The following is a 57671-nucleotide window of genomic DNA, read 5'->3' on the forward strand; positions in this document are numbered from 1 at the left end:
AAAGCTGACCATATGCTCCAGCTTCTTTTCGAAAACAATGTGAAAACCCTGCCATTCTTATTGGCAAAGTGAGATCTATTATTTTATTATAATAATAACCGCCAAGCGTAATTTCAGAAGTGCCCACAAGATATTTATCTGTATCTTCAATCTTATAAATATTGCTTTCGTTGCCACGAGGATTAAAACCTATTCCATCAACTATAAACTCTCTTGCAACATCAGGAGTAATAAAAACATCAAAACCTTTATCTCTTAATTTATTTAAAGAGAAATTAATAAGAGCAATTTCTAAAAAAACTGCTTCATTTTTAAGATAATAAAATTTACTCCCGCTAATCTCACGTGCTCTGTCAAAATCTAGAAGATCTAAATCTCTGCCAAGCTCTAAATGATCTTTTGGCTTAAAATCAAACTGTGGAACAACTCCAACCCTTTTTATTTCAAAATTATCTTCTTCACTACTGCCAATAGGCACATCAGGTGACAAAATATTGGGCACTTTCTTATTTTCAAGGTCAAAATCAACAGATACTCTTTCAAGCTCTTCTTCTAGATCAATAAGCTGTTTTTTCAAAATCTTTCCGGTTTCTATTAAAGAGATTTTTAAAACTTTATCAAGATTTTCTTGCATTTTAGAAGAATTTTCATTTCTTTTTGCATTAAGCTCACCAATTTTGGTAATTAGTTTTTTTCTCTTATCATCAAGATAAATTAACTTATCAATATCTAAAACAAGGCCTCTTGCTTTAATACTTCTCTTAACAAGATCAAGGTTATCTCTAATAAATTTCAGATCAAGCATCCTATCTCCTAAGATATGTCTTAAGTAAAATTTTTAAACAAAATTACAAATAATATTAATTCATATTAAGGTTATTATATAATATCTTATAACAGGATTAGAATAAATATTGCAGGGAGAAATCATCGCATGCTAAATCCAAGAACAATAAAAACAACTTTTATGTTAATATCTACATTAATGATTTTTAACGGATGTACAAAAAAATTAACCAAGATCAATTTTAAAGATATTAGCTTAAATAGCAACAAAATGAATTCTTTAATAATAAATTCAATAAGCTCAAAAGAAGATTCACAATTTTATGAATACAATATTAGAATACCCAAATTAATAATTGAGGGAAAAGAAAAAGGAAATCTTGAAGAATTGAATAATGAGATTAATGAATATGTGAGCCAAATTGTAGCAAGACTTGACATTGTTAGTAAAGAGCTTAAACCTGAGAATAAAAAATTCAGCTTAAAAATAAACTATGAAATTTACCATGGGCACAATATTTATACAATAATACTTATTGCAACCCAAGAAATTAATGATAGCCCCATTACAAATTACAGAAGTTATTACATTCAAGATAAAGGAAATTATATTCATAATATTGACGACATAATTAAAACAGATGAAGCATTCCCATTTTTTATAAAAAAAATTAAAGAAAAAATTCTACCTAACGAATTATTATTTGATTTACAACAAGCAGTAATTTACTTTGAAAACAAAAAAATTATTATTAAATTCCCAGAATACACATTTAAACTAGATGACACAGAGGAGCTGCCAAACATATTTGAATTTAATGAAAGTGAAATAGCACAATTTGTAAAATAAGGATTAAAGACATAAATGAAAAAGAAAAAAATTTTCAAACTAATTTCAAAAACTTATTTAGAAGAACATGATGCAGAAGGATATTATTTTAAACATGAGAGTGGTCTTGAAGTATTTCACTTAAAAAGCGATTCTTTTAAAGAAAATGCATTTTGCATAGCTTTCAAGACAATACCTTCAAACAATACTGGAGTTGCACATGTTTTAGAGCACACAATTTTTTGCGGCTCTAGCAAATATAAAATAAAAGATCCATTTCTTTACCTATTAAAAGGAAGTCTAAACACATTTTTAAATGCAATGACATTCCCAGATAAAACCATCTACCCAGCAGCATCAACAATTGAAAAAGACTATTTTAATTTATTTAATATCTATGCCGATTCTATATTTAACCCATTGCTTAAAAAAGAGTCATTTATGCAAGAAGGATACAATATAAATCCAAAAGATTTTAAAGTATCTGGAATTGTCTTTAATGAAATGAAGGGTAGCTATTCAAATAAAAATTCTCTAATAAATGAAATAGTAAGCAGTTCTCTTTTTGAAGAGGGTGCATATAAATACGATTCAGGCGGAATCCCAACAAATATTATTGATCTCACCTATGAAAGTTTTTTAGATTTTTATAAAAAATATTATACACTTGAAAACTGCAAAATATTTTTATGCGGCAACACTCAAACTGAAAAAAATCTAAATTTCATTGAAAAATACATAATAAGGCCTTATAAAAAAGAAAAAAGCAATGTCAATATTAACATAGAAAACGTTAAAAGATGGGAAAAGGGGAAAAAATTAACATATAAAATTCCTAAAGAAAACGATAATTCTCTTGGGGTATACACAATAAATTGGCTTTGCACAGAAATTAATAATATTGAAGACAGCATTGGTCTTGAGATTCTCTCAGAAATACTCTTAGACGATTCTTGTTCATTCACAATTAATATCTTAAAAAGTGGGATAGGAGAAGATATAGCCCACATTAGCGGAATCAATACAGATTTAAAAGAATCTATTTTCTCATTTGGACTCCAAAATGTCGTTGAAAACAAAGAAAAAGAATTTAAAAATCTAGTTTTCAGTGAGCTTAAAAATTTAGTAAAAAATAAAATTCCAAAAGAATTAATAAAAGGAATTCTTTTTGGCTACGAATTTGCTTTAAAAGAAGAAAAAGGGCAAAATTTTCCTATCGCTTTAATGATAAAAAGTTTCAAAGGTTGGCTAAATGGACTACATCCAATCAAAACATTACAAACAAGCTACTATATAAATGAAATTACAAATAAATTGGAAAAAGGAATTTATTACTTCGAAAATTTAATTGAAAAATATCTAATATTTAATAATCATTATACATTAATAAGCTTTATTCCATCACACGATACAGAAAAGGAAATGGAAGAAGAAATTGAAAAAAAATTGATGGCAAGGGAAATTGAAATTAAGCAAAATCCAGAAGAATTTTTACAATTTAAAAAAGACTACAATCAGTTTAAAAAATACCAAAATAAAAAAGATTCTAAAGCAGATATAGCAAAACTTCCCTTACTAAAAATAGAAGATTTGCCAAAACAAATAGAAAAAAGTTTGGATCTTAATGAAATAAAAGAGCTAAATCTACATTCTTTTAAGTTTAAGAGTAACAATATTTTCAATGTAAATTTATTTTTTAAATTAGATTTTTTAGAAAAAGAAGATTACATATACCTATCTTTATTCAAAAGAGCTCTTCAAGATTTATCTACAAAAAATTATTCTTACATAAACATTAACAATAAAATCCAAAATACTTTGGGGCAAATAAATATATCTGAAAGCTACGACGAGGATATCGATGGAAACATTTTAAATTCATTTAACATTAGCTTTAAGTCTTTTAACAATAAAGTTAAAGAATCATTTGAGCTGATAAAAGAAATTTTAATTAATATTAACTTTCATGATTATGAGAGATTAAAAGAAATAACACTAAGCTTGAAAAATGATTTTAAATCCTTATTAATCCCTAAGGGACATCTTTTAGCAATGTTAAGATCCAAATCAAAACTAAAATTAAATGAGTATTTAAAAGAATTGCAAAATGGAATAACAGGCAGAGAATTTTGGCAAAAAGCAAAAACCGATACAGAATCTTTAAAAGAAATCGCAAATAAATTAGACAATTTAAAAAATAAAATAATTTTAAAAAACAATCTATCTGCACTAATAATGGGAAATACTGACGACATTCTTAAAAACTTAGAAAATGAATTTTTCAATCTAAAAGAAAGCCTAGAAGAGAGCAATCATTACAACGGGTTGCTCAATCTTGACGCAAACAGCAAAGCATTAAGAGAAATAATAATTATCCAATCAAAAGTAGCTTTTAATGCTATATGTTTCCCCAGTTACAAAATCAACGATGAGAATTATCCAAAAGCAAATTTTCTAGAGCATGTATTAAGAAGTGGAATTTTTTGGGAAAAAATAAGGGTAATGGGGGGTGCATACGGAGCAAGCGCATCAATCGCCAATGGAATCTTCTCTTTTGCGTCCTACAGAGATCCCAATTTCACCAAAACTTACCAGGCTTTCGAAAAATCTTTAGAAGAATTAGCTAATAATAAAATGACAGATGATGAGATTTATACCTATTTGATAGGCTTAATAGGAACTAACATCTATGTAAAAACTAAAGCTACAGAAGCTTTGCAAAGCTATAGAAGAAAAATGCTAAATATTAGTGACAGCTTAAGACAAGATATTCGAAATGCCTACTTTACAATTACACCGCAAGATATTAAAGAAATATCCACAAAGATTCTAACACAAATAAGACAACACAACAGCATTGCATCTTTAGTAAATAACCAAATATACGAAGAAGAAAAAAACAACCTAGAAAAATTAATAGGAAAAGAATATAGCTTAAAAAAGATTTATTAATATTTTCTCAAAATTTTATACAAAAAAGCCAATTTTTAGGACTTTTTATACCTTTTATTAAATTTATCAATTCTTCCTGCTGCATCAACAAACTTTTGCTGACCGGTATAAAAAGGATGGGATTTGCTTGTAATCTCAACAGTAACCAATGGATATTCCTTTCCATCAATATATTTAATAGTTTCCTTTGAATTCAAAGTAGACTTGGTTAAAAACATTGCTCCATTTGATCCGTCTTTAAATACCACTAAATTATTTTTAGGATGTATATCTTTTCTCATAAAACCTTCCTCTTAATCTTCAATAAAGTTTAATTTACATTAGAAATAATGTCAATTTATTCAATTACCATTGCTCATTGTCTTCAAGAAAATTTCATTGTTTTTGCTTTTTTTCATCTTTTCTATCAGAACTTCAACTCCCTCATAATCATCAACACCTCCAAGTATTCTTCTAATAAGCAAAATCTTAGAACGCTCCTCTTCACTAAGAAGCAATTCTTCTTTTCTGGTACCTGACTTTTTAATATTAATAGCAGGAAAAAGTCTTCTGTCTGCCAAACTTCTATCAAGAATTAATTCCATATTACCGGTACTTTTAAATTCTTCAAAAATAACTTCATCCATTTTACTACCAGTATCAACCAAAGCAGTAGCTATAATAGTTAAACTTCCCCCTTCTTCTATATTTCTAGCAGACCCAAAAAACCTCTTTGGCTTATGAAGAGCATTAGAATCTACCCCACCCGATAAAATTTTACCAGAAGTTGGCATAGTTTGATTATATGCCCTTGCAAGCCTTGTAATAGAATCAAGCAAAATAACAACATCTTTTTTGTTTTCAACAAGCCTTTTAGCCTTTTCAATAACCATCTCTGCTACCTGAACATGCCTACTAGCCTGCTCATCAAAATTAGATGCAATTACTTCGCCTTTAACGCTACGAATCATATCTGTAACTTCTTCTGGCCTCTCATCAATAAGTAGTATCATTAAAATAACATCTGAATAATTAGTAGTTATTGCATTAGCTATTTTTTGAAGCAGGGTAGTCTTTCCCGCTTTTGGAGGAGAAACTATTAAAGCCCTTTGCCCCTTACCTATAGGTGAAAAAAGATTAATAAGCCTTGTAGAAATATTGCAATTTTCATATTCAAGATTCAATTTCACATTGGGATAAAGAGGAGTTAAATTATCAAAAGGTATTCTGTTTTGAGCAAACGTAGGATCTTGATCATTAATAGATTTAATTTTAACCATTGCAAAAAATCTCTCACCATCTCTAGGCGATCTAATTTGGCCATATAAAATATCACCTGTCCTTAAATTAAAAAGTCTAATCTGAGAGGGAGAAACGTAAACATCATTGCCTCCAGAAAGATAAGAATTTGATGCAGTTCTCAAAAACCCATAACCATCACTAAGCACATCAAGCACACCTGTAAATAAAACATCAATATTATTCTCACTTAATATTTTCACCAATAAAAATATTAATTCGGTTTTTTTCATTGTTACAGCAATAGTATGATTGGTCCCAAGACCTTCAACAATTTTTCTAACCTCTGTAATTGGCTTATCATAAAGTTTTTCAATCTCTACATAATCTTTACCATTAAAAAATTTGATGATATTACTTTGCTCTAAAGTTTTAATATTATTTTCTAAACCTGAAGAAGGAATATCATAATCAAAATCAGAAAATATTACCCCGTTTGAATCCTTTACGCCACTTAAATCTGCAGATTTTGTCACGCTAGATGCAGAATCCTTTTTAGCAACAACTTTAACCACTTTTTTTTTCAAATTATCTTCAATCTTAAACTCTTTAGAAACATCCAACCGCCTTATTTCACTTTCTAAATCAAATCCACCATTTTTTTTATCCATATTTTCCTCTACGAATTAAATTTTTAAGAAAGGATTTTATAAAAATCTACTTATTATTAATTAATAAAAAACACTGACCCTATTGCAAAGTATCTTTTATTTGTGAAACGGTGAAAGAAAATAAATCTACAATTTCATTAGACTTTATCATTTCACACTTACCATCAAAAATTATATTATCATTAATAAATATTTTTTTTGTTTTTACATCCCCATATATTTTACAACCGCTGTTTAAATAAACCTTACTAGCAGCATTTACATTGCCCTTCAAAATTCCTTCTACTATTAATGTATCACAAATTACCACATTGGTAATAACCTTACTATTCTTGCCAATAAAAAGCACACCCCCTTTTGAAGATATTTCACCTTCAAAAGAAGAATCAAGATACAAAGTTCCTTCAAATTTTAATTTTCCTCTAAAAGTTAAACTGGAGTCTAGCTTACAATCCCATTTATAAGAATCTACGATATTAACCGGCATTTAACCTTTGATACCCCACACTCTCTCTTTCAAATCTTTGCCTGGACGAAAATACGCAACGTGATGATCTAGGACCTTAACATACTCCCCTGTTTGAGGATTGCGAGCATTTAAGCGTCCCTTTCTTTTTCTAACTTCAAATGTACCAAAAGATCTAAACTCAATAACATTATTCGAACAAAGATTACTTTTAAGCTCTTCAAAAAAAGCATCTATTACAAGTCTTATGTATTTTTTTTCTAATTTCAGATTATTATTTTTAATATTCAAAGATATTTGATCAACAATGTCTGACTTAGTAACCTTTGGTCTTCTTGAAAAAGACATAAACTAATTTCCTTACTTTAACAGCAAAACATTTAAACGAGATTTTTTTCTAGCAGCCTTATTTTTATGAATTATTCGCTTTCTAGCAGCAGTGTCTAGTTTTTTTGCAACAAATTTAAAAAATTCAATAGCTTCGTCTTTCTTACCCGCTTTTATCATGTTGATACAGCGTTTTTCTATTGTTTTTAATTCACTTTTTACACTTACATTTCTAATCTTTCTTTTTAAATTTTGACGAGAGCGCTTCAATGCAGATGCATTTTTTCTCAAGTTATACTCCTTAATAATATTATTAAACAATAGCTTTAATATATCAACTAATTCAAATATAGTCAATCAAAGATTTAAGTTAATTTAGTACAATAGTTTTGATTAATATATTCAAAAACCTTTTGCATGGAATAAGAAATTTTTTTATTCAAAATATATACCTTTTTTGTCTGATGATTTTCTTTGTATAAAAAGCATAAATAATTTTTATTGTTAAATTCAAATTCTCTGGCAATAAAAATTTTTTCAAAAAATTCATAAAAATAAATTTCACTTTTAAAAATTTTTCTTTCACAGATTGAATCTTTCCTAAACTCATAAAATAACACTATATTGCTAATAACTGAAAAATCCCCCAACAAAACTTTAATATCAATAAAACAAATAAATAAAAAAATAAATATATTGCTTAATGAAATGTAATAAACAAATAAAGCAATCATAATACGAGCTAAAAACATAAAAAGATAAGTACAAGATAAATAATATCTTATTGGAAAATTTTCCAATTTTGGGACAAACAGATCTTTTCTCTTAATTTTAAGCTCTTTAAATAATTCACTTGAACCGTTGCCTGTCCAAAAACAAACCTTAATCTTTTTTTTATTTTTTAATTGCAAAATCAAAACATTGTCTGATAATCTTTTTTCAAACGAAATAATATCACTAAAATCAAAATTATAACTTAAAAAAATACCCTTATAATAAATCTTAGATCCCTTAAAAGAAATAGAATAAAAATATCTTAAATAAAAAAAAATTACAAAAAAATTTACCAAAAGAAGTGCTAAAACAAAGTAAAAAAAACTTGCGTCATAAAAACCCAAATAAAGCAAACAAATCACAACATTAAAAACAAACAAACTAATTAATTTTACATTATTAAAAAATAAATCACGCATAATATAAAAATAAATCTACACATTAAATTTAAAAAAGATTACATCTCCATCTCTTACAATATATTCTTTGCCTTCAATTCTAACAAGTCCTTTCTCTTTTAATTTTTGAACACTTTGAAATTTAAATAAATCCTCACAAGAATAAACTTCTGCTTTAATAAAACCTCTCTCAAAATCACTATGAATTATTCCAGCAGCTTTGGGTGCTCTCATGCCCTGCTTGAATGTCCAAGCTCTAACTTCTTGCAAACCTGCTGTAAAATAGGTTCTAAGGCCCAAAGTATAATAGGCTTTTTTAATTAAATTGCCAAGACCGCTATCATTTATTCCAAATAATTTTAACATTTCATTTTTATAAGATATATCCTTTATTTGGGCAAGTTCAGCTTCAATTTTGGCACATAAGATTAAAAAATCATTTCCTTCTTTCAAGGCAATATTTTTTACAATATCTGTATATTTATTGCCGCTAAGTGAATTTTCATCAACATTGCAAACATACAAAACTTTTTTAAAAGTCAAAAGATTTAATGATCTAATAAAGTTGTATTCAAAATCATCAAATTTAAACTCAACAGCAGGATTCATATTGCTTAAATGGTCTTCAAGTCTTTTTAACATTAAAACAATTGCCTTAGAAGATTCACTAATTTTCTTATCAGTGCTTTTGGCATTTTTTTCTTGTTTTTGAAGGCTTTTTTGAACAGTTTCAAGATCAGATAGACAAAGCTCAACATTAATTGTAGTTATATCTTTCTCAGGATTAATATCGTCATTAATATGAATAACCTCTTTTTCTTCAAAACATCTTACAACATGAACAATAAGAGAAACTTCGCGAATATTAGCCAAAAATTTATTGCCAAGCCCTTCGCCTGTTGATGCTCCTTTGACAAGACCTGCAATATCCACAAATTCCATAACAGCAGGAATAATTTTGCGTGGAATAATGCACTCTGAGATTTTTAAAAGCCTTTCATCGGGAATCTCTACTATTCCTATATTTGGCTCAATGGTACAAAAAGGATAATTCGCGATCTCAACATTAGATGATGTCAAAGATGAAAATAAAGTAGATTTACCCACATTGGGAAGTCCCACAATCCCCGCATTAAGTCTCATAGCCTAAACCTCTAATAAAATCAAAAAGAAATCTAATTAATAAAATATGCAAACTCCCCTCTTCCTGTCTGTTGATTTATATTTGCTTCAACAGATAAATTAAAATATTTATTAGGTTCTTGAGGGCCTGGATAATAATATTCCAACAAATAAGTGCCCGTTTTTTGTTCTAAAATTAAATCATAAACTTTAGATACACCTTCATAAGATGAAAAAGGAATTACAGCACCGCCTGTTTCATTAACTAAATACTGAAGCTTACTATTAATAGGATCATTACCAAATAGTATTAAGTAAAACCTTATATCATTATTTTTATAATAGCTTACTATTGTATCTAAAGAGTACTTTTCAAAAGCTTTACGATTTAAAATACCACCACTAAAATAAACTACTGCTCTTCTTGAGCTTTTTGACATAAGCCCAGAACCTGCCAACTTCAAACTAACGTCTGTTTTTACAGCATCTGTACTATAAGGACCAAGAGAACTTGTATTTCTAATGCTATTTGTTAAGCTTTCAATATTATCTATAATGGGCACACTTGTTGCATTTATAAAACTAAAGTTTTTATTTTTTGACAACTCCATTAGGGCATTTAACCCTACAATTTGATCTGTATCATATTTTTTCATATAAGAAGATTTATCAAAAACAACTGCTATATTAATGTCTTTTGAAGCATTTACATTATATGCCACCTTGGGATTGACAATGTAATAATTTTCATTTGAAATTGAAAAATTTTCACTTTTAAGCCCAACAACTGGTAATCCGCTTTTACTGCTAACATTAAGCTCAACGTAAATTTTAGGCCCTCCAAGCCTAATTATTCTTCTAACATCAACATTTAAACTATCATAAAGGCTTGCATCACTCTTGTAAACTGAAACCTTGGCATTATTAAAATCTGAGACAATCATCTGATTATTGGCATCCAAAATAGATGAAGAAATTTTAGAATTCATTTTATCTGCTTTTAAAATTTTTGTAATTGTCTTTTTAGCAATGCTATATTTATAAACACCATCTTTTGAGGATACTATAACATTATTACCTACAAAATCACTGCTAAGCCCCTCTATTCCCTCAATAGAAGTAAAAACTGAATATAAATGATTACCACTAGTATCAAAAACTTCAATGGTATTTCTCAGAGAATCTGCAACATAAATGTTTTCATTCAAATAAGTAACGCCTGTGGGACCTAAAAGGCCCTTATAGCCTGAAGTTCTAGAACCAAAATGCAAAATAAAATCACCTTCAAGTCCAAATTTACTTACTCTTTTATTTCCCCACTCACTTACATAAATATAGTTTCTCTTATCAATAGCCATATACTGAGGAGCAAGCAATTCGCCATCTTTTGTGCCTTTATTCCCAATAGATTTCCTTTTAACTCCAAGAACTTTGTCATAAACACCAATTTCATCACTTGAATAAAGAGTCACATAAAGCAGATTATTAGCTTCAATAACATCATAAGGTGATTTTAAATAACTAAAGCCATCTTTAACTAAAGCATTAACATTGTTATTAACATCAAAATACAATATTTCATTGCCTACAAAGTTAGCAGCGTAATATCCGCCGTACTTATCAGCCCTTAAAGATGTAATCTGGTACCCATGTGGCCTTTTATAAATAGAATTATCAAGAGAAGCAACTTTTACAAGTTTTTTAAAATTAAGTTCATAATTTGAAAAAATACCTCTCCTTTGCTCAATAGTAGAAATCAAATGTCTAAGATAGGGAACCTTATAGCCTTGATCTTTTAAATTTCTCCATTCCATTAAAGCTTCTTCAACATAACCCAGTCTATAATAAACATTGCCAGTCCAAAAATGATAATCAAGATTATTAGGATCAAAGCTTAAAATTTTTTTAAAAGATAAAAGAGCATCATCGTAAATTCCATTATTATAAGAATTAAGAGCCCATTTAAACTCTTCTTGAGCATCTTTATTAGTAACTATTCCTTGGGCATGCAAACTAAAAATATTTAAAAAAAACAAACCAATAAAACCAAAAATTAACATAATCCCCTTTACTCTTTAAATACCTATTATAAGCATAACTTTTCCAAAAAATAATACAAAAAAATTAATACTATCATATAAAATTATTAATGATAATGTTAAATATATTACACCATTATGTTACTAATAATAGTAAAAAAGAGGAAAAATGAAAACTAGATGCTTTTGCTTAGCCGCATTTTCAGGAATTCTTACAACACTTGCAATTCCAAATGAAATTAAAGAAACCGGATATTCAATCCTTGGATTTGTTGCTTATGTACCACTTTTTATAGCCTTAAACAAACTAGAAGATAAAAAAGCATTAATGGGACTGACGGTATTTTACTTTATAATAGCCAACAGCCTGCAAAATTTTTGGCTTGGGTTTTTTCATGCATTTGGATGGATTACATTCATTGGAGTGATAATAGGGTACATTCCATATTCACTAACTTTAGGCTATTTCCTTTATTACTCTTTAAAAAGCTTTAAAAATAAAACGATGAGCATAACAATGCTTTTTACATTTTATGATTACTCAAGATCAATTGGATTTTTAGCATATCCTTGGGGGCTTGCAGCTTTCACCGTAAATAACTTCAACAATTTAATTCAAATAGCAGACATTTTTGGTGTATTTTTTGTATCATTTGCAGTCTACTTTTTAAACTCGGGAATTGCAGACTTTCTAATCCACAAAAACAAAACAAATTTGCTAAACATAGCATTTCCAACATTGCTAATAACAGCATCTTTTACTTACGGAATGATCAAAAAAATTGAGCTAAAAAACTTATTAGCAAAAGAAATAGACAGTCTAAACATTGCAGCTATTCAGCTTAACACTGATCCATGGTTGCCAGGAAATGACAAAAAAGGAATAAGAGACTCTATTGAAATTACAGAGCAAGCCTTAAAAGAAAATCCAAAAATAGAATTTGTAATCTGGAGCGAAGGGGTGCTAACTTACCCTTTTAGCAAAGAAGATCAGCACTTTAAAAGCTCTGATTTGCACAATGAGCTTAAAAATTTTATAAAAGAACACAAAATCCCATTTGCCATTGGGGCTCCCTCAAATTTGGACAAAGCCATAGGGATTCAACAAAATTCTATTTATATGGTAGAACCAAACCTCAACATTACAAACATATATTCCAAAATATTCTTAGTCCCTTTTGCAGAAAAAATTCCATTTTACGAATATAAATTTGTAAGAAACTTTTTTTTAAAAAACTTTAGAATTTTAGGACAGATTGAAGGAAATAAAATCGAAATATTAAAATTGAAAAAGTTTAAATTTGCTCCTTTAATATGCTATGATGATGCATTTCCAGAGCTTTCAAGGTTTTACAAAACCCAAGGCGCTAATATATTAGTAAATTTTTCAAACGATTCTTGGTCAAAAACAAATTCAGCAGAATGGCAACACTTTGTTGTGGCTAAATTTAGAAGCATTGAAAATGGAATCAAAACTATTAGAGCTACAAACTCAGGAATTACTGCAACCATCAACGAATATGGAGAAACCATTAAAAAATTGGAAACTTTTAAAAAAGGATACCTATTATCAACCGTAAAACTGTCCCCAACGTTTACAACCATTTATGAAAAAATTGGAGACTCGTTTATACATATATTAGTGATGATGTTTTTAATCACAACACTAAGATTTCAATTTATGGAAGACAAAAACCAATTATTATCATCCTCTGTAGTAAAAATTAAAGTTTGACGTTCTTTCCAAAATGGAAAATTTTTAGTAACATCATTTTTTTTGGCATTAACATTAACAGCAAAAGAAGTATCGTTGGATTTTGAAATTTTTAAAGACTTTAAATCGTAATAATCATCAACTGATAAATACTCTAACTCATCAGCATCGGCCTTAGATGAAGCACTTGATAAAGTTGATATAAAATCATTTTTTGATTCAAATTGACCCATAACGTTAACTTTATCCGCAATAACTGAATCAAACAAATCAAAGTTCCTAGAAATTAAAGCTCTTGCAAACTTTCCAAATTGAAACTTAATAATTTTATCTTGATTTTTGCTTCTCTCTCTTTGAGCAATATATTCTATTTTAGGAGCATTTGTAAAATCATTGATTTCTATTTTTTCGTGCACTATTCCAGGTATCTCCTCAAGCTTAATATCCTCAAGCATAACAACCTTGGGATTGTCATCTTTAATCCTAGCATCAAGCTCTTTAACTGCAAGCTTGATATCAAACCCCTTTTTCAAATCTGGATAAATCTTTAAAGCTTTTGCTTGAAAAAGCTTTCCTTTTTTAATTTTACCAACGTTTATATATCTTTGACCAACCTCATAATAAAAAATAGCAAGCTCTTTTTGCTTATCAATATAAGAAGAACTACCTTGAGCAAATAAATTCAAAAAAACAAAAGAACATAAAATATATAGAAGAAATAATCTTCTCATAAGAACCTCCATTAACACTCAACCTTAAAATAAAACAAAAGAATGTCAATCTACTATAAATAATTATAATACAAGTTTATCTCTAATTAAAGAAATCACTTTATTCCTATCTTCTTCACTAAAAATATTTATATTATCGTAAGAAAATTTTATTTTTGACGACAAGTTGTATTCATCATACCACTTTAAATATTTCCTATTAAGACCCTCAAGATAATCTCTGGGGATATTCATTTCAAAGCTTCTATTTCTATTTTTAATTCTGCGCTCAACTTCATCAATACTACAATCAAGATAAACAAGCAAACTTGGTCGCTGAGAATGTTCAAGCATATTATCAAGAAGATCGATATATATTTTATATTCCTCATCAGAAATATGCCCATCACAATTTAAAAGAGACGCAAACACACAATCACCATAAATAGATCTGTCTAATATGCCCCCTTTTGTTCTAAATACACCTTTTATTAATTTAAATCTCTCATTAAGAAAATTAATTTGGACTGGAAATGCCCATCTGGATTTATCTTTATAAAATTTGTCTAATACAGCTAAAGTAAAATCATTATTCAATTCACTGTAAAAAGGAACTTCCAACTCCTTTGATAAAATATTTCCAAGAGTAGTTTTTCCTACCCCAATTAAACCTTCTATTACAATCACCAAGTCTACCTCCAAAATAACTTAAATAAATTCAAATATAAGCTAAAAAAAAGAACTACTAACGAACAAAACTTCATTAATGAAAAAATCCAATGTAAAAATTTTAATATAAAACAAAAAATCCTTAAACAAATTTTAGAAAAGAAATTCATAATTTAAAAATTAAAATTCTTAAATTATTGACATTAATCTTAATTAAAAATAAGATATTAAATATAATTTTAATAAGGCTTTTATTAGAAAAATTAATTTTTTTTAATAAAAGAGACTAAAATAAAAAAATTCTAACCATCTTGCAAAAAACAAAATAAAATTTAATTAAAAGATTTAATATTATTCAGATTAAAAAATCAAAAATTAAAACTTCTTAATAAAAAATAAAATAGTTATAAAGATAAGGAGATATAATTATGAATTATACAAAATTCCAAGAATTTATATCGGAATTTTTGGGAACATTTATCCTATTGGCTCTAGGAACTGGATCTGTTGCAATGACAGTATTATTTTCCTCAAGTCCCGAAATACCAGGAGAAATAATAAAAGGAGGATATACAAATATAGTATTTGGATGGGGATTGGGTGTAACGTTTGGTATTTACACAGCAGCAAGAATGAGCGGAGCACACCTAAACCCAGCTGTTAGCATAGGATTAGCAAGTGTTGGAAAGTTTCCCGTTTCAAAACTTTTACATTACATTGTAGCACAAATATTAGGAGCTTTTACAGGTGCATTAATGACACTTGTCGTATTTTATCCTAAATGGATAGAAATGGATCCTGGCTTAGAAAATACTCAAGGAATAATGGCAACTTTCCCTGCTGTTCCTGGATTTTTGCCTGGATTTATTGATCAAATTTTTGGAACTTTTTTGCTAATGTTTTTAATTTCTGTTGTTGGAGATTTTACAAAAAAACACAGCGACAATCCATTTATTCCTTTTATTGTAGGAGCAGTGGTTTTATCAATAGGGATAAGTTTCGGAGGAATGAACGGTTATGCTATTAATCCTGCAAGGGATCTGGGACCAAGAATTTTACTCTTATTTGCTGGATTTAAAAATCACGGATTTAACAATCTAAGTATAGTTATTGTACCAATAATTGGCCCAATAATTGGAGCAATTTTGGGAGCTACAATTTACGAATTTACACTAAAAAATAACAAAGACTAAAAGAAAAAATATTTATCTTTATTAAAGGAAAAAGGAAAAACTATGAAATACATTTTATCTATTGATCAAGGTACTACTAGCTCGAGAGCAATGGTATTTGATAAAAATGCAAACATAAAGGGGTTTGCTCAAAAAGAATTTACTCAAATTTATCCACAACCAAGTTGGGTGGAACATGATCCTACAGAAATATGGGGCTCACAACTTGGAGTTATAACAGAAGCTATGGCAAATGCAAGAATTTTGCCCAATGAAATTGACGCTATTGGAATAACTAATCAAAGAGAAACTACGGTTATATGGGAAAAAAATACAGGAAAGCCCATCTACAATGCAATAGTATGGCAAGACAGAAGAACTGCAAAAATTTGTGACCAATTAAAAAAAGAAGGAAAAGATAAAATTATTTTGGAAAAAACAGGCTTGGTGCTAGATTCTTATTTTAGTGGAACAAAAATAATGTGGATATTGGATAATGTAGAAGGTGCCAGACAAAGAGCCGAAAATGGCGAATTATGCTTTGGAACAATAGATACATGGATATTGTGGAACCTGACTCAAAAAAAAGAACATGCAACCGATTACTCTAATGCTTCAAGAACATTATTATTAAACATTAAAACATTAGAGTGGGATGATGAACTTTTAAGCATATTAAATGTTCCAAGGGCAATTTTGCCTGAACTTAAAGAAAGTTCTACAATATACGGCAAAACAGACAAAGCACTATTTGGAGCAGAAATTCCTATTGCAGGAATTGCTGGGGATCAATTTGCAGCAACATTTGGACAAGCCTGCCTTAAAAAGGGTATGGCCAAAAACACTTATGGAACTGGCTGCTTCTTAACGGTTAATATAGGAAAAGAACCAATCATTAGCCACGACAAGCTTTTAACTTCAATTGCATGGGGAAGAAAAAAATCTGTAACCTACGTTCTTGAAGGAAGTGTTTTTATTGGAGGAGCTGTAATCCAGTGGTTAAGAGACGGTCTTGAATTTTTCAGAAAAAGCTCAGATGCAGAAGCGTTGGCAAGCTCTGTCTCAGATAATGGTGGAGTTTATTTTGTGCCAGCATTTGTTGGGCTTGGTGCACCTCACTGGGATTCTTATGCAAGAGGAACAATCATCGGAATAACAAGAGGCTCAACAAAAGCTCACATTACAAGAGCTGCTCTTGAGAGCATCGCATTTCAAAGCTTCGATATACTAAATACCATGAAAAAATCCATTCCCAACTTTGAAATTCAAGAATTAAGAGTAGACGGGGGAGCAAGTCAAAACAATCTATTAATGCAATTTCAAGCTGATCTTTTAGAATGTAAAGTTGTAAGACCAAAAATAACAGAAACAACCGCTCTTGGCGCTGCTTATCTTGCAGGACTTGCAACGGGTTATTGGCAAAGCGCCGAAGAAATCGTAAGCCTTTGGCAAGTAGACAAGATATTTGAACCTTCAATGCCAAAAAATCAAAAAGAAAAGCTTCTTGAGAATTGGAACAAAGCGGTTGGAAAAGCAAAATCCTGGATACAGAATTCTCATAGTTCATAAAAGTTCAAAACAAAGCTTTAAGATTATAACAAAAATATACTGGTAACAAAATTATGCATAATTTATTTGATTTTTTGAAACTAAAACAACATATAATAAAAATGTTTGGCAAGCAAATAAATCAATTATACAAACAGCTCTTAATTAAATTTTTTCATCTACATCTATTAATATTGTGCATGTATTCAAAAAATAAACTGTCTAAACCTTTTGAAAAGGTAAAATTCATTGGAGCAATACAAAAAATGATTAATAATATATTAAATCTAAAGAAAAATCACAAAAAATTGAAAAATTTACCAGTGCAATTGGTCTATAGTGCTATTCAATAAAATTAAAACAAATGGTCTTTTCGAATTTCTTCAATCTAGTATTTAACTAAAAAGAAAAGAAATTAACCAAAATGGAGGAATATTTAAATTTCATGAATAATAACAAAGAAACAAAATTAAAAGATCTTGAAAATCAAGAATTTGATCTTATAATAATTGGAGGGGGCGCAACAGGTCTTGGCATTGCGGTAGACGCAATTACAAGGGGGTATAAAGCAATACTTATAGAAAAATTTGATTATGCAAAAGGAACTTCCTCTAGATCAAGCAAATTAATTCACGGTGGAGTAAGATATTTAGCCCAATGGAATATTTCTTTAGTTAAAGAAGCTTTGCGCGAAAAAGCCATTCTTGAGAAAAATGCACCCCATTTAATTAACGAATGTGCACTTATCACGCCTATTTATAATGTTTTAGAAATACCTTATTATTATTTTGGATTAAGTTACTACCACAATCTTATGGGTAAAGAAAAAACTACTAAATACAAAACTAAATTACTATCCAAAAAATCTACCATTGAAAAAGCTCCCAATATTAAAACAGAGGGCCTTAAATGCTCTGTTCTATATTACGATGATTCATTCGATGATGCTAGAATGGCAATAACATTGTTAAGAACCTTTACCGAAAAAGGAGGCATTGCCCTTAACTATACAGAACTTAAAAAATTCAACAAAGAAAACGGAAAGCTTTCGGGAGTTCTTATACAAAATAAATTGTCAAAAGAACAAATTTCATTAAAAAGCAAATGCATAATAAACGCAACAGGAATATTTTCAGATGAAATAAGAAGGTTGGATGATGAAAAAGCCTTAAACATCATTAAACCTTCCCAAGGTAGCCATTTAGTAGTCAAAAAAGACAAATTTCCCAAAAATCATGCAATATTAATACCTAAAACTAGTGATAATAGGATTTTATTCGCTATTCCTTGGTATGATAGTGTTGTTTGTGGAAGCACTGACATTCCAATAAAAGAGATAGAAGAAGAACCCAAAAGATTTGAAGAAGAGATTGACTTTATAATAAATAATTTAAATAACTATTTAAATATTAAAATAGAAAAATCAGATGTAAAAAGTGTATATACCGGAATAAGGCCATTAATAATGGATCCAAAAGCTCAAGGAAACACTTCAAAAATCTCAAGAAACGAAAAAATATTTATATCAGATTCAAATCTTATTACAATAGCGGGGGGGAAATATACCACATATAGAAAAATGGCAGAAAAAACCTTGCTTAAGGCCATAGAACAAAATTTAATACCAAATCGTGCACCAACTACAGAAGATTTAAAGTTGCACGGCTACCTTAAAAAAGAAGAAGCAATGAAAATTCCTGAACCTTTTAGAGCTTATGGCAGCGACTTTGAAATTCTAAAAAATATGGAGGGTTTTGACAAAAAAATACACGAAAACTTGGATTTAAATGAAGCTCAAATAGATTTTTCAATTAAATTTGAACAAGCCAAAACTATTGAGGATGTTTTAGCAAGAAGAACAAGATCACTACCTTTAAATCCTCAAGCTACAATTGAGGCTGCTCCAAGAGTTGCTGAAATAATGATGGAAAAATTAAATAAATCTGAAGAGTGGAAAAATGAACAAATAAAAAACTTTTTAGAAATAAGTAAAAAATATTTAATTTAAAATTAATTTTTATATTAAACAAAGGGATTGTTAAGCAATCCCTTTTAATTTTAAAACCTAAAACATTAAAAAGTCTTACACCCAATTCACATTAGCAAATTCACAAGCAAGCCTTGAATCTCTTCAATGCTATCCAAAAGTTTAATCTGAGTCATTTGATTTTGTAAAACAGAATAAGCAAGTTTGTCTAACTTGTCGTTAATAATCTTAATAATTCTATACTTGGGGCGCTTGGGATCTCCTAAATTTCCCCCTTTTTGCTCTTTCAAACAAACAGAAGATGATATAATAATGGATATAAACTCTGAAATAACTTTTTTGTAAAAAATAACATTTTGTCTGGAAGGCTCACTCAAAAGTCTCTCACCAGTCTCATTAATTCCATCTAACATACTTTTAATTAAATCAAGATTAAATTCTCCATTTTCAAGTAAAATAAAATGCTTATCCTCTTTGACACTTTCAGCCTGAAATATCGAAGAAAAAAGATTGTTCTTATCAAAAGACACCTTTTTGCCACTTTTTTTATAATCTTTTGAATTAAGATTTAATGCCCCAGCAATTAAATTATTTACTTTCATCTATTTTGTTCACAACACTTGAAAAATATTTATCATCTTTACCTTCTAAAAGTTGAAAAGACTTTTTTTCTTCTTGATGCACCTTATTGATTTCAATTAAAAGATCTTCATTAACCTTGTAAGAACCAGTATAAAAAAATGTATTTCTTTCAGGAGCTCTAAGATACTCAGCGCCAATATCCATATACCCATCAATAATAGCGCCCTCTTCAACTTCAATTGACTTACAAGAAATATTTCCAATAACACACCCTGATGCAAATATTTTAATCTTGCTTTTAGCATAAATATTACCCACAACCATTCCAGAAATAACAAGTTCATTAGCATCAATGCTAGATTTAACTCTACCACTCTCCCCAATAATTACTCTTTTAGTAGAGCTAATGGTGCCTATAAAATCACCATCAAGCCGAATAAAATTATTTGAAACTAAGTCTCCTTTAAAAAAATCACCAACGCCCACTATTGTTTTTATTTCATCAAAAATAAACAAAGACGGGGCTTTTCTTTCTTTTTTTACAGTCAAAAAATTTAACATCTATTTTGAAGCTCCTGTTGCTAAATTTAAATACATATCGGGATTAATAACTTGAGAACCTACACGAACCTCATAATGAACGTGTGGACCTGTTGCATAACCTGTCTGCCCCATAAATCCAATTATCTGCCCCTTTTTAACATAAGACCCTTTAGAAGTATTAAGCCGCGACATATGCGCATAAAGAGTTGCAAGTCCATACTTATGCTTAATTTGAACAAAATTACCATAGCCTGCTGACTGATAACTTGCCCTAACAACTTCCCCATCAGCAGTTGCAACAATAGGAGTTCCAATTCTGACTCCCCCAAGATCTATGCCTTTGTGAATATACCATTGCCTAGTAAAAGGCTCAATAGCAGGACCAAAATGCAAAGTAATAATTCCAGATCCACCCGCAAGAGGCCAAAGAGAAGGAATATCATTTAAAAGCTTGTCTTGGGCGTGCAAGACTTTAACTATGCTTTTAAGAGGAGGAATTGAACTTTCTATTTTGCTTTTAATATTTTTAAGATCACTAAGCTCTTTTATTGAATTAGCTTCTAAAATTTGCAAATCAATAAAATCAGAAAGATCTCCATCTAGTTTATTTTTATTTAAATCAACACCATTAGAATTGATTTTTAAAGAGGTTTTAAGTTCATCTAAAACTTTAGAAAAATTTTTTGCAACAGAATTAATTTCTACAACTGTATTTCTAAAATCTTCAATCTCAGATTCTGCTAAAGAGTAATTTTTCTCTGTAGACTTCACAATTGATGAGAGAGTAACGTAATTAACAGCAAGTAAAACAAACCCTATAAAACCGCCTAAAAAAAAAGTAGAAAAGAAAAATAAAGTCAAAAAAGAAATTTTAATATTTTTGACATTCCCTTTAACATGGGGAATAACAATAAAACTAATATTTTGCTTAAAAAAAGAATGTATGGCTTTAAGGGCTATAAACAAAGAATTATAAATAACTAAAAAAAACTTTAAAATTCCTTTAAAACCCAAAATAATCTTAAATCTAATTCTTTTCTTCATAACAAACCTTACTAAAAATTACCATGATCAAACAAGAAAATTAAAAATTTATTTTAACACCTTAGACAAAAATCCAAATTTTTTCGATAAAAACCTGGTACAAAAATACTTAATAAGTACACAAAATTAAAGAGAATAATACTTAAAACCAATATAATTATACAATTAAACTCATAAATACTTTATTATTATATAGATGAAAACACTATTTTTTGCAACAACAAATGAAAATAAAATAAATGAAGTAAAAAATATATTAGATATACCTAATTTAAACTTAATAGTCCCTCAAAATTTTAACATAAAAGAAACAGGAAAAACATTTAAAGAAAACTCTTTACTTAAAGCAAAAGCACTGTTTGAAATTTTAAATAACAATCAAAATGTTTTCGGAGAAGATTCTGGGCTGTGCATTGAGGCACTAAACTTGGAACCTGGAATTTACTCTAAAAGATATGACACTTATAAGCTATGTAAAAAATTAAGCACTAATGAAAAAAATCAACTAATTTTGGACTTAATGAAAAATGAAAAAAACAGAAAAGCATATTTTATATGCAACATAAGCTATATATCAAAAAATGGGCAAATATTAAATTTTGAAGGAATTATTAAGGGAAAAATTGCCTTAAGTTTAAATGACAAGAAAAACTATGGATTTGGGTATGATTCAATATTTTTAACTAAAAATAATAAAAAGCTTAGTGATCTAACACTTGAAGAAAAAAACAAAATATCCCACAGAGGAATAGCATTTTTAAAATTTAAAAAATTTTTACTAAAATCTTTATTCAATAGTTAAACTTAAAGGCTTTTTATATATAAAGTTTAGACTTTATTGTAAAATAAAAAGCACAATGTTTATAAAATTTCAACTTATTATTTCTTTTCAAACAATAAAAAAAGGAAGAGGAGAATTTAGTGATAAATAGAAATGAAATCAATGAGAATGATAAATGGGATTTATCTTTTCTATTTGCAAATGAAGAAGAATATGTAAAAACAATCAATGCTATTGAAATTAAAACCAAAGAATTTAAAAAATATGAAAAACTGGAATTAAATTTTGATTTATTTAAAGAAACTTTAAACAAATACTACGAAATCATGGAAGATTTAGAGAAAGTCTCTTACTATGCAATGCTTCAATTAGAAACAGATGTAACCAATAAAGATTCAAATAAAATATATTCCATATGTGTCAATTTAGCTACAAAAGTATCTAATACTACCTCATACTTTATGCCTAAAATACTAAAAACAGACGAAAAAAAAATTCAAGCTTGGATAAATGATCCAGAGCTTAAGGATAAAAAAATTGCAATTGAAAAAATACTAAGAGAAAAAAAACATATTTTAAGCGAACAAGAAGAAAAAATACTTGCTAACTACACCCCCCTTTACACATCTTATCAAAGCATATTCTCAGCATTAACAAATGCTGATATGGAATTTGGAGAGATCAATAAACACCCTTTAACCAATTCTACCTACACACTATTTTTACAAAACGAAGATCAAAAAATACGAAAAGAAGCCTTTTTAAGATTTTATCAAAAATACAAAAATAATGAAAATACGCTTGCTAATCTTATTATTTCAGACTTTAAGAAAAATCACTTCATTGCAAAGACAAGGAGGTTCCAAAATACTTTTTCAATGCAGCTCTTTTCAAACAATATTGATAAAAAAGTTTATACAAATTTAATCGAAACTGTCAATGAAAATTTACCTGTGCTTAATGACTATTATGAGTTTAGAAAAAAAGTCTTAAACCAAGAATATCTATATCACTACGATGTTTACGTACCATTAACAAAAGGAATAATATTTAAAAATTCATTTGAAGACGCTTGTGAGAAAATATTAAAATCTTTAGAGGTACTAGGAAATGAATATACAAAAATCTTAAGAAACGGTCTTTTAAAAGAAAGATGGGTTGATAAATACGAGAATACTGGAAAAAGATCAGGGGCTTTTAGCGCTGGATCATACAACGGAAAGCCTTATATACTTCTTAATTACAAAGACGAATCAATAAGAGACATGTTTACGCTTGCACATGAAGCAGGACATTCAATGCACTCTTACTTTAGCATAAAAAACAACCCATTCCCACACTATAATTATTCCATTTTTGAAGCAGAAATAGCATCAATAATCAATGAACAAATATTGGCAGAATATTTGCTTAAAAACGAAACCGATACTAACAAAATAAAATATATAAAACTAACACAAATTGACGACATGATTTCAACATTCTTTAGACAAACAATGTTTGCTGAATTTGAGTACATTATTCATGAAATGATTAGCAAAGAAGAACCTGTAGTAAAAGAAACACTAACAGAAACTTATATGAATTTGTTAAAAAAATACTTTGGACCTAGTCTAAAATTTGATGAATTAAGTCCCCTTGAATGCCTTAGAATTCCTCACTTTTATTCACCCTTTTATGTGTATCAATATGCTACAGGCATTGCAGCTGCTCTGTCAATATATAAAGGCATTAAAGAAAATAAAAAAGATGCAGTAGAAAATTATATAAAATTTTTAAAAACAGGTGGTTCTAAATATCCGCTAGATTCCTTAAATATTACCGGAGTAGATTTAACAAAAAAAGCAACAATAGAAAACACTATTAACATTTTCAAATGCAGACTTGAAGAGATAAAGAAAATATTCCAATAAAAGGAGCTTTACTGTGAAAAATATCAATTTGATTTTAGCTTGGCTTGTACATATTTTTACAGCATCTGGCTTGATTGTAGGACTTTACTCAATAATTTCAATTGTAAACGGTAATTATTCTCTTCTTTTAAAGTTAACAGTAATAGGGCTTATCATAGATGGAATTGACGGAACTATGGCAAGAAAACTTAAGGTTAAAGAATTAATACCCGAAATTGATGGCACTCTACTTGATAATATTACAGACTATATAAACTATACATTCATACCCGTTATATTTTTTTATTTAGGAGAATTTATTGAAGAAAAATATAAAGTCGCCATTTGCATCGGAATTTTACTCTCATCAGCATACCAATTCTCAAGAACAGATGCAAAAACAAATGATAACTACTTTAGGGGATTTCCTTCCCTATGGAATCTCTTTGTGATATTAAACATAATCTTTAAAATGGAACAAATAACAAATCTTATTACAATGTCAATATGCATTATAACAAGCTTTATTCCAATAAAATTTATTTACCCATCAAAAACCAAAGAATTAAGGAAAATTACCATACCAATAACAATAATAAGTTGCCTAATATTTGTTGTATCAATATTTTCAGAGCTGTCCACAACAGCGTTAAAAATGGCAAAAACGGTTCTTATCCTTTACTTTGCATATTTAACTTTAGCAAGCATATATTTAACTTATAAAACAAGAAATAGATGACAAAAATGTATATAAACACAATAATAGAATATATTGATTCAAACATAGCTTATTCCCCAATAGTATTTTTTTCGTTACTAATTTTAGCAGGACTTAATGTTCCTATTTCTGAGGATGCAATAGTACTAATGGGTGGAATTTTATCTAGTCGAAAAAATGAATATACTATATTAATATTTTTAGGAATTTTTTGGGGAGCCTATCTTGGAGACATAATATCTTTTTACATTGGGAAATTAATGGGAAATAAATTATTTAAAAACAAAAAAGACAATAACCTGCTTGACAAAATAAATTACTATTATGGTCAATATGGGGTATTAACTTTATTTATAGGAAGGTTTATACCCTTTGGAGTTAGAAACGCAATATTTATGTCAGCAGGAATGGGAAATATGAAATCTAATCTATTTATTGTTTCTGACTTCTTTGCAACTTTGCTCTCAATAGTTGTTTATTTTACTCTAAGCTTCAAACTAGGTCAATCATTTGAAATAATATTTTCAAAAATAAAAATAATTATATTTGCAATATTTATCGCTGTAATAGCAACAACAATAATAATCTACGTAATTAAAAAAAATAAAAAAGTTGACAAAAATTTAAAATAAAAAATATAATGGTTAATAGTGCTGTGGTGGTGGAAGTGGTAGACACGCTAGCTTGAGGGGCTAGTGGGCGCAAGCCCGTGCTGGTTCAAGTCCAGTTCACAGCATCAAAATTGTTAGCAAATTATTAAATAAAATTAACAAAAATGCAATCTAAAAGAATATTAGAGAATAAGTTGTTATGAGTTAATTTTCAAGAGGACAAATGTCTAAATACGAATTCATAAAAATTGAAAAAAAATGGCAAGAATTTTGGGATAATAACAAAACATACAAAGTAGAAGAAGATCCAAGTATTCCCAAGGAAAAAAGATTGTATATACTTGACATGTTCCCCTATCCTTCTGCCAACGGGCTTCATGTTGGTCATCCAGAAGGATACACAGCAACAGACATATTTGGAAGATACAAGCTTTTGAATGGATTTCATGTACTTCACCCAATAGGATTTGATAGCTTTGGACTTCCTGCTGAAAATTACGCAATACAAACAGGAACTCACCCTCAAAAAAGTACAGAAGAAAATATTAATAAGTTTAAAAAACAAATAAAAGCTTTGGGGTTTGCCTATGATTGGGATCGAGAAATTAGAACACATGAGGAGAATTACTATAAATGGACACAGTGGATTTTCCTGCAATTATATAAAAAAGGGCTAGCTTATGTAAAAGAAATGCCTGTATGGTACTGCCCCGAGCTTGGAACGGTACTAGCAAATGAAGAGATTATTCAAACTTCAGATGGACCAAAATCTGAGAGAGGATCTTACAGCGTCGAAAAAAAATATTTAAGACAGTGGGTTTTAAAAATTACAAAGTATGCTGAAAGATTGCTAGACGACCTTGAAGAATTAGAATGGCCTGAATCTGTAAAAGAAATGCAGCGAAATTGGATTGGCAAATCAACAGGAGTTGAAATTGAATTTGAAATTGAAGGCCACAGCGATAAAATTAAAGTCTTTACAACAAGGCCAGACACAATCTTTGGCATCACATATTTAGTGATCGCACCAGAAAATAAACTAATAGAAAAAATAACAAAGAACAACTTTAAACAAAATGTTTTAAAATATGTAAAGCACGAAGAACTCAAAAGCGATCTTAATAGGACTTCTCTTGAAAAAGATAAATCGGGAGTTTTCACAGGATCTTACGCATTTCATCCAATAACAAATGAAAAAATTCCAATTTGGGTTGGAAGCTACGTACTAGGAACTTACGGAACCGGAGCTGTAATGGGTGTTCCAGCACATGATGAAAGAGACTTTCAATTTGCCAAAAAGTATCAATTAAAAATTTTACCCGTGATATCAAAATCGGGGAAAAATGAAATATTAGAAAAAGCATTTGTTGATGATGGAATTTCAATAAATTCTCCCAATGAATTTAATAATCTTAAAAATTCTGAAGTAAAAGACAAAGTAATAAAATGGCTTACTAAAAACAAAAAAGGGAAAGAAAAAGTTGCCTACAAGCTTAGAGATTGGATTTTTTCAAGACAAAGATACTGGGGAGAGCCTATACCCATTTTGTTTGATAAACTTGGAAATGCAATACCTTTAGAGGAAAATGATCTTCCCTTAAAGCTTCCAGAAATTGCAAACTATAAACCTTCTGGAACAGGTGAATCTCCTTTGTCAAGAATTAAAGATTGGGTAAACGTAAAAGATATGGGCTTTACAAGAGAAACAAACACAATGCCTCAATGGGCAGGCTCTTGTTGGTATTATTTAAGATACTTAGACCCCAAAAACTCAAAAGAGTTTGCAAACAAAAAAAAAATTGAATATTGGATGCCGGTTGATCTATACATAGGCGGAGCTGAACATACAGTATTACACCTGCTTTACTCAAGGTTTTGGCACAAGGTTCTTTATGATCTAGGATACGTAAATACCAAAGAACCTTTTAAAAAGCTAATAAATCAAGGCATAATAACATCATTTTCTTATCAAAAAGAAAACGGGGTTTTAATACCCAATGACCAAGTTATAGAAAAAGACAATAAATTTTTTGATAAAAAAGATAACAAAGAAGTAACCCAAGTAATTGCCAAAATGTCAAAATCTTTAAAAAATGTAATAAACCCAGACGACATTATTAAGGAATTTGGAGCAGACTCAATGAGAATTTATGAAATGTTTATGGGGCCACTAACAGATTCTAAGCCTTGGAACACTAAAGGAATTATTGGTGTTTTTCGATTTTTAAACAAAATTTGGAACTTAAGAGAAAAAGAACTATCAAAAGAGAATCCCCCAAGGGAAATAATATCTGAACTACATAAAGTAATAAAAAAAGTCACAGAAGACACAGAAAAACTAAATTTTAACACAGCAATCTCCGCCATGATGATATTTATAAATGAACTTCTAAAGTATGAAAAAAATTATTTAAACATATTTAAACCGTTTATCATTATTTTATCTCCCTATGCACCCCATTTAGCAGAAGAGTTGTGGGAATATATTGGAGAGCTTCCTAGTTTATTCAAAAATTCAAAATGGCCAAAATTCGATGAAAGCCTTATTATTAAAGGCAAAAAAGAAATTGTCTTGCAAATAAATGGAAAAATAAAAGACAAAATTTTACTAAACAAAGAGACAGGCGAAAAAGAACTAAAAGAAATAGCAATGGAAAATAGCAAAATAAAATCAAACTTATTAAATAAAAAAATAGTAAAAATAATTGTAATTAAAAACAAGCTTGTCAACATAGTGATAAAGTAAAAAAGAGGCGTTATATGGACTTTGAAGGTCTAAGCATTAGATATAAAGGAATTATATTCACAATATTTATCTTAATTACTATTTTTTTAGGATTTTTTTTGAAAAATCTTAAATTCGATGCAAACATCTTAAAACTTATACCCAAGACCAAAGAAACTGAAAGCTTAATAGACATTGATAAAAGTAATTCACTTTTATCTACAATAGTAATATTTCAGGATAAAAAAAATATCTTCAATAAAAAAAATTTTGAAACAATAAACAGCGTAATCAGTGAAATAACCAAAATTTTAAAAGTATCTCCAAATGCCGTTACAAGCATATTTTCTTATTTCCCACAATTTAAAAAAGAAATCTACACTGATAAAGATATAGAAGAAATAAAAAGCAAAATAAAGTCAACTCCATTTGTAAAAAACACATTCTTAGGCAACTCAGAAAATTTAATATACTTCATAATAATCCCATCAGAGAGTGACCAAATCAACTTCAGTAGAAATTTAAAAACTGAACTTGATGAGATGGAAAAAACAATTAAAAAATATGAAACTGACGATTTAAAGTTGTATCTTACGGGGGATTTAATAGTAAGAGAAAAAATCTTAAACTACATGGTTGAAGACTTCAAAATCTTAGGGCCTCTTGCTACTTTTGTAGTAATAATTTCACTCTATCTTATTATAAAAAATCTAATTGGCGCATTAATTCCTATTTTTATTGCATTATTATCATTGATTTGGACTTTTGGAATTAAAGGGCTTGTACAATCCCCTATTACAGTGCCAGAAACTTCAATGATTGTTTTACTTATTTCAATCGGATGCGCCAATGCTGTACATATAATAAATGAAATATTTAAATTAATAAAAAAAGAACAGCTCTCAAAAGAATCCATAAAAGCAACAATTAAAAAACTTAAAACACCCATCCTGCTAACATCTTTTACAACTGCATTTGGATTTTTATCTCTTACAACCTCTTCAATTAATGCCTACAAAACAATGGGTATTTTCATGTCAATTGGAGTAATTATYTCAATGATAATCTCATTAACCGTTTTACCTGGAATAATAACATTAATCCCATTTGCAAAAAAAAAGTCTTTTGAAAAAGAAAAAGAAAATAAACTAAATAAAATATCCTTCCTTGAAAGACTTGCCAAACTAAATACGCAAATAACAAAATCTATATTAAAAAGAAAATATACATCCTCTATAATGGTCCTCATCATACTGGGAATTTCTTTTGTAGGTCTTTTAAAAATCGAAATCAATTTTGATGAAAAAGATTACTTTAAAGAAAGCACAAGTGTAAAAAAAACATTAAACCTAATGCAAAAAGAAATGGGGGGAATATCGATTTTCAAAATAGAAATTGAAGGCAGGCCCGGTGAATTTAAAAATGCTAAAGCAATGCAAATATTAGACTTAATTACAGATAAGCTTGATGCATTTTCTGCAAAAACTCAATCTAGTTCTATTAATGGCATTTTAAAATTTACAAATTTTAAAATTAAAAAAGAATCCCCACTAGAGTATAAACTGCCTGAAAATAAAATTATACTAAACAAACTAATAAATTTGATAGATAAAAGCGATTGGACTAAGGACAATAAAAGAATGTACATTAACGATGACTGGTCATTAATATCTATCATAGTAAGAATTGAAGACAACTCAACCGAAGGAATAAAAAAATTTGAAAAATATGCTATTAACACAATTAATGAATATATGAAAAATAATAAATATCATTTCTCAGGTGTTTATGATAAGGTATTAATAGCTAAAACAATGGTAAAAGAACAGGTTATAAACATTATAACAACTCTTGGATCAATAACACTACTACTTATGTTTTTCTTTAAATCTATAAAAACCGGAATAATTATTGCAATCCCAGTAGCATGGTCAGTGTTTTTAAACTTTGCTGTAATGAGATTATTTGGGATAACCTTAAACCCCGCAACGGCAACAATTGCATCTGTAAGCATGGGAGTAGGAGTAGATTATTCAATTCATTTTTTCAATACATTTATTTTACAATACCAAAAAAATCAAATCTACAAAACTGCACTTCTTGAATCAATACCCAATGTATTTAATGGAATATTTGCAAATTCTATTTCTGTTGGAATAGGATTTTTAACTCTAACATTTTCGTCTTATAAAATAATATCAACTCTTGGAGCAATAATTGCTTTTACAATGCTAACGACATCTCTTGCATCACTAACTCTTCTTCCATTATTAATTTATTTATTTAAACCTAGAGTAAAGCTAGCCTCAAACAACAATTTTAAAAAATTAAAACAATAATTTAATGACCTCGCGCATATTATCTACAAGATAAAAATTAATTCCGCTCTTAATGTTAGTAGGAATCTCTTCTAAATCCACTCTATTTGCCTTAGGAACAATAATATGCTCCACGCCACTGCGCTTTGCTGCAATTATTTTTTCTTTAAGGCCCCCTATCATCATTACATTCCCAGTAAGAGAAAGTTCTCCTGTCATAGCCAAATGGGGTCTAACAACCTTATTAAGAGCAAGAGAGATAAAAGCACTAGCTATTGTAATTCCTGCAGAAGGCCCATCTTTTGGGGTAGCTCCTTCTGGAATATGTAAATGAATAATATTTTTTTCAAAAAAAGATTTACTAATACTTAAATCTCCTTTAATGCTATTAACATAAGTATAGGCAATATTAGCAGATTCTTTCATAACATCCCCAAGTCTACCTGTTAATTTAATTCCACCCACCTTGGATTCCGTCTTTACAGTCTCAATCATCAAAGTTGAACCTCCATAATTTGTCCAAGCAAGGCCCATTACCATCCCTGAATACATAGCATTAGGCATGCTTTCTTTTCTAAAAACAGGCACACCAACATATTCTTCTAAATTGTCATTGGAAATTTGATAAGATTTAACCTCAGTATTCTCAATAAGCTTTCTAGCAACCTTTCTTACAATTTTGTTTAAATATTTTTCAAAATTTCTCACTCCATTATCTCTTGCATACTCTTGAGCAATTTGAACAAGAGATGAACTTTGAAATTTTAAAGAATCTTTATCAACTCCGTTTTCACTTAAAACTTTGGGAATTAAATACTTTCTTGCAATCTCTATTTTTTCGTTATCAATATATCCAGAAATTTCAATAATCTCCATTCTATTTAACAAAGGTCTTGGTATTGTTTCAACAGAATTAGCAGTTAAAATAAAAAATACATTCGAAATATCAAAAGGAAGATCAAGATAATGATCTCTAAACCTAACATTCTGTTCAGGATCTAAAACCTCAAGAAGAACCGAAAAAGGATCCCCATAGCTTGAAGCAGAAATCTTATCCACCTCATCAATTAAAAAAACAGGAGAATTTGTCTTGGTAATTCTTAAGCCCTGAATAATTTTTCCAGGCAAAGCACCAACATAAGTTCTTCTGTGTCCCTTAATCTCCGACTCATCGCGCATTCCACCAACAGAAAACCTAAAAAACTTGGTACGCAAAACCTTTGCAATAGCTGCCCCAATAGAAGTTTTTCCCACGCCAGGAGGTCCCACCAAAAGAATAATAGCCCCCTTTTGAGTCTTTCTTAACTTAAGAACAGAAATATATTCAATAATTCTATCCTTAACTTCGTTCATTCCGTAATGAGTTTTATCTAAAATTTTTTTAGATTTTTGCAAATCTAATTTATCAAAATTAATTTTAAAATCTCGCCAAGGAAGCTCAGTAATAAGCTCAAGATAATTTCTAACAACAATGTATTCAGCCGAACTTGTTTCAAGAAGTGAAAATTTTTCTAACTCTTTTTCAACTACCTCTAAAGGCTCTCCCTTCAACTCTAAAGCCTTTAGCTTGGTTTTAAGCTTTTCTAAATCGCTGCTTTTTTTATCTCCTATGCCAAGTTCAGCTTTAATAGCCTTAAGCTGTTCTTTTAAAAAAAACTCTTTTTGCTGTTTCTCTAATCTCTCTTGAATGCCCTTGGCAATTTTATTTTGAATTTCAATTAAATTAAGCTCTTCATAAATCAGTTCTAAAACTTTTTTAAGCCTATCTTTTACATTCAAAGTTTCAAGAACTATTTGATGATCATTTTTTGAAGACGAAATAGTGCTAGCCACAATATCACATAGTTTTCCCTTATCTTCAATATTAACCATATTTAATTGAACTTCCGGCATTTTCCTATGTGCAAATATTTCTTTAGTTCTAAGCAAAATACTACCGTAAACTGCCTTTGATTGAATATCATCTTTTCTAACTGGAATTTGCTTTAAATAGTCAATCTCAATTATGGGAAACTTATCATTAAGAACAACTTTAACAAATTTAATCCTATCAAAAGTTGAAACAAATATATTGTAACCACCATCTGGAAGATTAATTTTTTTTATTATCTTTCCAGTAACTCCAACAGAATAAATATCTTTACTATAATCAATAATTAATTTCTGTTGAGCATTATTGTTATTTTTTTCTAAAAATTTATCATTCAAAACAAATAAGGCAATGATCCCATTGCCTTTCATAGCATAATCGATTGCTTTCATATCAGAATCAGAGATTAAAACAATCGGAATAAACATCCCTGGAAAAACTGGATGAGAAGGAACCGCTATTAAAGGCACTCTTGCGGGCTTATTAGAATGGGGTAAAATCCCAGCTACGGCTTTTTCTTTTTTTTTATCTCCTGACCTAGCTTTTTTAGATTCATCCATAAAACTTGAAATCTCCTAAGCTAATTATAACAAAACAAATATTTTATGGAAATTCATTTAATAATAATTTTTTTTATTATAAAATAATAAAATGAGAATTTTAACAGTTAAAATTATGACCATTAATTTGGATTATAGTAAAAATTACAATCCGCTAAAACTATACCATTCGATAATAAGCATAATAACTACTACTTAAAATTAATTAATCTATGGTGAAGTTAGTAAAGAATAATCCTTGAAAAATCGATTAAAAATGAATTCTAGAGAAGTAAATGAAAATTTGGAAACAAAAAGAAACTAATATACAGGCCCAAGAATTAACTCGCATTGCTAAGCAATATAATATCAATGCCTTTGAGGCAACTTTACTTATAAATCGAGAAATCAAAGAAGAAGATTTTATGTTTTTCCTTGAAGACAGCGTAAATTTATTACACAACCCATTTTTATTAAAAAATATAGATAAATTTATAAACAGAATTAATAAAGCAATCAAAAATAATGAAAACATATTAATCTTTGGAGATAAAGATGCTGATGGAATCACAGCAACAATAATAATGTACGAAACTCTTAAAGATTTTGGACTTAATGTGAGTTATAAAATACCTTCAAATGGAGAGTTTTATGGACTTTCAAACGAATTAATCAACACAGCTTTAGAAAAAAAAATCTCTTTAATAATAACTGTTGATAATGGTATTTCTAGCATTGAAGAAATAAATTATGCAAATTCAAAAGGAATAGAAATAATAATAACAGACCATCATCTTCCAGGCGAAAATTTTAAAACTGAAAACATAGTTATAAATCCTCACCTAAAAGATGACAAATATCCATTCAAAGAAATAGCAGGATGTTGTGTAAGCTTTAAAGCTTGCCTTGCTCTTAGTATGTCCTTTACAGACCTTTATTCTAAAAACCTTGTATTTTTATTTTTAGAAAAAACAAAAAATGAAATTATTCTTCACGCAATAGAAATAAACAACTACATTCTAAAACAATATCTAAGATTAAATAATAAAAATGATCCCCTAATTAACTCAAACAAACTAGAAAAATTTGTACAAAACAAATGTATAATAATCTTTAACAAAGAAGATCAAAATGAATTATTAAATAAACACTTTGCAAAAAGCATAAACATAAACACAATTGATATTAGTGAAAATTTTATAAAAAAATACCCAAACTTTAGAAAAAAAACATTAACAGACTTAATCCAAGCAACCAAATATTTCAAATACAAAGAAGTTGAGATTAAAGACAAGCTTTACTACATATTTTACAACGTAATTTTTGAAACTAACAAAAATTTGCTCCAAAAATGCCTAAAAAGACTTAGTTTTGTTGCAATAGGAACAATAGCAGACAATATGCCCATTATTAATGAAAACAGAATAATCCTAAAAGTAGGACTTAAAGAAATCGCACTAAGAGAGAGAATGTCTATTAATTATCTATTAAAAGATGGAAACATATTAACAAAACCAAATATAACTTCAACAGATATTGCATATAAAATTGCACCAATACTAAACTCAACGGGAAGGCTTGAAAAAGCAGATATTGCAATAAATTTTTTACTAACTAATGACATTAATCAAATAGAAAACAAATTTAAAGAAATAAAAGAAATCAACGAACTGAGAAAATACAAAGAAGAAAAAGCTTGGAATTCGCATAATAAAAATACTATTTTTAAAAATGATAAATTCATAGTTTGCTATGATAACAATACTCCAAAAGGAATAAGTTCTAGAATTGCAACTAGACTTTCTTCTTACTATCAAAAAGTTGCTATTTTTTTAACAAAGCAAGATAACATTATTAAAGGATCAATTAGATCAAACAATAAAATCAATTCAAAAACACTAATATCAATAATACCTTCCCATTTAGTAATAAATTCGGGGGGCCATAAAGCTGCAGCTGGATTTACGCTGCATGAAAATTTACTCGAAGACTTTATTAAAGAATTAGAATATGCAACTACAAAAGTTGAATATGAAACTACTAATGAAAACGAATCAATACCAATAGATGCTATTCTTCCAAAAAATTTAACAAAAGATTCTCTTTTCAAAACAATAGAAATATTTGAACCTTATGGCTATGAATTTAGAGAGCCAATATTATTAATGAAAAATGCTTACCTTCAAGAACTCAAAATAATTGACAAAAATCATAGCTCAAAACATATAAATATGCGAATTAAATCACAAAACGATTATTATAAAGCTATTTTTTTTAACGGAACAAAAAAAATAGAAGAATTGGATATAAAAGAAGATCAATATTTAGACATCATTTTTACAGTTAATGAAGATTTTTATTATCCTAGAGAAAAAATTTTGAAAATCATAGACATAAAAAAGAATGCTCAAATCAATGTATAGAATACAAAAAGCCCTACTTATACTGTGTATTCTAGGAATAGAAAATATAAATTCAGAAATAATAAATACTATTCCTAAAGTCCAATATAAAAAAGAGGCATTTCAAGGAGATTACATATACTTTGCAAGTAATCAAAACTTTAAAAGTTTATCACTTTTAAGCACAAATAAAAATCCAATCATAAGCTCTTCTCCGTTTAAATTTACAGTAGGAAGTAAAATTTACTACATAGCACTTATGGGAATTACACCAATGATAAAAGAAGGTAAAAGAAAAATTCAAATAGAATTTGAAAATAAAAGCTACATCAAAGAAATAGAAATAAAAAAATTTCACTTCAAAAAAACAAAAATTAGTTTTAATAAAGAAAAAGCCAAGCTTATCACCCAAAAAAAATCAACAAAACAAAAAGAACAGGCTTTGGTTTTGTGGAATATTATTGGCAATACTGGAGACACAACAATATACCACTACGATGCTTTAGTCAAACCAATAAAAGATCAATACATTGTAACAAGCCTATACGGAGATTTAAGACTTTACATGCAAGGTGACAAAAAAATTTCAAATTATACAATGCACAATGGAATTGATTATGCCCCATTTAAAAGAGAAAATACTCCGATTTTTGCTGCTGGCAAAGGAAAAGTTGTGTTTGCACAAAATAGAGAGCTAACAGGCAATACCCTTATAATACAACATTTACCGGGAGTATTTACAATTTATCTTCACCTCTCAAAATTGGGAATAAGTGAAAATAAAATAGTTAGTGCTGGGGAATATATTGGACATACTGGAAATACAGGCCTTTCAACAGGCCCTCATTTACACTTTGAAGTAAGAATTAATGGCATAGCAATAAACCCAGATTTCCTTTTAAATGGCATGCTTATTGACAAAAATAAAATAATAAATAATATTAAAAGAATAGAATAAAAGGAGGTGATTTTTTGGTAACAGTCACTGTGGACAAAAATGAAAATCTTGAAAAAGCATTGAAACGTTTTAAAAGAATGATTGAAAAAGAAGCAATTATTCGCGAATGGAAAAGAAGAGAATACTATGAAAAACCATCCACAATACGTGTAAAAAAGGAAAAAGCTTTTAAAAGAAAACAGGCAAAAAAAGTAAGAAAATTAAAACAAAAAACTAATAGATAGATCGCACAAGAGATGTTCAAATGGATATCTCTTTATTTTAAATTAACACCTCTCTTGGCTTTGATCCATTAACAGGTCCTACATATCCCATATCTTCCATAATTTCAATAATTCTAGCTGCTCTGTTGTAACCTATCTTCAGTCTTCTTTGCAGATAAGATGCTGAGGCTTTTCTTGTGGTTTTAACAATCTCAAGAGCTTCATCAAACATTGGCTCATCAGAAGGTCCAAGAGCAACCAAATCTGGCTCTTTTACACTATCAATAAATATTTCATCATCAATATAATTTGGAGAACCAAATTTTTTAACCTCTTCAACAAGCCTGTAAACTTCTCTTTCCTTTAAAAATCCACCCTGAATTCTTKGAGGAAAAGGATTTAAAGAGCTAATATAAAGCATATCCCCCTTTCCTAAAAGTTTTTCAGCACCAGAAGATCCAAGAATTATTCTCGAATCCATAGAGCTGGCCACCATGAAAGAAATCCTTGAAGGAAAATTGGCTTTTATTACGCCCGTAATAACATCAACAGAAGGTCTTTGGGTCGCAAGAACCAAATGAATCCCCACAGCTCTAGCCATTGCAGCAAGTCTAGAAATTAAATTTTCCAAATCTTTTCTTGCAGAAAGAATAAGATCTGCAAATTCATCAATAATTATTACAAGATATGGCAAAATCATTAAATTCAAATTCTCATCTTTTATTTTTTTATTATAAGAAGAAATATCTCTTACCAATAAATTATCAAGAAGCACATACCTTCTTTCCATTTCATCAAGACACCATCTAAGAGCCTCTAAGGCTCTCTTTACATCTGTAATAACTGGAGTTAATAAATGAGGAATATCATTAAAAAGTTTAAGCTCAACTATTTTGGGATCTATCATAATTAATTTCACTTCATCTGGAGATTTTGAAAAAATAATTGAAGCAATTAAAGAATTCACACAAACAGATTTACCCGCCCCAGTTGCACCAGCTATTAATAAATGTGGAGAATTAACAAGGTCAAAAACAATATTTTCGCCACTAATCTCCTTTCCAAGAGCAAAAGGAATTCTAAAATCACCTCTAAATTCCTTGCTGTCTATTATCTCTGAAATTAAAATAAACTCACGCCTTTTATTGGGAATTTCAATTCCTACAGCTTCTCTGCCAGGAATTGGAGCAATAATCCTAACCCTAATAGCCGCAAGCCTTAAGGCAATATTATCAGAAATAGAAGTAATCTTAGAAAGCTTAATTCCCTTATCTGGACGAACAGCATACATTGTAACAACAGGGCCTTTAATAATATCAATTAATTTAGCATTAATATTAAACTCTTTTAATGTCTCCTGGAGAATCATTGATTGCTTTTGAATTTCTTTATCATATTCAATATCCTCTACATCATTTTTAATCTCTTTCTGGTCAAAAACTGAAATATCAATAACGTAAGAATCATTTTTTTTATTCAAAGCTACATTTTCGTTATAAACATGAGAAATAGCGACCTGACTAATTATGCCCTTAGTTCTTATCTCACAGGCTTTAACCTTTCCACTAATAACTAACTTATTATCCTCAAGATTGTCTAAATATTTATACTCACAAGACTCATCAATTTCATCTACATTTTCATCTAAATTTAAAGCATTCTCATTTAAAATATCCTTATTTAAAGAGCTTGCTTCTTTGAGATCTGAGCCTTCAAAAATAGTTTTGTCTAAATTAATATTGGAAGGCTTTTTATTGTTTCTTAAAAAGGCGCTAAATGACCATAAAGCCTGATATTCTTCATCATTAATAATATTCTTTTTTTCATCAAAAACTTGAGAATCTTTAAGATCATCTACAGAATCTCCATAAACTTTAATATCTTTTTTTACATCCAATGAATTTGAAAAGGGAAAATAACTTAATATATTTTCAAACAAAATTTTAATCTTAAACTCTAAAAATTTAAAAGTATCTAAAATAAAATTAACATCCTTAAAAAAGACATAATTTAAGTAAATCCACACAACAAATTCTAAAATTAAAAGAGTAAAAATAAAAAAATTCCCCAATACTATACCAAAATTAATAAGAAATATCTTAATAAAATAAGATTTTTCAACATTAGAATTAATTTTTATTAAAAATATTAAAGTAAAAAACAATATTACGGTATAATTCCAATTAAATATAAATCGTTTAGTAAAAATATGTTTTTTATAGGCGTACCAATTAACAATTGGATATACTATTAAATAAAATGACAAAAATGAAAAAACATTAAGAAGTATTTGCCCTAGTAAATTGAAAACAAAAAATACAAATACATTGCTCAAAGGGGTTAATGCTACAAAAAGAGAAAAAGAAATAACCGAAAGCATGAAAAAAAACAAAAATTGAAAATACTGATAAAAATCTTTCATATTCTAACAAAATAACAAACTATAATTGAAAGTGCAAATAAATATATAGAAAAATAATACAGTTTTTTGTTATTAAGCATTTTAAAAAAGAAATTTATTGAGAAAATACCAACAACAAAAGCAACTAATGCTCCTAAGTTTATTTCAAAAAAATTTAAAACCATAAAAATATCATAAAATTCTTTATGTTTTAATAAAATCGCTCCAAAAACTATTGGAATTAAAGATAAAAATGAAATTTCAAATGCACTTTTTCTATTAAATCCAATAACCGATGCCGAAAAGATCGTAATTCCTGAACGAGAGATTCCTGGAAGCGCACCCAAGCCTTGCATCAGCCCCATAAAAATTCCTGCTAACAAAATATTACCTTTAAAATCAACTTTTAAAAAATTAAATTCTAGCATCAAGATTAAAATCCCTGTTATAATAAAATTAATTAAAACGAAAGACAATGTAAACATACTCTCGTATTTTGAAATAAAAGTCCCAACAACTCCGGTAACAATGGTTATTATCAATATTAGCAATATTAATTTTAAGTTTGTTAAATCAGATTTAACAGTTTTTCTTAAAGAAAATCTAATAAAAGTTAAAAAAAGCTCCAAAATCCTTTTACGATAGTAAATAATAATCACCAAAACTGTTGCAAGATGTAAATAAATATCAAATATTATTGAGAGCTTTAAATTTATAAAATGCCTAAAAAGCAATAAATGTCCCGAACTAGATATTGGTAAAAACTCTGTAATGCCTTGAATAATGCCCAAAATAATTGCACTTAAAATATTTGTCATTAAATGCTCCAATATTAATTTTTGGGGAATTCGCCCATAATTTTAACTATTACTGAATCTATTCCCTTCTTTTCATACAAAGCATCATAAAATACCGAATAAACTAATATTTTTTTAATATAATTCCTAGTTTGACTAAAGGGAATTGCCTCAATAAAAAGCTCTTTTGACAAATGTCCATAACTTTTCTCCCACTTTCTAACATTACCAATACCCCCATTATAAGACGCAAGAGCCTTATAAAGACTGCCAGTTGTAGATATTCTTTTTTTTAAATAATATGTTCCAATTATTATATTATCTTTTGGAATCTTTAAATCATAGTTAAAATACTTAAGTTCTTTAGAAATATCATTTGCTGTTGATGGCATAACCTGCATAAGGCCAACAGCACCCGGTTTTGAGACAGCATTTTTTTCAAAGCTACTCTCTGCTTTTATTAAAGAAAATACAACACTAGCTTCAAGCCCTCTCCTTTTAGCCCAATATTCTATCAAAGATCCATACAAATAAGGATAAAGTCTTTTATAGTCATTCTCCATTAAAGCAGATTCATCTTGATTTACAAGATAATTAATCACAAGAGTTGCATCGTAATAATTTTCACTCTTTAAAAGTTCATCGTATACTTTTCGATAAAAATCAAGTGAAAATTTATATCCATTCCTAAAATCCTCAGAAATAAACCCTCTAACATAATTACAAAGATTGAATTTTAAAAACCCTTCCAAAAAAATCTCATAATCGGATTGCTCATACTTAATATCAGACCCACCTGTAAAAAATTCATCAATATTTTGATCTAATAAGTACCTACTCATAAATGAAGAATAAGACCATTTATCATAATTAACAGCAGAATGCAAAAGACTCTTGTATTCTCCGCTTACGTTAGGTTTAATTAATTTATGATATATAAGCCTTGCATTAATAAAAGCAAGCTTAGACAAAACAGAATTAGAAATAACTTTTTGAGCATTAGAATAAAGCTTATAAAGATTGCCATAGTCTTCAAGCTGAATTGATTCCAAAATATACTCTTCTAAAATCTTAATAAAAGTAGAATTTTTTTTATCGCCCTCGGTATAAAACTTGGGTAAACTTTCGGCAAAATAATCCCTTGCGCTCTTAGTAAAAATTAAATTGCTAAAAGCAGTATTAAGCAAATCAAGCCTGTTAATCTCATTGTTAAGATCTAAACCTTCAAGATATTCTTTTAAAAGAAGAAGTCCTAAATTATTTTTCTCTCTAAGGTTTAGAATACCTAAATAATAATTTTTATATTTGCTCTTTATTTTACTAAAAAATGTTAAAGCATTTGAAACTTTGCCAGAACTAATAAAAGCCTTATAAACATCACTTAATACAATGTTATTGTCATAATAATCATTTAAACCATTTTTATTTAATATATTTATTGCACCATTAAAATTGCCATTTGCCACTTCATACTTAAATCTAACAAGATTTAAAAAATTTGCACCAAAATACCTAGACTTATTTTCAATAATAAAATAATCATAAGCTCTTACATGTAAATAATTTGCAGGTAAGTTCTCAAAAAGCTCATTAAAATAAATTTTTGACTCACTTACATTAGAAAGATTAAGGTAAAGAACTGCTTTTAATAAAATATTTTCATTTTCCTGATAATCAGAAAATTTCATCTTATCAAGCTTATTTAAAAGACTAAGTGCCTTATCGTTTTTCTTTTGCCAATAAAGACTTTTAAAGTACCCCAGTATAATAAATTTATTATTTTCGTATTTTTTATAAAGCTTCTCTCCAATCAATTCAGATGCAAAATACTCTTTTGCTGAGTTAAAATATTCAATAAGCTTAATCCCAGCAAACTGGGATGCAATGCTATCTCCATTAGCTATGGCCTTTTTCATATACTCTACAAATTTCTCTTCAAATCCTATTTTTTTAAATAAATAAGCAACATATATGTAAGAACTTGGATCTATGTTAAAATGCTTATCAAAATTTTTTTTTGTATAATCAAAATTCCATAACCAATTTAAATTATTTAAATCAAACTCTTTTGAATGCGCCTTAATAAAATTATTGCCTGAGATTTCTTTTTTTGCAAAGCAAGAAACTAAACTTAAAAATAAAAAAAGAAAAAGAAAATTTTGTAATACACAAGAACTTCTATTAAACATATTGATCTTTTTCATATCTCTTAATTCTATTTTTATCATATTCAAAGTAATATGAAACAAAATCTCTAGGTTTTAAAATTTTTGAAAAAACTAAAAACAAAGAAAAAAATATCAAAAGAAAAAGAGAAATAAGACTCAAATATAACATAGGAGAATGAACCATTCCCTCACTTGAATTTAATTTAAAATTGTTTTTTACCATATCATTCTCAAAATCTTCTCTAAGATCTAGTTCAACATCTTCATCTGAAGTATCTATTAACTCTTTATCAATATCTGCAATAATGTCTTCAACGCTTAAATCATGCAAATCTTCTTCTTCTAAAGAAGATTCTTCTAATTTTTGAAACTCAAAATTATTAAGATTTAAAGACTTCTCGTCAATATACTCAACTTTTTTATTTTCTAAATTAAGCTTTTTAGAATCAACAAGACTATCGTCATAATTATCATCAAAATCTTCAAAATCTGAAACATTTGTCTCAATTTTTTGGTCTTCTTCGGTTTTTAGATCTAAAGAATTAATAGTAGGCATACTTACATCAGAAACATCTTTTTTAACAAAATCATCTTTTTCTTCAAAATTTAAATCAAATTCAGAACCCAAATTTTCAACAGACAAATCACTGCCAATGTCACTTTTAAAATCATTCAAAGGGTTACCCCTATTAGATCCTTTTAAATTTTGATTAAAATCTACAAGGCTTAAATCAAACTTCGATTTATCTTGAATCCCATCAGATTCACCATAAACATAAAGTATTTCATCCACAACTTTAAAATAAACATTGACACTCAAGCTTTCCTTTTTTAAATTATCTAAGAAAAAAGAACCAACCAAAAAAGGATCTAAAAAATCTTCATATTCACTAACATATAAATTCAACTTAATACTGGTATCACCTGCAACCTTGCCCAATATTATTCTCTTAACAGAACTATCATCTAAATTTAAAACCGGATAATACTCATTATTAGATAATTTTATCGCTAAAAACCCTTTCAAAAATCATAACCTCTTTGCTTTGTTAATTTTATTGAAACCAAACTTACGCACTAATTATAGTTATCATTATTATTATAACTATAATATAATATAAATAATGTGATATTCAACTTACAAATTACTTTTATTTTAAGTAAATAACTTTTATTAAAAGTAACTATGATGATGCAAATTAATGGGATATTTTTAATTTAGGAGCAATACGAGTGTTGTCACTATTTATAGTAATCTCTTCATTGACAGTATTTATTTTAGTGTTTTTATTTTTTAAAATAGCATTAAAACTTACAATAGGTAAAAATATAGGGAAAATCAAAAAAGATGATGAGAGAACGCGAAAATTAATCGAAAGAGCAATTTCCCTATTAAAAACAAATCCAAACGAAATAGGTGCCCTTGAAATTTTAAATAATTACTACTATAAAAATAAAGACCATGAAAATGGCATAAAATATGCAAAAAAATTATGCCAATTAATAGAAGACAACCCAATAAACCAAGAAATAAACACATTTAAAGCTTTTTTAAGTTATGGATTTTATAATCTTAAAAGAAATTTTAACAGAGAAGCCTTAGAATATTTAAGAAAAGCTTTTCTGATTAAAAAAACAGATGAAGATGCAAATTATTATCTTGGTGTAGCATTCTTAAAAAACGAAATGTATAAAGAAGCTCTATACTATCTTAAAAAAGTCCACAATTTTAATAAAAATAATAAAGATGTCCTAAAACACCTGGGAATAACTTTATTTAATCTAGAAAGCTACAGACAAGCTGTTATAATATTTAACAATATAAAAAAAAATATACAAGGCGACATTGAAGCTCTTTTGGCATATGCTAAATCTTTATCAAAAATGAATCAAGATCATCTAGCACTAGAGATTGCCAACAAAATAAAACAAAAAGATGGAATGATTTATGAGGCTTTATTGATTACATCTGAGATTCATTCAAAAAATAAAGAATTAGAAAAATTAGAACAAAATATTAAAGAAATAATAAAAGTAAAACCCGACTTGCCTAAAAAAACTTTCCTTGAATTATTTTATAATCTTGGAGAACTTCAAATCTCTGTTGAAAATTATCAAAAAGCTACAGAAGCTTTTACCAAAGTTGAAGAGATTGATCCAAATTACAAAAATATTAAAGAAAAATTGGAATTTAGCAAAAGGTTAAACGAAAACATAGCCCTAAGAATATATTTGCGCAGTTCAAAAGAAAATTTTGAAAAAATAGCAAATGAAATTATTTTAAAACTATATTTAAATAAATTTCAAATAAGAGATTCTAAAATAAATGAAGTAACAACACAATTTATTGACATAAACTTTCACTTAGCTAACAATCAGTGGGAAGAAAATTTAATAGTGCGTTTTGTAAGAACTGAACAAGATACTTTTGGTGAATTATTCTTAAAAGATTTCATTTCAAAAATAAAAGAAAATAAAATAAAAGGACTCTGTATTGCTCCATCAAAATTCTCTTTAAAGGCTAAACAAATGATTGAAGGAAGACTTATTGATCTAGTAGAAGGAAAAAAACTAGCTCAAATACTTAAAAAAATTAACATATCCAAATACACATGAAAAACATTATCTTAAATATTTCATAGGATTTTCAGTTTTACCATTTTTAAAAATGGTAAAATGCAAATGATTGCCCGTACTATAGCCAGTGCTTCCCATATAACCTATTACCGCTCCCCTTGAAACTTTTTTTCCAACCTTAACGGCAAAAGAATTCAAATGTGCATATAAAGTTTGGAATCCGTTGCTGTGAGAAATGACAATATATTTTCCATACCCTCCCGCATTAAATCCTGCAGTTACAACAACACCTTCTCTTGAGGCTTTAATAGGCGTATTAGCTAAATTTGCAATATCTATTCCATTGTGAAAACTAATAACTCCTGTAAACGGATCTGGTCGATAGCCATACCCCGAAGTAATAACACCCTGCACAGGATAAATAAAAGTCTCCCCTAATACCTCTTTTAAAAAATCTTTGGGCAATCTTCCCCCAGGAATAAACAACTTTTGCCCTAAAAATAAAACTTCATTATCAAGATTATTAGAATCTAAAATATCAACCTTGGGAACATTATAAGCACTAGCTATAGATGAGATAGAGTCATTTTTTTTAACAATATAAACAATTCCTTTCATATTGGGAACTTTAATAACTGAATTTGGCTTAATATTTCTTACATCTTTAATTTCATTAAAAGAAATTAAAGTTTCACTGGTTATTTGATATCTAGCTGCAACATGCGAAAGCGTTTCTCCAGGCTTAATTTTATGATCAAATACCTTTAATACAAAATTTTTTTTAAATCCAGGAACATTTGCAGAAACATTGGATTCAGGTAAATAACTACTAATTTGAGCTATATCTTGATCACTATAATATAAAAATGTATCAATAAAATAATCTTTGGGCAAAGAAAGCCTATTTAAAAAAACATACGAGCCATAATAAGAAAAAATGTTAATATAAAATGTTAATATAAAAATAAAGATTATTGCATTAAGCTTAAAAACAAGTTTATAATCGAATCTTACACTAAAGATATCAAAAACTTTATCTCTCAAGCTCTTGTAATAATATTTATATTCATAATGATTAATATTTTGTATTTTAAGCTTATAGAAAAATAAAGAAACTTTTTTAAAAAAATTGATTTTTTTTTTAAAGAAGTTCTTAATCTTAAAAACTTTTTTTCTTCTTTTACCAATATTAGAAATATTTGCAAAATCTTTTAATTCAAAATTAACACTCTTTTTGCTATTGAATAAAAAATTTTTTTTACGTTTTTCTACCCTTTGCTTTTTTTTTGGTATAATCATAACATGCTATTTCATTATACAATAGAAAATTGCATTTGAATGAAAGCATCGTTTAAAAGTTATGAGAATATTTAAAGCTCACAAATATGAACTAGCGTCGATTTTAGCCGCTTGCTTATTTTTAATAACCTTAATAAAGTTATTCTTATCATTTTACATAGTAAAAGGCGAATCAATGACCCCAGCAATATTTGAAAAAAATTGGATTGTAAATCACAAGTTTGCATATGGACTTAGGATTAAAAAGCACCAAAAATACCTTTTATTATGGAAAACCCCCCAAAAAAATGAAATGGTGCTTATTAAAGATCCCATAACAAACAAAATTGCCATTAAAAAAATTTTTGCAATTCCAGGAGAAAAATTTAAACAAATAGAAAAAAATACAATATGCATACATGATTTAAACTTTAAAATAGATGAAAATATTTTAAAAAAAAATACTAAAAAAATTCCTGAAGACCACTATTTAGTTATAGGAGAAAACAAACAGATCTCATTAGACTCAAGAGATTACGGATTTATAAAAATTGATAATATATTGGGAAAAATAATTTATTACTTTTAAAAAATATCTTTGTTTCTTTGAGTTTTTAATCAATAATACTTGTAAAAGTGTTTGAAAGACTTTCTTTTGCTACATTATCAGATGAACTTGTAATTTTTATTTCAATAAAATTAGAAGAATTGGTCTCTAAATCTTTAGCATTAACACTCAAAATACCACTTTCATTTAAAGTAAAAAGTACCTCAATTTTGGGAATTCCTTTTAAAGCTTTTTGAATATTGCCAAAGGAAAACCTACCTATAGAATAATTTAAAGAGGCTTTTTTGTATTCACCTTGAAGTATGTGAATCTCAATTTCATCTTGATAATCATTAGTAGTCGTAAATAGTTTGCTTCTAGAAATTGGCAAAGCAGTATTTCTCTTTATTAGAGTAAAAAATTCATTATCCTTTATCTCAAGTCCAAGAGAATAAGGAGTTACATCCTTAAACTTAATAACAGAATCATTTCTAGAAAGACTAAAAGCATGAATACCTGCGCCAATAGCTACAACTTCATCTTGATTTAAAGCATCTAAAATTGTAGCAGAAGGAAAGGATTCCTTTAAAACTTTTTCAATCAAGGGGATCCTTGTTGAACCACCAGAAAGTATGATTTTTGAAACACTACTAATATCAACCCCAGAATCAGCAATACATTCCATAGATAACTGAATAGTTTTGTCAATATATTCACTTATCATTGAATTAAATTCATCCCTTTTAAGATTATAATTCAAATGCTTGCCATCAAGAAAAAGCAAAGTAATGTCGACCTCTTCCATAACAGATAAATTTTTTTTACCCTCTTCAATTCGCTCTCTTAACTGTTCTAGAAGAAAAATATCTTCTAGATTAAAATCAGGATATTTATTTTTAAAACTATCTAAAACATACTTTTCAATGATTTTATTAAAGTCATTACCTCCAAGTCGACTTTGCCCTTTGACCGAAAGAACAGTATAGGTGTCGCCTTGTTTTTCCATAAGAGTTACATCAAAAGTTCCACCCCCAAGATCATAAATAAGAAAAATTCCATCAATCTGTCTTTCAAAGGCATAAGCAATAGCAGCTGCGGTTGGTTCATTAAGTATGGCCTTACAATTCAAACCAGCAAAATTTGCAGCCTCAACAACACATCTTCTTTGAATCTCAGAAAAATAGGCAGGGACTGTTATTACAGCATTTTCAATCTCTTCATCTAAAAATTTTTCAGCGTTCCTTTTAACACTAGCGAGCAAATGTGCTGAAATATATTCTGCTTTATAAAATTCACCATCTACTTTATAAAAATTATTAGAGCCTATATTGGTCTTAAAATTATAAAATGTTTTTTGAGGATTAACTAATATTTGATTTTTAGCGGCACTTCCAACAAGAACATCCTTATCTGAGAAAGAAACAATAGAAGGGGTTATTCGCTCACCCCTTTCATTTAATATTATCTTAGAACTAACATCAAAATACGATGCAACAGTATTTGTGGTTCCAAGATCAATACCTATCCATTTTTTCATGAACACCTCCCCTATGTATTGAAATAATCAACTCAACCTCACCTAAATCTAACTTAAACTTTTTAGCAATAGCTTCAAAAGACATACCTTGTTCATGAAGTAAAATAATCTGATTGCGAACATTATAACTTTCTTTTATTATATTTTTTTCAATAGTAGGCATAGAATAATCCAAATTACTTTTATAAATTCCATCACTTTTCGATCCAAAACTAGAAGGGCTATTGCCAGGAATAGAGCTATTATTAAACCCTAACAACCTCTGGTCAAGAATTTCAATTCTCTCATCAACCTCTTTGATGATTCTATTTAAACTTTCAATTTTTATTTCAATAATATTTATATTTCTATCCGTAGCCTGATTAATTTCAATAATTGTTTTATCTACCTCACTTTTAAACTTTCTAAGTATGCTATTAGATTTTATTTTCAAATTAATATACACATGAAAATATATAAAAATAAATATAATTAAAATAAGATAAAAAACAATAAACATATAAAAACCCTAAAACATTTTATCTCTTAATATTAACATTTTTACCAATTTTAGGATCTTCAAATTTATCAGGATATAAACTAAGCATCACCTTCTCTTCATTTTTATTTTTTTTAACTGGAAACGAAAGCAAATAATTATCCCCTACTTTATTAACTACACATACATTGCCAACCTCAGAATCAGTATGACAATCTCTTAAAAATCTAAATCTAGCATTTTGATTAATTTTTAATCTTTTGTGCTTTTCACTTTCACTTAAAAATTGTCTAGCTTTAAAAGATCCAACAACAGACATTTTAAAAACTTCAAATGTATCCATATACAAATCCTTATATTAAAAATTATTCACCTAGACTTAAAAGGAATATAGGTCATAACTTTAATATAATTATCATCCTCTATAAAAGTAACGTTGTTATAATCTTTTGAAAGCTCATAGAAAGCATTCTTAATATAAAGCTTAACGCCTGAACAAGCTATATTTTCAACAGAAACTTTACCCTCTATCTTAGTATTTTCAAGCTCATTTTGCAAATTAATTCGCTTAGCCTCTATCATTTTTATTTCCATTCTAAGAATTTTACTCTCATTAACAAATTCATTGTAACTATCAATCTTTAAGGATTTTTCTGCCTTATCTGTAATGAGCACAATATTCTTTTTTAAAGCAACAATATCTTTAGTTAAAACTTCTAATCGCTTTTCAATCTTTTCAAGATGACTAGTAAACCTAGTTAGTAAATCTTTAATTTCAGGATCATAGCCAACATCAATACAGGTTTCACAACTTCTATCAGAGCCTATAGAATAAGCCCTAACCTCTTCTTTTGCACAAACATTAGAACCAACTATTTTTGATTTTTTACCAATACAAAGAACTCTCTTTTTAGAAGAAACTGAAGAATTAACAATACCCCTTAAAACTTCAACTTCCCCACCACAATTTAAGGTGACATTTTCTAAAAACTTAGCCCTAACATTACCCCGTGCATAAATTTTAGAATCACCCTTACCATTTACACCGCTATGAAAAATAATAGACCCATCCGTTTTTAAATTGCACCGACCCACTAATCCTTTCACTTCTATTCCACTTTTGGCCATAATATTGTATCCATCTAAAACATTGCCCTGCACAAGAACCATTCCATTATTTACTATATCTCCAGTAGCAGGTCCAACATCACCTTTGACTAAATAAATATTATGAACAGATATTACACCATCTGAAACAGACATATACCCATTGCATTTTGCCCGAATTTTATAACCATCTCTAAAAGTATTCTCGCCCAAAATAAAATCAATATCCTGCCCACTCTCTGATTTTAACACTTTACCAAAAACGGTATAACCATCTACACCTTTGCCAAAAGGAATAATTCTGGCCAACTCCTCGCCTTCAATTACATTTCTAAATCCTATGCTTGAAACCTCATACTCACCAAACCTATTATTTTCATCAACAATAAAATCAATATAAGAATCCTTACCCTTTACTGGCTCTAGACCCCTTGCAAGTTCAACAGGCTCGCCATAAACAGGATAATCCACAAATTTTGCTACTTTATCCTTAAGTATTGCAATATCTATTACTCCATATTTTCTAAGAATATTGAAAATATCTTGTGCAAAAATTTCAGCTCCATTAATTCCAGGCGCAGTAAATTCAATGGTAACCGACATTGAATTTTCTGATATTTGAACCATCATTGTAACATTTTCAGAAGGATCAGATTCAAAATCAGCAATTTTTTCATAATATCCACTAGCATTCTCAACTATACCTTTCACAATGTCTTTATTGAAATTTTCAATATTGCTATGCAATTCTAATTTAAAAATAACATCTTGATACTTAATAGGAATTCCTTGTCCTTTTGGTGAGATAACCTTTAGAAATACACCTTTTGAAGATTTCCTGATAAAAAATTCACCATCTGATGAAATAACTTCTTTTTCACCTGAATCATTTTTTGAATCAAGAGACACTTTAGGCTTGCTAGAAGAATTCCTATAGGCAACTATTTTCCATTTTTTCTTCCCATATCCCAATATACCATTACTACCTTTTAACAAAATCTCATAGTCTAATTCTTTATAAGGTACCGAGAGCTCCAAAGAAGCATCATTTAAGGCCTCTTCAAGAGTATCTGCTTCTATTTCCATTAAATCAACATGACTTTCTCTTTCTAAGTAAGATCGCATCTTATCACAAAGTTCAGAAAAATTTATAGCCCTGTCATCCATATTTATTCCTTCTTGCTCATTAAAGTTTTAATAGCATCTGCAACAACTTTTGGATCATTATCTTCAATAAATGACATTTTTTTATTTTTGTCACTCCCTCTACTCACGTCTTCCGTCTCAAATTTATACTTTTTAACCTCTTCTATAAAATCACCACTACTACTGATATTTTGAGAATTCTCATAAAGAGAATTTTTATTTTGAAAATCAAGATTCTCTTTAAAATCTTTATCACTCTTCTTATCATCTTGAGGTTTATTTTCCATATTGCCAGACAATTCCGTTGAAAAAAGATTCGACAAATATTTCTTAAAGATATATTCAATTAAAAGTCCAATAACAAAAAAAAATACAAACTGCAATAAAGATCTCACTAAGATTGTAAAAAATGATAAACCACAAAACAATCCTAAAACTGCTGAAATAAACAGTGCTGACACACTAGTTAATAAAATATACTTCAATTCCCTGCTTATAAACATAATGTCTTATTCCACACCAAAAAATCTTAATATAAAACCTATAACCCCTCTTCTTTTTCTATTATCTAGAGAAACCTCCTCAAGGGTGGCAACAATAGAATCAAGACAATAGCTAGCTTTGCTATTTGGATTTACCAAAACAAAAGGTTTTTGCTTAAAAACAGAACTTCTAATATTTTGATCCTCATAAATATGACCCAAATAATCAATATTTAAATTTAAAAATTGCCCTGAAATATCTATAACCTTTTTAGCAACTCCCTTGGCCTCGCTAACATTAGCTACTCTATTAACAATAAGCCTTAAATTTTTCAAATTCTCCATCTTATAAGACAAAACCTTAATTATTCCATAAGCATCAGTAATCGAAGTGGGTTCTGGAGTAGTAACAATAACAACATCGTCACTAGAAAGCAAAAATGAAATAACTTGTCTTGAAATTCCGGCACTAGTATCTATTACAACTATATCATATTCATATATTTTTAATAATTCTTTTATAAATTTATTAACATCAACATCAGAGAGATCTAAAAGCTCCATTGTACCAGAAGCACCGGCCAAAAGATCAATATTGTACTCGGTCTTTGTTATTACTTCTCTGATGTCACGACTTTGAGCAATCATATGATATATACTATACTTGGGAATAACTCCAAGCAAAATATTAACATTAGCCATTCCAATATCAGCATCAAGTATTAACACCTTTTTACCAAGCTCAGAATATTTAAGAGCAAGTCCAATTGCAATATTACTTTTACCAACACCGCCTTTGCCACTACTAACAGCAATAAATCTTGTTTTGCTGTTTTGAACTTTCTCATCAACTGAAAAATTAAATTTACCATTTAATCTCATCATATCTCTTAAACTTTGAGCTTGATCTTCCATTATAACTTTCCTTAATAATAAGATTTACTTTTTATCTTCTTAATAAACTCTGCATCATCGCTTATTCTGTAGCCATTTATTCTTCTAATAAAAGTAAGTGGTTCTGCAACGCTGATATTATGAGGAACAATTTGCCCATCCGTAACATAAGAAACTACCTTCTTCATTTCATAAATCAAACTTATCAAATTTCCAACACAAGTGGTTTCATCCACTTTGGTAAAAATCACAGTTTTATAATTAAAAGGAGAAAATTGGTGAAATATTTCTTTGACATCTGATGTTTTTGTGGTAGAGCTGACAGCCAAATGAAATTCAGCATCCCTTCCACAAGCATTAAGAAGCTCCTTCATCTCAGCAAGCTTCATGAAATCTTTGGGACTTTTACCAATTGTATCAACAAGTATAAGATCGAAATCCTTTGAATCAGTAATTTCATCTTTTAAATCTTTAAAAGACTCAATTGCTCTAACCGGAATACCCATAATATCACCATAAGTTTGTATTTGTTTTTTAGCTCCAATACGATAATTATCAATAGTAATAATTTTAATATTTAAACTCTTAGATTCTCCATTAATACCATAAATTGCTGCAAGTTTTGCAATTGTGGTAGTTTTTCCAACACCTGTTGGACCAACTAAAATAAAAACCCTTTTCTTAAGATTATCAATAATAGATCCTGAACATTTAATTGTCTTTGCAATATATAAAACAACATCCTCTCTAACCCTTTCATAATCATCAAGATCTGACAAACTAAATTCTCTCTTAATAAACTCATTAATGTCTTTAATATAATTTTCAGAAAAATCATTTTCTCTTAAAATGTCTTCAATTTTTGTAATTGTTGGATGATTAATATTTTCTTTTTTATGAGCAAGTTCTGTTTTAAGAGACTTAACTTCTTTAAGCACATCTTCAATTGAAGAATTTTCTTCTCTTTTAATACTTTGAAGAATCTTTCGCTTTTCATCTTCAACATTAATTTGTTGATTACCAATGTCATATCTAACATAACCTGAAACTTCAACCCAATCTTTGCTAAATAAACCTAAAATCCCCCCATGGGGAACGGTTTTATAAGTCATAACCCTAGCATTCTTACCATATTTTTTCTTAATTATTTCTATGACTTCATTATAAGTTGGACCTTTTTCTGTAAAATATTGAACCATATATTATTCTTCAACCTCTACTGTTTTAAGAACATTAACTTTAATATTTTGGGGAACCTCTAAAACAGACATAACAACAAGATCTGGAATCTCTCTACTTGTTATCACTTTTATTATAGGTCTTGACGATTCGCTTGAGAGAACAACTGGATAAAAACCTTCTGCTTGAACTTCGTTTACAATTTTGAAAAGTTCATAAATAAATTTAGTTTTTAAATTAGGATCAATTGAACTTATAAGATCATGATTGGATTCTACACGAGAATCAATTATCATTTGCTCAAAACTGGGGTTTAAAGTTATTACATTAAGCTCAGAATTTAAATCTAAATATCCACTAGTTATTTGCCTTCCAACCGATTGCCTACATTTCTCAATCAAGAAAAATATATCCTTAGTAATACTTGTGAAATCTGCAATTGTTTCAAAAATTGTAACTAAATTGCGAATTGAAACCTGCTCTTTTAAAAGACCTTGTAAAACCCTTTGAATCTCGCCAACCGAAAAATTCTTAAGAACCTCTTCAACAATAGCTCCGTAATCTTTTTTAAAAACATCAAGAGTATTTTGAACATCTTGACGAGTCAAAATTTCATAAGAATGTCTTTTAATAAGTTCTGTCATATGAGTAGCAATAATTGAAGGAGGATCTACAACAGTATATCCTAATTTTTCAGCAGTTTCTCGCCCATCATCATTTACCCAAAGAGAAGGAAGTCCAAATGAAGGATCTTTAACAAGATCTCCATCTATTCCAGAATCAATTCCAACATTTATCACTAAAAATTTGCCAAGCTTAATCTCGCCTCGCCCAACTTCAACTCCTCTTAGTTTAAAAGAATAAGCATTGGGCTCAAGTCGCATATTATCAACTATTCTAATCTTGGGCACAACTATTCCAAATTCAAATGCAATCTCACGCCTTATCTTAACAATACGATCAAGCAGCTCAGAAGTTTTTGTATCATCAACTATTGGAACAAGATTATATCCAATCTCAAGAGCTAATGGATCAAGCGGAACAACAGGAGAAACATCTTTGTCTGAATAAATTGACGCCTGCTCTTCTTCAAGTTTCATTTTTTTATCTATTTCTTCTTTTTGTCTTATTCCTGAAAGAGAATAAGCCAAAAATGCAATTGACAAACTTAAAAACATAAGAATTAGGGTTGGAAATCCCGGAAGAAAAGCTAAAAAAAGCAAAAACCCGGAAACAATCCAATAAATGCCTAAATGATTTGTGAATTGATCAAAAATCTCGCCGCCAAAACTATTTTTTGAAATCGACCTAGTAACAATCAAGCCTGTAGACGTTGAAATTAAAAGAGATGGCAATTGAGACACAAGCCCATCACCAACTGTCAATGAAACATAATTGTTAAGAGCTTCGTTAAAGTTAAGACCTTGCAAAGTTATTCCCACTAACAAACCACCAAGAATATTTATAAGAGTTATTAAAAATCCAACCTTAACGTTTCCTGATACAAATTTAGAAGCTCCGTCCATTGCACCATAAAAATTGACTTCTGATTGTAAATCGTTTTTTTGCCTTGTAGCCTCTTCTTCTGTCAAATTTCCAGAACTGTAGGCAGAATCAATCGCCATTTGCTTGCCAGGAAGTGCATCAAGAGCAAACCGAGCTGCAACTTCAGCTACCCTTGTTGCTCCCTTGGTAATTACAATAAATTGAACAGCAATGATTATTATAAATATTATAAATCCAATAACAAGTCCTTGAATTCCAGAACTACCCACAACAAATGTCCCAAATGTTCTTATCATTTGCCCATCAAAATTTATACCTTTGGTTAAAATTAACCTAGTAGAAGAAATATTAAGAACGAGTCCAAAAATAGTCATCACAAGCAGTAATGTGGGAAAAACAGAGAAATCTAGAGATCTCTTAGAATAAAGAACAATTAAAATAATTAAAAGACTTATTACTAAATTAACCGTAATCAAAACATCCAAAATAACTGCAGGAAGAGGCAAAATAAAACCGGCAACAACAAATATCAAACCGACCGAAATTATTAAATCAGACTTATTATTAAGCCCCAAATACCCTAATATAGAATTTTTTCTAGCATCCAACAATAGAACCTCTAATTAAACTTTTTAGTAATAGAATATACTCTCACAAGAATTTTTGAAACAATCTCCCAATATTCTCTTGGAATCTCTTCATTAACCTTAACATTAGCATAAAGAGCTCTTGCAAGGAGCTTATTTTCCATTAAAGGAACATTATTTTCTCTTGCAATTTTTTTAATTGTGAGAGCTATTTCATCTTGACCTTTTGCAAGCACCTTTGGAGCTAACATTGTTTCGCTATCCCATTTAATAGCAACTGCAAAATGTTCTGGATTTGTAATTACTACATCTGCTTGAGGAATAGCTACTCTTAAATTGGTACTTAAAATAACCCTCATTCTCTCTTTTATTCTAGATCGAAGTAAAGGATCACCTTCCATTTCCTTTCTTTCCTGCTTTACCTCTTCTTTTGTCATTTTCAAACTCTCAATGTACTGAGATCTTTGAAACAAATAATCAAACACCCCTACAATTGCCAAAAACATTACTGAAAAAAAACATATCTTATAGGCAATCACTAACACAATAGAAATTCCAGATTGAAGTGTATACTCCGAAAGCTTAGAAATTTTGCCTATATTGTTTTCTATAATAAAATAATATATCAAGCATATTATAACAACTTTTAACAAACTTTTAAACAAATTGAAAAAAGCCCCTGCTGAAAAAAAAGAATTTTTTGCCCATCTGGAAAAATTAAAACTAATTTTATCCCACCTTGGCTCCAAAGATTTAAAAGTAATAAAAAAGCCTACTTGAATAATATTAACAAAAAAATTAACAGCTAAAGATGCGAAAAAAAACAAAACGACATACCCCATGATAGATCTAATATATGCAAAACCCATAGTATAAACACTCATACGCATAACTTCAGGAAGCTTGATGGCCTGCTCTTTAAAAACAGCTATTAAATCTAAAGCAAAATAAGAAAGCATGAAAAAAAACAATGCAAATAACAACAAAAGACTAACGGCAGTATTAATTTCAGTAGACTTTAATACCCGGCCTTCTTCTCTTGCTTTTTGCTTTTTCTGGTCAGTAGGTAATTCGGTTCTTCCCTCATCATCTGCGGAAAAAAAATCAAGGGGAATATACCAACTTTTAATCAAAAATTCATCTTTTATCATTATTTTAAAACTCTAGAAAACAATTTTAAAAAACTAGCAAGAGAATCTAGTGAAAGTTCAATCACTCTTTTTGAAGATATTGCTAAGCTTGGAAATCCAATATATAAAATTAACAACCCTAAAAATAGCGAGGTTGAAAAGCTAATTATTAATAAATTAATTTGAGGCGATGACTTTGAAAGTATTCCCAATACTAGATAAAAAAGTAAAAGCAAAGACAATATTGGAAACGAAATTAATAAAGCTTTTTCAAAAAGAAATCCAAAAGACATAAGCAAAAGCTTGACAAATCCTGAATTTCTCATATTGACCAAATGTTCAACCCTAATGTTCAAAACAGAATCATGTATGCCAATCACAAAAAAACGAAGTAAAAAATCGCTTGATAAGAACAAAAGCAAAAACAAATAAGCAAAAATTTGTGAAATAATCATGCTATCTTCTTCTGAAAAAACATCAAAAATATTTGCATAAGCAAGCCCAATTTGATTAGAAAAGAAAAATCCAACCAAATGAAAAACATTAAAAATTATATTAACAAAAAATGCCTGAATAAGACCTAAAATAGCTTCTCCTAATAAAATTAACGCAAAAGAAAGCATATTGTCTAAAGGATAAATAATTTTAATCTTTTCAACAACAATTACGGAGAGAATCAAAGAAAAGAAAAAATTAAAATATCCAATTTTTATTGTTGAAAAAAATGGAGAAAATTTTAAAAACATAAAAATTCTAACCAACACAGGTAAAATTGTAAAAGATTTTAAAACCAAAAAATTTAAATTCAAAATTTCATCCCAATAGTACAATTAGTCATAAATTAAACATTTTGCAATTGACTAAAAATCATATAGGTAAACTGCATAAGCTTATTCAAAATCCAAGGACCAAAAATCACAATAACTAAAAGTATAACAATAATCTTTGGAATAAAACTCAAAGTTTGATCTTGAATTGAAGTAATGGCTTGAAAAATTGAAATCAAAAGACCAACTATAAGAGCTATAATCAACATTGGGGCTGATAAAATAATAATGTTTTCAATAGAAATTCTAATTAAATAAAGAATGTGTCCTGCAGTCATATATAACCTTACATAAAACTTTTAATAAGACCACTAGTAATTAAAGTCCAACCATCTACCATTACAAAAAGAATAAGCTTAAAAGGCAAAGATATCATCACAGGGGGCAACATTATCATACCCATAGCCATTAAAACAGAAGCAACAATAATATCTAAAACTATAAAAGGCAAAAATATTAAAA

General features: G+C 28.6%; 49 protein-coding genes and 1 tRNA gene (2 of these 50 running past the window's edge). 18 read left to right on the forward strand and 32 right to left on the reverse strand.

The window, feature by feature from the left end; translation table 11 throughout:
* A protein-coding gene (gene serS, locus BB_RS01120) for a serine--tRNA ligase (RefSeq protein WP_002657654.1) crosses the window boundary here: on the reverse strand, positions 1 to 805 show its 5' portion. It extends 473 nt beyond the left edge of the window; only the first 805 of its 1278 coding nucleotides appear in the window; its start codon is at positions 803 to 805; the stop codon falls past the left edge of the window.
* A 129-nt stretch (positions 806 to 934) separates the two neighbouring features.
* Between serS and BB_RS01125 the strand changes: the two genes are divergently transcribed.
* Positions 935 to 1636 carry a hypothetical protein gene (locus BB_RS01125; protein WP_010889709.1) on the forward strand — a complete coding sequence of 234 codons (702 nt, stop codon included), beginning with the start codon at positions 935 to 937 and terminating at the stop codon, positions 1634 to 1636.
* Positions 1637 to 1651: 15 nt separating this feature from the next.
* Entirely contained in the window at positions 1652 to 4567 is a 2916-nt protein-coding gene (locus tag BB_RS01130; RefSeq protein ID WP_002665373.1) for an insulinase family protein, read from the forward strand.
* Between the two features lie 35 nt (positions 4568 to 4602).
* Here the strand turns inward: BB_RS01130 and BB_RS01135 are convergent, their stop codons facing one another.
* The 8 genes from BB_RS01135 to BB_RS01170 all read right to left on the reverse strand — a co-directional run bounded on the left by BB_RS01135 (position 4603) and on the right by BB_RS01170 (position 11603).
* Positions 4603 to 4848 carry a type B 50S ribosomal protein L31 gene (locus tag BB_RS01135; RefSeq protein WP_010889710.1) on the reverse strand — a complete coding sequence of 82 codons (246 nt, stop codon included), beginning with the start codon at positions 4846 to 4848 and terminating at the stop codon, positions 4603 to 4605.
* Between the two features lie 60 nt (positions 4849 to 4908).
* A complete protein-coding gene (rho, locus tag BB_RS01140; RefSeq protein ID WP_010889711.1) occupies positions 4909 to 6456 on the reverse strand; it encodes a transcription termination factor Rho in 1548 nt (515 codons plus the stop codon).
* A gap of 79 nt (positions 6457 to 6535) precedes the next feature.
* The gene (locus tag BB_RS01145) at positions 6536 to 6943 is read right to left on the reverse strand and encodes a bactofilin family protein (protein ID WP_002656070.1); all 408 of its coding nucleotides are present in this window, start codon (positions 6941 to 6943) and stop codon (positions 6536 to 6538) included.
* Complete coding sequence (locus BB_RS01150) at positions 6944 to 7270, reverse strand: HU family DNA-binding protein (RefSeq protein WP_002655986.1); 327 nt, start codon at positions 7268 to 7270, stop codon at positions 6944 to 6946.
* A 12-nt stretch (positions 7271 to 7282) separates the two neighbouring features.
* The gene (gene rpsT, locus BB_RS01155; RefSeq protein WP_002556832.1) at positions 7283 to 7540 is read right to left on the reverse strand and encodes a 30S ribosomal protein S20; all 258 of its coding nucleotides are present in this window, start codon (positions 7538 to 7540) and stop codon (positions 7283 to 7285) included.
* A 74-nt stretch (positions 7541 to 7614) separates the two neighbouring features.
* Positions 7615 to 8442, reverse strand: a complete 828-nt coding sequence (locus BB_RS01160) for a membrane protein (protein WP_002662521.1) — start codon at positions 8440 to 8442, stop codon at positions 7615 to 7617.
* 15 nt (positions 8443 to 8457) lie between these two features.
* Complete coding sequence (ychF, locus tag BB_RS01165) at positions 8458 to 9564, reverse strand: redox-regulated ATPase YchF (protein WP_002664905.1); 1107 nt, start codon at positions 9562 to 9564, stop codon at positions 8458 to 8460.
* Between the two features lie 32 nt (positions 9565 to 9596).
* Positions 9597 to 11603 (reverse strand): hypothetical protein, encoded by a 2007-nt coding sequence (locus BB_RS01170; protein WP_010889712.1) that lies wholly within the window; start codon positions 11601 to 11603, stop codon positions 9597 to 9599.
* Positions 11604 to 11751: 148 nt separating this feature from the next.
* On the opposite strand from BB_RS01170, the gene lnt reads away from it, so the two are divergent.
* Entirely contained in the window at positions 11752 to 13317 is a 1566-nt protein-coding gene (gene lnt, locus BB_RS01175) for an apolipoprotein N-acyltransferase (protein ID WP_010889713.1), read from the forward strand.
* Here lnt and BB_RS01180 read toward each other — a convergent pair.
* Positions 13257 to 14027 (reverse strand): hypothetical protein, encoded by a 771-nt coding sequence (locus tag BB_RS01180; protein ID WP_002556837.1) that lies wholly within the window; start codon positions 14025 to 14027, stop codon positions 13257 to 13259. The genes lnt and BB_RS01180 overlap by 61 nt on opposite strands.
* 63 nt (positions 14028 to 14090) lie before the next feature.
* Positions 14091 to 14693, reverse strand: coding sequence for a deoxynucleoside kinase (locus tag BB_RS01185; RefSeq protein WP_002663810.1), 603 nt, complete (start codon positions 14691 to 14693; stop codon positions 14091 to 14093).
* 410 nt (positions 14694 to 15103) lie between these two features.
* On the opposite strand from BB_RS01185, the gene BB_RS01190 reads away from it, so the two are divergent.
* The 3 genes from BB_RS01190 to BB_RS01200 all read left to right on the forward strand — a co-directional run bounded on the left by BB_RS01190 (position 15104) and on the right by BB_RS01200 (position 19403).
* Positions 15104 to 15868, forward strand: coding sequence for an MIP/aquaporin family protein (locus tag BB_RS01190; protein WP_002556839.1), 765 nt, complete (start codon positions 15104 to 15106; stop codon positions 15866 to 15868).
* 42 nt (positions 15869 to 15910) lie between these two features.
* A complete protein-coding gene (glpK, locus tag BB_RS01195) occupies positions 15911 to 17416 on the forward strand; it encodes a glycerol kinase GlpK (RefSeq protein ID WP_002656192.1) in 1506 nt (501 codons plus the stop codon).
* A 403-nt stretch (positions 17417 to 17819) separates the two neighbouring features.
* Positions 17820 to 19403 carry a glycerol-3-phosphate dehydrogenase/oxidase gene (locus tag BB_RS01200; RefSeq protein WP_002660591.1) on the forward strand — a complete coding sequence of 528 codons (1584 nt, stop codon included), beginning with the start codon at positions 17820 to 17822 and terminating at the stop codon, positions 19401 to 19403.
* Positions 19404 to 19489: 86 nt separating this feature from the next.
* On the opposite strand, the gene BB_RS01205 is transcribed toward BB_RS01200, so the two are convergent.
* Genes BB_RS01205 through BB_RS01215 form a run of 3 tightly spaced genes read right to left on the reverse strand, consistent with a single transcriptional unit; the run spans position 19490 to position 21551 of the window.
* Positions 19490 to 19984, reverse strand: a complete 495-nt coding sequence (locus BB_RS01205; RefSeq protein WP_002656987.1) for a YaaR family protein — start codon at positions 19982 to 19984, stop codon at positions 19490 to 19492.
* A complete protein-coding gene (locus BB_RS01210) occupies positions 19971 to 20525 on the reverse strand; it encodes a bactofilin family protein (protein ID WP_002556844.1) in 555 nt (184 codons plus the stop codon). Before BB_RS01210 ends, BB_RS01205 begins: the two co-directional genes overlap by 14 nt.
* On the reverse strand, positions 20526 to 21551 hold the full coding sequence (locus tag BB_RS01215) for a M23 family metallopeptidase (RefSeq protein ID WP_010889715.1): 1026 nt from the start codon (positions 21549 to 21551) through the stop codon (positions 20526 to 20528).
* A gap of 196 nt (positions 21552 to 21747) precedes the next feature.
* On the opposite strand from BB_RS01215, the gene rdgB reads away from it, so the two are divergent.
* The 7 genes from rdgB (at position 21748) to BB_RS01250 (ending at position 30617) form a co-directional block, all read left to right on the forward strand.
* A complete protein-coding gene (gene rdgB / locus BB_RS01220) occupies positions 21748 to 22353 on the forward strand; it encodes an RdgB/HAM1 family non-canonical purine NTP pyrophosphatase (protein WP_002656090.1) in 606 nt (201 codons plus the stop codon).
* A gap of 119 nt (positions 22354 to 22472) precedes the next feature.
* Positions 22473 to 24245 carry an oligoendopeptidase F gene (gene pepF, locus BB_RS01225; protein ID WP_010889716.1) on the forward strand — a complete coding sequence of 591 codons (1773 nt, stop codon included), beginning with the start codon at positions 22473 to 22475 and terminating at the stop codon, positions 24243 to 24245.
* A gap of 13 nt (positions 24246 to 24258) precedes the next feature.
* A complete protein-coding gene (gene pcsA / locus BB_RS01230) occupies positions 24259 to 24963 on the forward strand; it encodes a phosphatidylcholine synthase (protein ID WP_002556848.1) in 705 nt (234 codons plus the stop codon).
* Positions 24960 to 25574, forward strand: coding sequence for a DedA family protein (locus BB_RS01235; RefSeq protein ID WP_002657683.1), 615 nt, complete (start codon positions 24960 to 24962; stop codon positions 25572 to 25574). Before pcsA ends, BB_RS01235 begins: the two co-directional genes overlap by 4 nt.
* Positions 25575 to 25594: 20 nt before the next feature.
* Positions 25595 to 25678: transfer RNA gene (locus BB_RS01240), tRNA-Leu, on the forward strand.
* Positions 25679 to 25776: 98 nt separating this feature from the next.
* Positions 25777 to 28299: a leucine--tRNA ligase gene (gene leuS / locus BB_RS01245; RefSeq protein ID WP_010889717.1), complete on the forward strand. Its 2523-nt coding sequence runs from the start codon at positions 25777 to 25779 to the stop codon at positions 28297 to 28299.
* Positions 28300 to 28313: 14 nt separating this feature from the next.
* On the forward strand, positions 28314 to 30617 hold the full coding sequence (locus tag BB_RS01250; protein WP_020948722.1) for an efflux RND transporter permease subunit: 2304 nt from the start codon (positions 28314 to 28316) through the stop codon (positions 30615 to 30617).
* Here BB_RS01250 and lon read toward each other — a convergent pair.
* A complete protein-coding gene (lon, locus tag BB_RS01255; protein WP_002656104.1) occupies positions 30606 to 33026 on the reverse strand; it encodes an endopeptidase La in 2421 nt (806 codons plus the stop codon). The genes BB_RS01250 and lon overlap by 12 nt on opposite strands.
* Before the next feature lie 275 nt (positions 33027 to 33301).
* On the opposite strand from lon, the gene recJ reads away from it, so the two are divergent.
* The 3 genes from recJ to rpsU are packed head-to-tail and all read left to right on the forward strand — an operon-like array spanning position 33302 to position 36589.
* Complete coding sequence (gene recJ, locus BB_RS01260; RefSeq protein ID WP_010889718.1) at positions 33302 to 35428, forward strand: single-stranded-DNA-specific exonuclease RecJ; 2127 nt, start codon at positions 33302 to 33304, stop codon at positions 35426 to 35428.
* Positions 35421 to 36365, forward strand: coding sequence for a M23 family metallopeptidase (locus BB_RS01265; RefSeq protein ID WP_002556854.1), 945 nt, complete (start codon positions 35421 to 35423; stop codon positions 36363 to 36365). Before recJ ends, BB_RS01265 begins: the two co-directional genes overlap by 8 nt.
* 14 nt (positions 36366 to 36379) lie before the next feature.
* A complete protein-coding gene (rpsU, locus tag BB_RS01270; protein ID WP_002656880.1) occupies positions 36380 to 36589 on the forward strand; it encodes a 30S ribosomal protein S21 in 210 nt (69 codons plus the stop codon).
* Positions 36590 to 36626: 37 nt separating this feature from the next.
* On the opposite strand, the gene BB_RS01275 is transcribed toward rpsU, so the two are convergent.
* From BB_RS01275 to BB_RS01290, 4 genes are read right to left on the reverse strand one after another with little or no spacing between them, the layout of a single operon-like run.
* A complete protein-coding gene (locus BB_RS01275; protein WP_023591458.1) occupies positions 36627 to 38990 on the reverse strand; it encodes a DNA translocase FtsK in 2364 nt (787 codons plus the stop codon).
* Positions 38987 to 39787 carry an undecaprenyl-diphosphate phosphatase gene (locus BB_RS01280; protein ID WP_002657697.1) on the reverse strand — a complete coding sequence of 267 codons (801 nt, stop codon included), beginning with the start codon at positions 39785 to 39787 and terminating at the stop codon, positions 38987 to 38989. The genes BB_RS01275 and BB_RS01280 overlap by 4 nt, the downstream gene beginning before the upstream one ends.
* A gap of 14 nt (positions 39788 to 39801) precedes the next feature.
* Positions 39802 to 41955, reverse strand: a complete 2154-nt coding sequence (locus BB_RS01285; RefSeq protein WP_010889719.1) for a flagellar assembly lytic transglycosylase — start codon at positions 41953 to 41955, stop codon at positions 39802 to 39804.
* The gene (locus BB_RS01290) at positions 41948 to 42961 is read right to left on the reverse strand and encodes a hypothetical protein (protein ID WP_010889720.1); all 1014 of its coding nucleotides are present in this window, start codon (positions 42959 to 42961) and stop codon (positions 41948 to 41950) included. Before BB_RS01290 ends, BB_RS01285 begins: the two co-directional genes overlap by 8 nt.
* Positions 42962 to 43167: 206 nt before the next feature.
* Between BB_RS01290 and BB_RS01295 the strand changes: the two genes are divergently transcribed.
* A complete protein-coding gene (locus BB_RS01295) occupies positions 43168 to 44550 on the forward strand; it encodes a tetratricopeptide repeat protein (RefSeq protein WP_002663563.1) in 1383 nt (460 codons plus the stop codon).
* Positions 44551 to 44556: 6 nt separating this feature from the next.
* Here BB_RS01295 and BB_RS01300 read toward each other — a convergent pair whose 3' ends face one another.
* Complete coding sequence (locus BB_RS01300; RefSeq protein ID WP_002657705.1) at positions 44557 to 45810, reverse strand: M23 family metallopeptidase; 1254 nt, start codon at positions 45808 to 45810, stop codon at positions 44557 to 44559.
* Positions 45811 to 45871: 61 nt separating this feature from the next.
* Between BB_RS01300 and lepB the strand changes: the two genes are divergently transcribed.
* Positions 45872 to 46378: a signal peptidase I gene (lepB, locus tag BB_RS01305; RefSeq protein ID WP_002656888.1), complete on the forward strand. Its 507-nt coding sequence runs from the start codon at positions 45872 to 45874 to the stop codon at positions 46376 to 46378.
* 25 nt (positions 46379 to 46403) lie between these two features.
* Here lepB and BB_RS01310 read toward each other — a convergent pair whose 3' ends face one another.
* The 12 genes in view from BB_RS01310 to fliP are tightly spaced (at most 32 nt apart) and all read right to left on the reverse strand, a layout consistent with a single transcriptional unit that may run on beyond the window.
* Complete coding sequence (locus BB_RS01310; RefSeq protein ID WP_002656040.1) at positions 46404 to 47873, reverse strand: Hsp70 family protein; 1470 nt, start codon at positions 47871 to 47873, stop codon at positions 46404 to 46406.
* Positions 47851 to 48372 carry a DUF6115 domain-containing protein gene (locus BB_RS01315; RefSeq protein ID WP_002556864.1) on the reverse strand — a complete coding sequence of 174 codons (522 nt, stop codon included), beginning with the start codon at positions 48370 to 48372 and terminating at the stop codon, positions 47851 to 47853. Before BB_RS01315 ends, BB_RS01310 begins: the two co-directional genes overlap by 23 nt.
* Before the next feature lie 19 nt (positions 48373 to 48391).
* Positions 48392 to 48694, reverse strand: coding sequence for a hypothetical protein (locus BB_RS01320; protein ID WP_002657707.1), 303 nt, complete (start codon positions 48692 to 48694; stop codon positions 48392 to 48394).
* A 26-nt stretch (positions 48695 to 48720) separates the two neighbouring features.
* Positions 48721 to 50625 (reverse strand): FapA family protein, encoded by a 1905-nt coding sequence (locus BB_RS01325; RefSeq protein WP_002657709.1) that lies wholly within the window; start codon positions 50623 to 50625, stop codon positions 48721 to 48723.
* Positions 50626 to 50627: 2 nt separating this feature from the next.
* Positions 50628 to 51107 (reverse strand): RNA chaperone Hfq, encoded by a 480-nt coding sequence (gene hfq / locus BB_RS01330; protein ID WP_010889722.1) that lies wholly within the window; start codon positions 51105 to 51107, stop codon positions 50628 to 50630.
* A 6-nt stretch (positions 51108 to 51113) separates the two neighbouring features.
* Positions 51114 to 52001: a MinD/ParA family protein gene (locus BB_RS01335; protein ID WP_002556868.1), complete on the reverse strand. Its 888-nt coding sequence runs from the start codon at positions 51999 to 52001 to the stop codon at positions 51114 to 51116.
* An 11-nt stretch (positions 52002 to 52012) separates the two neighbouring features.
* Positions 52013 to 53179, reverse strand: a complete 1167-nt coding sequence (gene flhF / locus BB_RS01340; protein WP_002556869.1) for a flagellar biosynthesis GTPase FlhF — start codon at positions 53177 to 53179, stop codon at positions 52013 to 52015.
* Positions 53180 to 53182: 3 nt separating this feature from the next.
* The gene (flhA, locus tag BB_RS01345) at positions 53183 to 55276 is read right to left on the reverse strand and encodes a flagellar biosynthesis protein FlhA (protein ID WP_010889723.1); all 2094 of its coding nucleotides are present in this window, start codon (positions 55274 to 55276) and stop codon (positions 53183 to 53185) included.
* Positions 55277 to 55284: 8 nt separating this feature from the next.
* The gene (gene flhB / locus BB_RS01350; protein WP_002657716.1) at positions 55285 to 56403 is read right to left on the reverse strand and encodes a flagellar biosynthesis protein FlhB; all 1119 of its coding nucleotides are present in this window, start codon (positions 56401 to 56403) and stop codon (positions 55285 to 55287) included.
* The gene (gene fliR / locus BB_RS01355; RefSeq protein ID WP_002657717.1) at positions 56403 to 57191 is read right to left on the reverse strand and encodes a flagellar biosynthetic protein FliR; all 789 of its coding nucleotides are present in this window, start codon (positions 57189 to 57191) and stop codon (positions 56403 to 56405) included. The genes flhB and fliR overlap by 1 nt, the downstream gene beginning before the upstream one ends.
* Before the next feature lie 32 nt (positions 57192 to 57223).
* Entirely contained in the window at positions 57224 to 57487 is a 264-nt protein-coding gene (fliQ, locus tag BB_RS01360; protein WP_002655982.1) for a flagellar biosynthesis protein FliQ, read from the reverse strand.
* A gap of 8 nt (positions 57488 to 57495) precedes the next feature.
* A protein-coding gene (gene fliP, locus BB_RS01365; RefSeq protein ID WP_002556874.1) for a flagellar type III secretion system pore protein FliP crosses the window boundary here: on the reverse strand, positions 57496 to 57671 show its final stretch. It continues 589 nt past the right edge of the window; the window shows 176 of its 765 coding nt (coding positions 590-765); its start codon lies off the right edge, out of view — the gene reads right to left on this strand; its stop codon occupies positions 57496 to 57498.

This window comes from Borreliella burgdorferi B31, from assembly GCF_000008685.2.
Taxonomy (GTDB): Bacteria; Spirochaetota; Spirochaetia; order Borreliales; family Borreliaceae; genus Borreliella; species Borreliella burgdorferi.

Coding starts and splice junctions, on each gene's coding strand:
- BB_RS01125 (WP_010889709.1), top strand. CDS start 935: ATGCTAAATCCAAGAACAATAAAAACAACTTTTATGTTAATATCTACA.
- BB_RS01130 (WP_002665373.1), top strand. CDS start 1,652: ATGAAAAAGAAAAAAATTTTCAAACTAATTTCAAAAACTTATTTAGAA.
- BB_RS01135 (WP_010889710.1), bottom strand. CDS start 4,848: ATGAGAAAAGATATACATCCTAAAAATAATTTAGTGGTATTTAAAGAC.
- rho (WP_010889711.1), bottom strand. CDS start 6,456: ATGGATAAAAAAAATGGTGGATTTGATTTAGAAAGTGAAATAAGGCGG.
- BB_RS01145 (WP_002656070.1), bottom strand. CDS start 6,943: ATGCCGGTTAATATCGTAGATTCTTATAAATGGGATTGTAAGCTAGAC.
- BB_RS01150 (WP_002655986.1), bottom strand. CDS start 7,270: ATGTCTTTTTCAAGAAGACCAAAGGTTACTAAGTCAGACATTGTTGAT.
- BB_RS01160 (WP_002662521.1), bottom strand. CDS start 8,442: ATGCGTGATTTATTTTTTAATAATGTAAAATTAATTAGTTTGTTTGTT.
- ychF (WP_002664905.1), bottom strand. CDS start 9,564: ATGAGACTTAATGCGGGGATTGTGGGACTTCCCAATGTGGGTAAATCT.
- BB_RS01170 (WP_010889712.1), bottom strand. CDS start 11,603: ATGTTAATTTTTGGTTTTATTGGTTTGTTTTTTTTAAATATTTTTAGT.
- lnt (WP_010889713.1), top strand. CDS start 11,752: ATGAAAACTAGATGCTTTTGCTTAGCCGCATTTTCAGGAATTCTTACA.
- BB_RS01180 (WP_002556837.1), bottom strand. CDS start 14,027: ATGAGAAGATTATTTCTTCTATATATTTTATGTTCTTTTGTTTTTTTG.
- BB_RS01190 (WP_002556839.1), top strand. CDS start 15,104: ATGAATTATACAAAATTCCAAGAATTTATATCGGAATTTTTGGGAACA.
- glpK (WP_002656192.1), top strand. CDS start 15,911: ATGAAATACATTTTATCTATTGATCAAGGTACTACTAGCTCGAGAGCA.
- BB_RS01200 (WP_002660591.1), top strand. CDS start 17,820: ATGGAGGAATATTTAAATTTCATGAATAATAACAAAGAAACAAAATTA.
- BB_RS01205 (WP_002656987.1), bottom strand. CDS start 19,984: ATGAAAGTAAATAATTTAATTGCTGGGGCATTAAATCTTAATTCAAAA.
- BB_RS01210 (WP_002556844.1), bottom strand. CDS start 20,525: ATGTTAAATTTTTTGACTGTAAAAAAAGAAAGAAAAGCCCCGTCTTTG.
- BB_RS01215 (WP_010889715.1), bottom strand. CDS start 21,551: ATGAAGAAAAGAATTAGATTTAAGATTATTTTGGGTTTTAAAGGAATT.
- rdgB (WP_002656090.1), top strand. CDS start 21,748: ATGAAAACACTATTTTTTGCAACAACAAATGAAAATAAAATAAATGAA.
- BB_RS01235 (WP_002657683.1), top strand. CDS start 24,960: ATGACAAAAATGTATATAAACACAATAATAGAATATATTGATTCAAAC.
- leuS (WP_010889717.1), top strand. CDS start 25,777: ATGTCTAAATACGAATTCATAAAAATTGAAAAAAAATGGCAAGAATTT.
- lon (WP_002656104.1), bottom strand. CDS start 33,026: ATGGATGAATCTAAAAAAGCTAGGTCAGGAGATAAAAAAAAAGAAAAA.
- recJ (WP_010889718.1), top strand. CDS start 33,302: ATGAAAATTTGGAAACAAAAAGAAACTAATATACAGGCCCAAGAATTA.
- BB_RS01265 (WP_002556854.1), top strand. CDS start 35,421: ATGTATAGAATACAAAAAGCCCTACTTATACTGTGTATTCTAGGAATA.
- BB_RS01280 (WP_002657697.1), bottom strand. CDS start 39,787: ATGACAAATATTTTAAGTGCAATTATTTTGGGCATTATTCAAGGCATT.
- BB_RS01285 (WP_010889719.1), bottom strand. CDS start 41,955: ATGTTTAATAGAAGTTCTTGTGTATTACAAAATTTTCTTTTTCTTTTT.
- BB_RS01300 (WP_002657705.1), bottom strand. CDS start 45,810: ATGATTATACCAAAAAAAAAGCAAAGGGTAGAAAAACGTAAAAAAAAT.
- lepB (WP_002656888.1), top strand. CDS start 45,872: ATGAGAATATTTAAAGCTCACAAATATGAACTAGCGTCGATTTTAGCC.
- BB_RS01310 (WP_002656040.1), bottom strand. CDS start 47,873: ATGAAAAAATGGATAGGTATTGATCTTGGAACCACAAATACTGTTGCA.
- BB_RS01315 (WP_002556864.1), bottom strand. CDS start 48,372: ATGTTTATTGTTTTTTATCTTATTTTAATTATATTTATTTTTATATAT.
- BB_RS01320 (WP_002657707.1), bottom strand. CDS start 48,694: ATGGATACATTTGAAGTTTTTAAAATGTCTGTTGTTGGATCTTTTAAA.
- BB_RS01325 (WP_002657709.1), bottom strand. CDS start 50,625: ATGGATGACAGGGCTATAAATTTTTCTGAACTTTGTGATAAGATGCGA.
- hfq (WP_010889722.1), bottom strand. CDS start 51,107: ATGTTTATAAGCAGGGAATTGAAGTATATTTTATTAACTAGTGTGTCA.
- BB_RS01335 (WP_002556868.1), bottom strand. CDS start 52,001: ATGGAAGATCAAGCTCAAAGTTTAAGAGATATGATGAGATTAAATGGT.
- flhF (WP_002556869.1), bottom strand. CDS start 53,179: ATGGTTCAATATTTTACAGAAAAAGGTCCAACTTATAATGAAGTCATA.
- flhB (WP_002657716.1), bottom strand. CDS start 56,403: ATGATAAAAGATGAATTTTTGATTAAAAGTTGGTATATTCCCCTTGAT.
- fliQ (WP_002655982.1), bottom strand. CDS start 57,487: ATGACTGCAGGACACATTCTTTATTTAATTAGAATTTCTATTGAAAAC.